The organism is Pelagibius litoralis, from assembly GCF_011683915.1.
In the GTDB taxonomy this organism is placed as follows: domain Bacteria; phylum Pseudomonadota; class Alphaproteobacteria; order Kiloniellales; family Kiloniellaceae; genus Pelagibius; species Pelagibius litoralis.
On record NZ_JAAQPH010000027.1, the window covers coordinates 1 to 56,144 of the forward strand.

Genomic DNA, 56,144 nt, shown 5'->3' on the forward strand with positions numbered 1-56,144 from the left:
GGTTCTTGCCTAGGGTCGCGCGGTCCCGCCCATCCGATCCCCGGGGGGTGGCCACCCCCCGGGGATCAACCCCAATGCTTACGCAATTCGGGCCGATCACCAACATGCAAGGGTCGGGGTGAGGGGGCTTTCCCGCGCAGCGGGAGGGTGAGGGGGAGCGGCTTCCCGCGCCAGCGGGAGACTGAGAGGGTTTTGCATTGGGCGTCGGCCCGCGCTAGCCTTTCCCGATGACGCCGAGCCTCACCCATCTGGCGCTGCATGTGCGCGATCTGGATGCCTGCATCGCCTTTTACAGTGATTTTTGCGGCATGAAGACGGTTCATGAACGCGACGATGGTAGTGATGACGGCGGTTTCCGGGTGGTCTGGCTGGCCGAGCCCGGGCGCGAGAAGGACTTCATCATCGTACTGCTGCCCGGCGGGCCGGGCCGTGATCAGGCCGAGGGCGACTTCAGCCACTTCGGCTTCGCGCTGGAGAGCAAGGCGGCGGTGGATGCCGTTGCGGCGCGGGCTGAAAGCGAAGGCTGTCTTGCCTGGGCGCCGCGCCAGGAGCCCTATCCCGTCGGCTACTACTGCGGCCTGCGCGATCCCGACGGCAACTTCGTCGAGTTCAGCTACGGCCAGCCCCTTGGTCCGGGGGCGGAGGGCGGTGCCGGGGCGTGATCTTGGGCTTGCCTTCCGGGGGCGGAACAGCCCATAAGCGAGACATGACAAAGGCTGCGCCGGAAAAGGAAAAGGCAAAGACCGCCGCGCTCGCGGATCAGATCCGTGCGGGCGACCGCCGCGCCCTGGCGCGCGCCATTACCCTGATCGAGTCGACCAAGCCCGGGCATGCGGAAGAGTCCGAGGCCCTGCTGGAGGCGCTGCTGCCGGACAGCGGGAACTCTGTGCGCATCGGCATCACCGGCGTGCCCGGTGTCGGCAAGTCGACCTTTATCGAGTGTTTCGGCCTGCAACTGGTCGAGGCCGGCCACAAGGTGGCGGTGCTGGCGGTCGATCCCTCCTCAAAGGTGAGCGGCGGATCGATCCTCGGCGACAAGACCCGCATGGAGGAACTGTCGCGCCATCCCGGGGCCTTCATCCGCCCCTCGCCGACCGGGGGCACTCTGGGCGGCGTCGCCCGGCGCACCCGCGAAGCCATGCTGGTCTGCGAGGCCGCGGGCTTCGACGTGATCCTGGTGGAGACCGTCGGCGTCGGCCAGTCGGAGACGGCGGTGTCGGAGATGGTCGACATCTTCCTGCTGATGCTGCTGCCCGGCGGCGGCGACGAGCTGCAGGGCATCAAAAAGGGTATCGTCGAGCTGGCCGATGCGGTGATCGTGAACAAGGCCGACGGCGACCTGGCTGCGGCGGCAGAGCGGGCTGCGGCGGAGTACCATGCCGCCCTCGGCCTGTTGCGGGCAGCAAACCCGGACTGGCGACCGCCGGTGCTGCGCTGCTCGGCCCTCACCGGGGCCGGGGTCGCCGAGGTCTGGGAGACGGTGCAGGCCCATCGCCGGGTCATGGAGGCCAGCGGCGCGCGGGCCGCCCGCCGCGCCGCCCAGGCCGGCGCCTGGATGTGGAGCGAGATCCGCGACGGCCTGCTGCGCCGTTTCAAGGCCCACCCCCGCGTTGCCGGCGAACTGGACAGCCTGGAAGCGGAGGTGCGGGCCGGCAGGACCACCCCGACAGCGGCGGCCCGCCGCCTGATCGGCCTGTTTCAGGGCGAATAAGGCGGATTTCAGGGGGTTTTGCTAGAGAGGTCCCTTCACCCTCCCGCTGTGCGGGGCCCTCCCTCTCCCACAAGGAGAGAGGGTAGAAGGACAGCGCTCTTGTTGTTTCCCCCTCTCCCCTTGTGGGAGAGGGTCGGGGTGAGGGGGCTTTCCCGCGCAGCGGGAGGGTGAGGCTTCCCGCCGCCGGAAGACGAAGGGACATTCGCTCCGAAATCAGCCGTTTTTGCCGCTTTCCCTCGGATTTGGGCTTTCGGCTTGACCTCTCCGCTCCACTGCCTTAGAAACCAGCCCGCACCGGGTGGCTTGCCGCCCGGTATCCCTTTTCAATAGCAGCATGGACTCCCTTTGCATTCCCGGGGGTTCGGGCCACAAATTCAGGATTTGCAATCATGGCACGACGTTGCGACTTCACCGGCAAGGGCGTTCAGACCGGCAACAACGTGAGCCACGCCAACAACCGGACACGCCGGCGCTTTCTGCCGAACCTGCAGGAAACCAGCCTGTTGAGCGATGTGCTGGGCCGCACGGTGCAGGTGCGCCTCTCCACCCGGGCGATCCGCACGGTCGAGAAGCGCGGCGGCATCGACGCCTATCTGCTCTCGACCCCCGCCGCCAAGCTCGGCACCAAGGCACGCGAACTGAGGCGGCAGATCAAAAAGGCGCAGGAGAAGAAGGCCGCCTGAACAGGCCGCTCTTCGTCCGACCAGGAAAAAGGCTCGCTACGGCGGGCCTTTTTTGCGCCTGGATTCCGCACCGCCGTAAATACCCGCACCGCCGTAAATACCCAATGATCGAGCGTGAGGCTCACCCCACTCCCGGCCTCCTCCATCAAGGGGGGAGGGGTTTTTTGTAACCCACCTCAATAAGTTGTTCCCTCCCCCTTGATGGGGGAGGGTCAGGGTGGGGGTGGCAGCCTATCCACCGAAAACCGCCGGTCAAGCAAGGCAACTTTGTTGTCCCGATCGCCAGATCCGTCGTTAAGTCGTTGCTCCGGAATCCAAATTACCAACAGCCTCGAAGCTTAACCGGACACCAGTGGGTCAAGCCCGAGTATGACGGTGGTGTTGGGTGGCGGGTGTTGGGCGGCGGGCTCTGGACCGCCTTGTCGAAATCGGCCAAATTCGATTCGACCCCAGGTTCAATTTGTCGGATGGACGACACGATGAACAAGTCCGCATACCAGAGAAATCTAGAGAAAGTGCCCCCGTGTTACCGGAAGGTCGTTGACGATCTCGATGTCCAGTTCGGTGCCGTTACGCATGATCTTTGGGTTGCAGACCGTTTGAATGTGGCTCCATCAAGCGTTGATTTTGCGCAGTCGATTCGAAATAGCGACCCTGACGAACTGACAAACCGTGAGCTTGACTACCTTGCGTTCACGGCAATCACGACAATGGGCGGTGTGCCGACGCTGAAGTTCGTTCTGCCACGTTTCTTTGCCGCCTATTTCGCCAGCCGGTTGGAGGGCTGGACTGTTGCTCCGGACGCCATGTTGGAACGTCTGCAGTTGGCCAATGTCGAGGAGTGGACGCCGCTGGAGCAGTTGGCTGCTTCACGGGCCCTTTTGGCCTTCGCTGAATCCGAGTTGGCGCTTTTGCGTGAGGACGTTGCGAGTTGGAAGGGCGATCCGGAGAAAGCCGTCGACGTGGAAATCTCGGCCGCAGCGGACTGGGCAACGCAGCGAATAGCGTCACTTTCGGAGTCACCGGCCTAGTTCTCGTCCAACAACTCGAACTGCACGATCAGCGTTCTTTGCAGGGCGTTGAAGTTGTCGTCGGAAATCAGGGTGAGGCGGGTTGTGCCGTCGGGCGCCTGGTGGACGGCGATGCCTTCGAAATTGTCGAGGGTGAGGGGCGGGCGCATTTCGGCGATCTCCTCGCCGACCAGGACCGCGCCGGGCCGGATTTCCGCGAGGGCGATCCGCCGCAGGCGCGCGGCCAGGCCGCCCAGCAGGGTGAAGCGCCGTTCCAGCAGGATGACATCGCCGGAGGGCAGCAGGGCCGCGCCGGTGGGATGGAACGACCCGGCGGGCCGCAGCGACAGGCTGTGCCAGGTGCCGGGCGTTTTTGCCCCGGCGGGCGTCGCTCCGAGGGGCTTCGCGCCGGGGGGCGGCGCGTCGCGGAGGTAGACGGCATAGCCGTCGCCGTTCTGTTGTTTTTCGGTGAAGGCGAGCAGGCGCCCGTCGGCCAGGGCGACCAGGGCTTCGATGCCGCCGTTGGTGCCGGCGCCGTTCAGCGCCGGTGGGGCCGCAAGGGCCTGCGGCGGCCCGGCGATTCCCTTGCCGCTGGCCGGCCAGCGCCGCAGGCGGTGCGCCCGCTCAAAGGCGGCGACCAGGGTGCCGTCGCCAAAGCGGGTCAGGGCCTCCGCGTCCTGCTGGCGCTTGCCGGACAGGGCCTTGCCCGCCGCATCGACCAGCGGTCCCATGCGCGCGGTCGTGATGCCGGTCAGATGACCGGCGGGATTGTAGGTAAGGCTGGCGCTCAGCCATTGGCCCTGGTCGGTAACGGCGGTCAAGGTCATGCCGTCTGGGTCGAGTTCCAGATCGGAAAGGCCGCCGAAGGCTCCCTGTATCGCGGTGACGGCGATGCCGCCGCGCCAGACCAGCCCGCCCACCCGCTGCTGTGTCTTGTCTTCCGGGTTGAGCGTCAGTGCACGGCTCTGCAGATTGAGCATCGACTGCCCGAAGGCCGATGCCAGGGGCAGCAGACAAAGCAACAAGGTTGCGGCGCAGAGGGCGACGGCGCGGATGTTGAAGGGGGTGCGGGGTGTCGCTCCGGATCTCACGCTGCGTGGTTTTCCTTTCAGAACAGCCTCGTCTCACAAAGCCGCGAGACCCTCTCGTCCGCCTGCGGCCTTCGCTCTACATTGCCCCCAGGCTATATTGCCTTCACGACGCCCGCGGCAATCAGCCGGCGCATGGTTCCACATCCATGCTATGGAACCTGGGCGGTTTCATGACCAATCGAGGGGAGATTAAGAATGCCAAACGTTGCGCGCCGTCAAGTACTGACCTCTTTGGCGGGAATCCCGCTGGCAACCATTCTGGCGAACCCTCAACTGGCGCGCGCCGCGGCCGCCGGCCTGGAGGAGGTTTCGATCACCACCGAGGGCGGGCGCAAGGTGACGGCGGCCCTGGCGGTTCCTGAAAAGACGCCGGCGGGTACCATCGTGGTGATTCACGAATGGTGGGGCCTGAACGACCAGATCAAGACCGTGGCGGCGGAATACGCCAAGGAAGGCTTCGTTGCCCTGGCGGTCGATCTCTACGGTGGCAAGGTGGCGGACCAGCCGGACGGCGCGCGCGCCCTGATGCAGGCGACCGATTCGGACGAGGCGACCGACAGCCTGAAATCCTGGATCGCCTGGCTGAAGAAGCATCCCAGCAGCACCGGCAAGGTGGGGACCGTCGGTTTCTGCTTCGGCGGCGGCTGGTCGCTGAACGCCTCGATCGCCGCGCCGGTGGATGCCACGGTGGTCTACTACGGCCGCGTCAACCGCCCGGCCGCCGATCTGAAAAACCTGGCGGGACCGGTACTCGGCCACTTCGGCACCGAGGACGGTTTCATCGACGAGGCCATGGTCGGCGGTTTCGAGGCGGAGATGGCCAAGGCCGGCAAGCCCTTCGAGAATCACTGGTACGTCGCCAACCACGCCTTCGCCAACCCCAGCTCGGCCCGCTACGACGAAGAAGACGCGGCCCTGGCCTGGAGCCGCACCCTGGCCTTCTTCAAGAAGAATTTGGGGTAGCTACTGGCCCGCTGACGCGGGAATCGGCTCTCCCCCTCACTCTCCCGCTGCGCGGGCCCCTCCCTCTCCCACAGAGGGGAGAGGGATTTAACAAGCGCATCCTTTTTGGTTCCCCCTCTCCCCTCTGTGGGAGAGGGTCTGGGTGAGGGGGACGCCTTCTGCGTAGCGGGAGGGTGAAGGGGGGCTCCGCCGAGCCCTTACTGCGCCCGGGCGCGGCGGCGCGGGGCGGGGTGGCTCATGCCCGGGCCTTCCTCGTCGAACAGTTCGGCGAGTTTTTCCATCACCGTGCCGCCCAGTTGCTCGGCGTCGACGATGGTGACCGCGCGGCGGTAGTAGCGGGTGACGTCGTGGCCGATGCCGATGGCCAGCAGTTCGACCGGCGAGCGGTTCTCGACATAGGTGATGACGTCGCGCAGGTGGCGTTCCAGGTAGTTGCCCGGGTTCACCGAGAGGGTCGAATCGTCGACCGGCGCGCCGTCTGAAATGACCATCAGGATGCGGCGCTGTTCGGGCCGCCCGATGAGCCGGTTGTGCGCCCAGAGCAGCGCCTCGCCGTCGATGTTTTCCTTCAGGATGCCTTCGCGCAGCATCAGGCCCAGGTTCTTGCGGGCCCGGCGCCAGGGGGCGTCGGCGGACTTGTAGACGATGTGGCGCAGGTCGTTGAGGCGCCCGGGGCTGGGCGGCTTGCCGGCGCCGATCCAACGCTCGCGCGACTGTCCGCCCTTCCACATGCGCGTCGTGAAACCGAGGATTTCGACCTTCACGCCGCAGCGCTCCAGCGTGCGCGCCAGGATGTCGGCGCTCATCGCGGCAACGGTGATCGGGCGTCCGCGCATCGAACCGGAGTTGTCGATCAGCAGGCTGACCACGGTGTCGCGGAAGTCCATGTCGCGCTCCTGCTTGTAGCTGAGCGAGTGCATGGGATTGACCACCACGCGGGTGAGGCGCGCGGTATCGAGGATGCCTTCCTCCAGATTGAAGTCCCAGGCCCGGGTCTGCTTGGCCATCAGGCGCCGCTGCAGGCGGTTGGCCAGGCGCGCGATCACCCCCTGCAGATGGGCGAGCTGCTGGTCGAGCAACTGGCGCAGGCGGGTCAGTTCTTCGGGATCGCAAAGTTCTTCGGCTTCGACGGTTTCGTCGAATTCCTGGGTGAAGGCGCGGTAGGCCTCCTGGTCCTGGGCGTTGCGGCCGAAGAGTTCCGGCAGCTGTCCCGGGCGGCCGGGATCTTCTTCGCCGTCGCCTTCCATCACCTCGGCGTCGGCTTCTGCGGCCTGCGGGTCGCTGCTCTCCGACTCGTCGCCGTCGCTGTCTTCGCCGTCCAGGCTGGTCGGCGACTCCGCGGTATCCTCACCGTCGGTCTGGGTGCCGCTGTTGTCCTGCTCGCTTTCTTCGCTCTGCTGCGAGTCGTCGCTGTCGTCCTGCTCCAGCTCGTCTTCCAGGCCGATGTCGATATCCAGATGCGTCAGCATATCGCGCACCTTCTCGGCAAAGACCGCCTGGTCTTCGGCGCGGTTGCCGAGCTCGGCGATGTCGTGAAAAATTTCCGGGCCGAGCACCGGGCGCCAGAGATCGACCAGCGCCTTGGCGGCCGGCGGCGGCGGGGTGCCGGTGATGGCCTCACGCGCCAGCAGCCGCAGGGCCTCGCAGAGCGGCGCGTCCTCGCGGCTGGCTGCGCGGTTCAGGCCGCGGTTGCGGTACTGTTCGCTGAGGGCCGCGTCCAGGTTCTGGGCGACGCCGGCCATGCGGCGCATGCCCAGGGCCTCGCAGCGGGCCTGCTCCACCGCATCGAAAATCTCGCGCGCTTCCTGGGAGCGCGGGCGGCTGTTGGCGTGCAGGCTGCCGTCGTGATGGCGCAGGCGCAGGGCCGCCGCATCGGCTTCGCCGCGCACCAGGGCCGCATCCTCCTGCGGCAGGTTGCGCGCCGGCAGGGTCACCTTCACTTCCTTGCCGACGAGGCCCTGGCCGCGCGGGGCGAAGTTCACGTTGATGTCGTCGCGCTCGGCAATCGCCCGCACCGTCGCCGCGGTGGTGCGCCTGAAGAGGTCTAGCGGATTTTCCGGCTGGCTCATTGCTTATGTCTCTGGGCCGCTACCTCAGGCGAGGTTCGCCTTGACCCCGGATTCCGGAAGCTCGCTGCCGAAACAGCGCTGATAGTATTCGGCAACGATCGGCCGTTCGATCTCGTCGCACTTGTTGAGGAAGGTCACGCGGAAGGCAAAGCCGACATCGCTGAAGATCTTCGCATTCTCCGCCCAGGTGATGACGGTGCGCGGGCTCATGACGGTGGAGATATCGCCGTTCACGAAGCCGCTGCGGGTCAGGTCGGCCAGCGAGACCATGGCGGCGAGGGTTTCGCGGCCTTCGGCGGAGTCGTAGTCCGGGCATTTGGACAGCACGATTTCCGTCTCTTCGTCATGGGGCAGGTAGTTCAGGGTGGCGACGATGTTCCAGCGGTCCATCTGGCCCTGGTTGATCTGCTGGGTCCCGTGGTAGAGGCCGGTGGTGTCGCCCAGGCCGATGGTGTTGGTGGTGGAGAACAGCCGGAAGGCCGGGTGCGGGCGGATGACCCGGTTCTGGTCCAGCAGGGTCAGCTTGCCCTCGACCTCCAGCACCCGCTGGATCACGAACATCACGTCCGGCCGGCCGGCGTCGTATTCGTCGAACACCAGGGCGGTGGGCCGCTGCAGCGCCCAGGGCAGCAGGCCTTCGCGGAACTCTGTGATCTGCTTGCCGTCCTTCAGGACGATGGCGTCCTTGCCGACCAGGTCGATACGGCTGATGTGGCTGTCCAGATTGATCCGGATGCAGGGCCAGTTGAGGCGCGCCGAGACCTGTTCGATGTGGGTCGATTTACCGGTGCCGTGATAGCCCTGGACCATGACCCGCCGGTTATGGGCAAAGCCGGCCAGGATCGCCAGGGTGGTGTCGCGGTCGAAGCGGTAGGATTCGTCGACTTCGGGCACGTAATCGCTGGTCTGGCTAAAAGCCGGTACCTGGATATCGCTGTCGATGCTGAAGGTCTGCCGCACCGAAACTTCGATATCGGGGCCTTGTTCCGGCATCACGCCGCCTTGGGCCGTAGGGTCTGCAGTCGCCATGAGATAGGAATTCCGTCGTTCAGAGTTTAAGAGCAGAGGACAGGGAGCGGATCTGCTCCTGTTCTGTTGAACATGACTAAAAGGCTGCCTTCAAGTCCGAATACGCCAAGTTGATGATTTTCAGCCGTTCTTCGGCCAGGCTGTCACCGCCGTTGCGGTCGGGGTGCAGTTCCTTGGCGAGGGTTTTGTAACGCGCTTTGACCTCTTCCAGGGTTGCATTGGGGTTCAGGTTCAGGGCCGCCAGGGCCTTGGCCTGCTTGCTGTTGGGGGGAAAGCGTCCCTTGCGCCCCGCGGTTTCGGCGGCTTCTTCCTCGAAAAAGCCGAAATCGTCGCGGAACTGGCCGTTGGGCGCGCCGCCCTGGGTTCGGTGGCGCCCGGCGAAGGGCCAGGTCGGGCGTTGCCAGACGGCGTCGCCGCGGCGGATTTCCTCGATCGAGTCCTCGCCCATATCTTTGAAGTAGTCCCAGGCCAGGTTGTATTCGCGCACGTGTTCCAGGCAGAACCAGTAGTAGCTGTTCAGCGCCTCGCGGGATCGCGGGGCGCGATACTGGCCGTGCTCCAGGCAGCCTGGACGGTCGCAGAGCTTGATGCCGCCGTCCTCGTCCCGGTCCGTTGGAGGGGGTATGTGTTCACTGGTTCGCATTGTCTGCGGAGTATGAAGACGGGGCCTTTGCCGTGCAAGGCAGGGCAGGGTTACCGGAAACGCGGGGCCCCCTGGCCGCTCTGCCGTCAATCGGCCGATTCGGCATGGGTGCGGGGCTTGCCGATTTTTTCCGCCGGCCTGGCTTCCCGCAGGTTCACCAGGGCCATACCGCCGATGATCAGGGCCAGGCCGCTGACCAGGGTGGCGGTCAGCGTCTCGCCCAGCAGGAGGGCTGAAAACAGCACCCCGGCGACCGGCACCGCCAGGAAAGAGAGAGAGCTGGTGATCGCCGGCAGCGCCCGGGTCACCGCGACGGAGGCCCAGAAACAGAAAGCCGTGGCGATGGGGCCGTTGTAGATCAGCACGCCGATGGCCTCCGGCGACCACACGATGGCGCTCCAATCCTCGCGGAACCACGACAGCGCGACCAGGGTGGGAACGGCGACCAGCATCTGCCAGGGGGCCAGCTCCAGCGGCGAAGAATCCCACTTGTGGGCGCGGACGTGGAGGATGCCGATCGACCAGGCCAAGGCGGCGCCCAGCAGATAGCCGTTGCCCAACAGGGCGTCGGTATCGTTCCAATCGAATCCCAGGGGATTGAAGAGGGCGGCGACGCCGCTGAGGCCGAGGGCGAGACCGAAGATCTTGCGCCCGGTCAAAGCTTCGCCCAACAGCCAGACCGCAACCGGGGTGACCCAGAGCGGGGTGGTATAGGCCAGGATCGCCGAGCGCCCGGCATCGACATACAGCAGGCCGAAGTTGATCAGGGCGACGAAGCCGGTCATCTGCGCCACACCGATGGAAAAAACCACCGGCAGGTCCTTGCGGGTCGGCAGTTTGAGGCGGCCCAGGACGGTGAGCAGGACGACGAAACTGGCCACGCCCAGCACCATGCGCGCGGCGGCGAACCATAGCGGCGGCATGAATTCCAGCCCGACTTTCACGATCGGCCAGTTGGCGCCCCACAACACGACAACGGCCAGCAAAAGCAGGCGCGCGACCGTTGGGCTGATAACCTTGGACGTCATGCAAATCCCGTTGGCAGAAGGGGGCCCATTGACAGGGGCGGGCCGTGGTCACACCTTCAGGGCCGAACATTCCCTGGAAGGAGCGGGCTTTTGGCGGTTGCTGAGACTATCGAGCGGAAATTGACGGAGGCCCTGGCGCCGCAACGCCTTAAGGTCGTGGATGATTCGGAAAAGCACAAGGGCCATGCCGGCTACCGCGAGGGCGGCGAAACCCATTTCCGGGTGGAGGTGGTCTCCGCTGCCTTTGCCGGGCAGAACCGCGTTGCCCGGCAGCGCCGGGTCTATGAGATCCTGTCCGACGAACTGGCCGATCGCGTCCATGCGCTGCAGCTGAAGACCCTGACCCCCGAAGAGGAAAGCGCCGGCTAGAGCGTTTTCGATCTGTCGTCGAAGAAGAACCGGAAAAGCTTCAGCTTCTGCGGATCGCCAGGATCGGTGTGAAGCGCAGCACGAAGATCAGGAATCCGATCGTCCAGCTTGCCGCGCCGAGGTGCAGAATGGCTGTCGGCTCGGTGGTCCAATCGGCCGCGACCCTGGCCGCTGCGCCGAGGAAGACCAACACATAGGCTGCCGAGGTGGCGGCGCCGGCCTGCAGTGCCTGTCCGGAATGGCCGAGGGCTGCCCGGGTCATCACCGCCAGGGTCATCATACCGATGCCGCCGGCGCCGAGGGCATGCAAGGCCTGCTGGCCGGAAACATGGTCGGGCGCCAGGATCGAGAGGGCGAAAAGCGCGAAGGCCAGCGGCAACCAGGCAAAGGCGATGTGAAGCACCAGCAGCAGGGGTTCGCGCAGGGTCGCCGGTCCGCGCCAGCGTGCCAGCCGCCAGAGGTTGGCGGCGGCGGCGATGGTGAAACCGGCGCCGGTGACCGCTGCCTCCGGCAAGGCGACCCAACAGACCAGCGCCACCAGACTGATGCCCAGGGCGATCTTGTCGTAGGATCCAAAAGGCGCGGGCAGGCTGGTTGCCTGTTGTTTCTTCAGCCAGTTGGTCGTGAAGCTTGGGATGATGCGCCCGCCGACCAGCAGGATCATCATCGCCGCCGTGGCGAAACCGATCCTCATGCCGAGCGCAACCTCGCCGATCAGGAAGACAGCCTGCGCCGCCGCCAGCGTGGTCACCAGCAGACAGATCGGCAGGTTGCGGTGATTGCCGGCGGCGATCACTTCGCGCCAGACCACCGCCGACAAGGCGACGAGAAAGGCGAGCGCAACGGCAATGCCCGCCGCGCCTCCGGCATCGAGCAGCATGGCGGTCCGGCCTGCGAGCCAGAGGCCGAAGAGCGCCATCAAAGCCCTGCCGGCGATCGGCAGGCGGCCGGTCCAGTTGGGTATGGCGGTCAGCAGGAATCCGGCCAGGGCGGCGCTCAGGTAGCCGAACAGCATTTCGTGGATGTGCCAGGCCAGCGGATCGGGCACGCCGGGCAATGTGACCGCGCCCAGGAACTGCAGCATCCACAGCGGCAGGGCAACGACGGCCAGGACCCCGGCGGCCAGAAAGAAGGGTCGAAAGCCCTGTGAGAAGATCGCCGGGCCGTTATAGGCAAGTCGCCGCCCGCCGGGCGTCGTTGCCGTGGCGGCTTTGCCCGCTTCGCCATTCTCGGTTGTTTCTGACAGAACCGTCGTCATAGATAGCAATGGTCTGGAAGAGCCTGACCGGAGTCAATCGCCACGGTCGTTGCCCGGGATATGCTGGGGGTTGCGCGACCGCTTGTTTCGAAGGTCTGCACGATGATCGAGTTTGCCGCCGCTATCCTGGTTTTCCTGGCCGCCCACGTCCTGCCCGCGGCGACGGGCCTGCGTGGTTTTCTGATCGCCAAGATCGGACGGCGACTTTATGTCACAGGCTATTCGCTGGTTTCGCTGGCAACGATTGCCTGGGTGATCGCCGCGGCATTGACCGCACCCTATATCGAAATCTGGCCGCCTGGCCGCGCGGCCGCAGTGGTGGCGATCCTCGCCATGCTGCCGGCCTGTATCCTCTTTGCCGGCGCGGCGCTGCGCCCCAACCCGCTTTCGGTTTCCTTCGCCGGCGGGATGACCGATGCGCAACGACCCGGCCTGCTGGCCGTGACGCGCCACCCCATCCTCTGGGCTTTCTTCTTCTGGGCATCGGGCCATGCGGTGGCCAACGGGGATCTCGTGGCGCTGATTCTGTTCGGGGCTTTTGCCGTTTTCAGCCTGTTCGGCATGAGGCGCCTGGAGCGCCGGGCGGGTGGGCGCTTGTCCGCCGCGGACCTTGCCGCCGCCAGGGCAATCGCGGAAGGCCCCTTGAGCCGGCGCCTTGCCGCCGCCATGACGTTGCGGACTGCCGTCGAACTGCTGCTGGGGCTGTTGCTTTATGCCGTGTTTCTGCACCTGCATGGCCCGGTGATCGGGGTCGATCCCCTGGCCTATTTCATCTGAGGGACCCTGTCGCCCGTGTATAGGGCGCCAGGGTCTCAGTCGCCGGTGTAGAAATCCGGCCAGGACTTTTTCACGATGGGTCCGTCGCTGCGAAAGGCGTGGCAGGTATCGAGCAGAGTGGGGCGTTGCCCGGGCTTGCGCGCGCCGGCTTTTTTTGCCCGCACAGGATAGAGCGTCTGGAAGGCGACGGTCGCCATGGCGCCCAGCATTTCGACCAGATGGGTGCAGCCGTCGGCGGCACTGATCTGTTTGCGCACCTGTTGGCGCCAGCCGGGCTTGATCTGGCAGCCGATGATGGTTTTGAAGTTCGGCGTCACCGCCGGGCAGATGGCAAAGGGGCTGTCGTCGGTTACCGCTTCGATATCGTGCACCACGAAGTCATCGTCTATGGTCAGGCGGATCGACATATCGTGCAGCGCTTCGCCGGGTTTGATCTCGCCGCGGTGGTCGTTCTCGAATGCATAGGTCTTGGTGTCGACGATGCGCCCCTCAATATCCCAAAGGCCGTCGCTGCGTTGGTAACCCTGAAAGTCATAGGTTCGGTTATGCAGCTTGGTCCGTTCCACGGGGGGTGGGGGCAGGGGCATAATAGGGTTACCGCACGACTGTTGCAGACAGAAGCGCGACTATAGGCGCAGAGCCCTACAGGTCAACCGAAGGGCTGACCGGCGGCTGTCCTCGGCGTAAGCCTGGTCTCAGCCGGTGCCGTAGCCGGTGTCGAACATGAAGGCCTCACGTTGCTGCAGGTCTTCCTCCAGCTCGCGCTTGACCGCGGCATAGAGGTCGCGGATCGAGACAATGCCGGTCACCTTGCCGTTGTTGACAACGGGCAGGTGGCGATAGCCCGAGGCGCGCATGCGCTCGAGAACGTTCAGGGCGATGTCGTCCGGGCCGACGGTATCCGGGTCGGCGGTCATCACGGTTTCCAGCCGGGTGCTGTCCGGATCGAGGCCACGGGCGACGACGCGGGTCAGCACATCGCGCTCGGTGAAGATTCCCTCGAGGCGCTCCGGGGTTCCGATCAGGACCGCACCAATATGACGCTCGGCCATATTGCGCGCCGCGTCGCGAACGGTGGTACTGGCCGGAAGCAGCTCGATGCGCTGCTCGTTGACGATGTCAGGAACAACTTTTCGGTGCATATATTCCTCCCGCTTGCACGCTGGTTTCTGCGAGGTATTTGGTCTTATATTACGACCAATTGTGCAGCCGCCCGGTGAAGGCGTCAAGCAACGGGCTGTATCCCGCCTGTGGCAAGGCGATGGCCGCTGTTTGCCGGGCGCCGCGGGATGCGCGTTATACTGGTGGTGGCCTCATTGCCCCCGCCGGTTCGGCTGCCAAAACCTGCGCCCGCCGAGGTCCCCTGGCTGTTTCGCTTATGGGCGCGTGTTTAGGTCCCCGGCGGGACCCGTTGCGGCGATCCAGTGAATTCCCAGCGAATCCCTATGTGTCGACAGGATCGTCTTCCGGTTTCCGGGCATCGGCGGCCGGCATCGCACTGATGCGGATCGAGGTGACCTGATTGCGCTTGCGGCCCAGGATCTCGAAGTTGAAGCCATGGAAGGTGAAGAGCTGCCCGGCCTCCGGGATGCTGCGCGCCTCGTGCAGGATGAGGCCGGCAATCGTGGAGGCCTCTTCATCCGGCAGGCGCCATTCGAAGCGGCGGTTCAGGTCGCGCAGGGTGACCCGGCCGTCGGCGATGACGGAGCCGTCGCGCTCGATCTGTACGCCCTCCATCTCCACGTCGTGCTCGTCGGCGATATCGCCGACGATCTCTTCAAGGATGTCCTCCAGGGTGACGATGCCCAGGACCTCGCCGTACTCGTCGACAACGATGGCGAAGTGTTCGTGGCGGCTTCGGAAGGCCTGTAGCTGGGACAGCAGGTCGGTCGTTTCTGGGATGAACCAGGGGGCATTGGCGATTCCCAGGATGTCGAGATCGTCCAGCTTTGCGCCGGCCGCCTGAACCGCCCGCAATAGGGCTTTGGCGTGCAGGACGGCGACGATGTTGTCGGGATCGTCGCGCCACAGCGGCAGGCGGGTGTAGGGGCTGGCCAGCACTTCTTCGACGATCTGCGCCGGCGACTGGTCGATGTTGATGGCCACCATTTCCTTGCGGTGAACCATGATCTCCTCGACCCAGACATCGCCCAGGTCCAGGATCGAACGCAGCATTTCGCGCTCGTGCTTCTCCTCCTCGCCCAGGCCTTCGCCCTGATGCAGGTCGATGGCGCCGCGCAGTTGTTCCTCCGAGGCTTCGGCGGACAGCGTGTGGCGCACCTCGATGCCGAACAGCGACAGCGCCATGCGCACGATCAACTGGATGGCCATGGAGATCGGCTTCAGCACGGCAACGATCAGGCGGAGGATCGGCGCGACGGAGAGGGCGGCGCGCTCGGCGTTCTGCAGGGCGTAGGTCTTCGGCAGGACCTCTGCGAAAATCAGGACCATGACGGTCATGCCCAGGGTTGCGTAGATCACCCCGGCTTCGCCGAACAGGGTAATCAAAAGGCTGGTGGCCAGGGCCGAAGCCAGGATGTTGACCAGGTTATTGCCCAGCAGAATGGCGCCGATCAGATGCTCTTTCTCCAGCCAAAGCTCGTTCACCACATTGGCGCGGCGATTGCCGGATTGCGCCAGATTGTGCAGGCGTGGCCGCGAAGCGGCTGTCAGCGCGGTTTCCGAGCCGGAAAAGAATGCTGAAAAGACCAGCAGCGCCACTATGGCGCCGAGGGTGGTGGCAATGTCCATGTCCATTGTCTGTCTATAATGTTGCGGGGTTGATGGGCTTCAGGTGCTAGCTGCCCAGGGTGGCGCGGGACGTCATGTCCGCAGCGCTGTTTTCGTTGGCAAGCTGGTCCGACTGGCTGATGGCAGAGGTCAGCAGCGCCATGACTTCTTCGGTTTTCACATCGCTTTCGATGTAGGCCTCGCCGATGCCGCGGGCAAGAACGAAGTTGATGCGGCCCTGGTTCACCTTTTTGTCGCGGCCCATGTGATCGAGCAGGCGCTCGGCATCCCAATGACGCTGCGGCAGATCGGCAAATCCGGTGGGCAGGCCGACGGCGGCGAGATGCCGGCGCAGCCGGTCGGCGTCTTCCGGCGGGCAGTGGCCGCGCTGCACCGAGAGATCGAAAGCCATGACCATGCCGACGGCCACCGCCTCGCCATGCAGCAACTCGCCGCCGTAGCCGGTCTCGGCCTCCAGGGCATGGCCGAAGGTATGGCCGAGGTTCAGCAGGGCGCGGCGGCCGCCTTCGCGTTCGTCGGCGGCAACAACCTCCGCCTTGCAGCGGCAGCTCGTCAGCACCGCCCGTTCGAGAGCCGGGCGATCGCCTTCGATCAGGTCGGCGCCGTGGGATTCCAGCCAGGTGAAAAAGGCGGCATCCTGGATCAGCCCGTACTTCACCACCTCGGCGTAGCCGGCCAGCATTTCGCGGCGCGGCAGGGTGGTGAGGATGGAGGTATCGGCCAGTACCAGCCGGGGTTGGTAGAAGGCGCCGATCAGGTTCTTGCCGTGGCGGCTGTTGATCCCCGTCTTGCCGCCGACCGAGCTGTCGACCTGGGCGAGCAGGCTGGTGGGGATCTGGATGAAGTCGAGGCCGCGCAGGGTGACCGCCGCGGCGAAGCCGGCCAAGTCGCCGATGACGCCGCCGCCCAGCGCCAGGATGGTGGTGCTGCGTTCCACCTTCGCGGCCAGCAGTTGGTCGATCAGGCGCCCCAGTTGGTCCAGGGACTTGCTGGTATCGCCCGGCGCCACGGCAATGCTTTGGTAATGCAGGCCGGCATCGTCGAGGGCGCGCTCCAGGCGGGCGAGGTGCAGCGCCGCCACGTTCTCGTCGGTGACGATGATGACCCGGTCGCTCTTCAGCAGTGGCTGCATCAGCTTGCCGGCTGCGGCCAGGACCGTGGTGCCGATCAGGATATCGTAGCTGCGGTCGCCGAGGTCGACGCTCAGGCTCTTGTGTCCGGTCACTCTGCGGCGCTCCCGGCCTTGGCGCGCCGCCGCCCGGCTGCCTCCGGATTCTCGAGGTAGCTGCGCAGGCTCTGCGTTACCCGGGCCAGGGTCATCTCCGGCGGTCCGTCGACGGAATCGACGACAATATCGGCCTCGGCATAGACGGGGTAACGTTCCTCGATCAGATCGCGGAGGATCTTGCGCGGATCGCCGCGTTTCAGCAGCGGCCGGTTGTTGCGCCGGGAAGTGCGGCGCAACAGAAGTTCGACATCGGCGCGCAGCCAGACGGAGATGGCGCGCTCGTGGATCAGCGCGCGGGTGTCGGGGTCCATGAAAGCGCCGCCGCCGGTCGCCAGGATCACGCTCGGCTGGTCCAGCAGGCGGGCGATGACCCGCCGCTCGCCGGCGCGAAAGGCTTCTTCGCCATGGGCGGTGAAAATGTCTTCGATCGAACAGCCGGCGGCCGACTCAATTTCCTTGTCGGCGTCGACGAAGGGCAGCGCCAGGGCCGCCGCAAGAAGGCGGCCGATGCATGACTTGCCCGCACCCATAAGGCCGACGAAGGCGACCGTACGGGGGAGTTTAAGCATCTCTGCCGCCGGCACTGAGCCTTCTGAAGCGGTTCGGACCACGCGCCTGCCGATCATTGCAACGGTGAAAGACCCTAGGTAAACTGCCGCCTTCGCGCCAGATTCGGACTTTATCATAGAATCTTCCGGGCGGCGCAAGTACTACGGTGGCGTCGTCCGGCGCCGGCCGGGACACTGCAATAGCTCCGAAAACCGTTATTTTTTGGGTCTTAGACAAGAGTTTTGATGAAAAAGACAAGCCTCATCGCCCTCGTCGTGATTGCCGGGCTTATTGTGTCCGGCGGTTTCTTCCTCCTCACCTGGGATATTCCGCCGCCCTCGGCGCCGGTCGAAAAGGTGCTGCCCGATGAACGTTTTCCGCGCTGAGCGTCTGGTCTACAACACCGCCTCTCCGATTTTTCTGAACCCGGCCCGGCTGCGGGCTGCGGCGTTGACTGTGGTCTTGCTGGGCGCCTCTGCAGGCATTTCGGCGGCGCAGGAGCAGCCGAATGCGCCGATCAGCCTGTTTCCCCCGACGGTCGCCGGGCCCGAAGCGCCGAGCGACGATCCGGCGGCGGGTCAGGGTCTGCCCGCCCGCGACGGACCGGCTGTGCCTGAGACGACCCTGGGCGAGACGCCTCAGTACGAGGGCATCCAGGTCGACAAGCTGCAGGAGCTGGACAGTGAATCGCTCGGCATTCTGGAACCCGGGTTTGGCGGTCTCGGAATCGATGCCTGGGCCGGAAGCGACCGGGGCCTTGTCGAGCGCCTGATTGCCGCCTTGCCCGATGATCCGGCCTCGCCGGCGCTGCGCGGCCTGACGACCCGCCTGCTGCTCAGCAATGCCCAGGCGCCTGAGCGGCGCGGTGCGGCGGCGGGTGCCGGGAATACCCTGGCGGATGCGGTGGCCACGTCACAGAACAGCGCCTTCCTGCGCCTGCGCGCCCAGCGCCTCTACGCCATGGGGGAACTGGCCGGCCTCAACCGCTTGCTCGGCATCGTGCCGCAGCGGCTCGACGACTCCTGGCTTGCCCAGGCGCGGGTCGACGGCCTGCTGCTGCAGGCGCGCGACGAAGAGGCCTGCGGTCTGGTTCGCAGCGCCGTGGCGCGTTTCCCTGCGGAAACCTATTGGGCCAGAGGCCTGGTCTTCTGCCAGTTTGTCGCCGAGCAGCGCGATCAGGCCTTCCTGGCCCTGGATCTCCTGCGCGAGCAGGACCCGAACGGCGATCCCGCTTTTTATGCCGCCAGCAATCTTTTCATCGGGGGTAAGGCCGAAGGTCTGGCCGCCGAGGGCCTCACGCCCCTGACCCTCGCCATGCTGCGGGTCGGTGCCGGGGAGCCGCCGGCGGATCTGGCCGAGACGGCGCCGCCGCTTTTGTTGCATGGCCTCGCCGCGCTGCCCAAGGCATCGGCAACCGACAAGGCCGGCGCCTTGGAGCGTCTGGTTCAGGCGGCGATCCTGCCGGGCGACGAACTGGCGACGGCCTACAACGCGATCTCTTTCGAAGAATCGGAGCTGACCGATCCCCTGGTGCAGGCCGAACAGTCCGGCGGAATTCGCGGGCGTGCCCTGCTGTTTCATGCCGCCGGCGGGGAGAGCATCGTTTCGGCCAAGGCCGAGTTTCTGCTGGCCGCCGTGGCGGCAGCGGACAAGGCCGGGCGCGGCTATGCCATGGCCCGGGCGATCCTGCCGCAGCTGGAGACGCTGTCACCGGGATTGGAGCTGGCCTGGTTCGCCCCGGCTGCGGTGCGCAGCCTCTATCGTGTCGGCCAGTTCGAGCGGGCCGCCGCCTGGGCGGCCGTTCTGCGGCTCGATGGCGTGAAGAACCCGGAGTCCCAGGCCGCTTTCGAAGCGGTGAAGCCCTACGCCCGCCTTGCCGGCGGCAGCGAGCCGCTGGCGCCCAGCGATGGCGACCTGGCCGGACCGGTCCTGCAGGCGATGGTGCTGTCGCGGGCGCTGGGCCAGCCGGAACCGAACGCCTGGCCGGGCATTCTGGATAACGGGGACGCGGGATCGGCCCTTGGGGGCCTGCCGCGCCTGCTGGCCCTCGGCGATGCAGCCGCTGCCGGGCGGCGCGGCGAAACGGTCCTGCTGGCCGCCCTTTCCCTCGGCGACGGCCCGGCCGGCGACAACCATCCTCTGGCGCTCGGCTATGCGGTTTCCGCACTGAGTACCCTGGGCCTGGGCAGTGACGCGCGGGCTCTGGCTCTGGAAGCGGCCCTCGACAGCGGCGCGGACAGCGGCCTATAGGCGCGCGACGGTGCCGGCCCGGCCAGCCCGCGCGATGACGCCGCAACTGGACCCTTTTCTGGAGATGCTGGCCGCCGAGCGCGGCGCGGCGGGCAATACGCTGGAGGCCTATCGCCGCGACCTGGAGAGTTTTGCGGGCTTCCTGCGGCCGCGCCGGGGCAGCCTGGAATCGGCAGGTACCGAGGACCTGCGGGCTTTTCTCAGCCAGCTTGCGCGCGCCGGGATGGCGCCGCGAACCGCGGCCCGGCGGCTTTCGGCGCTGCGCCAGTTCTACCGTTTTCTGGTCAGCGAAGGGTTGCGCGGCGACGACCCCAGCGCCGGTATCGATTCGCCGCGCCAGGGCCGTGCGCTGCCGAAGATCCTGAGCGAAGAGGAGGTCGATAGGCTTCTGACCACGGCCCGGGCGCAGAAAGATCCAGAGGGGTTGCGCCTCGCGGCCCTGGTGGAACTGCTCTACGCCACCGGCCTGCGCGTCTCAGAGCTGGTCTCCCTGCGTCTGGCGGCGGCCCAGCGCGATCAACGTCTGCTCATTGTTCGCGGCAAGGGCAACAAGGAACGCATGGTGCCGCTGAGCGAGGCGGCCAAAGAGAGTCTCGCCGAGTATCTGGCGGTGCGGGCCGCCTATCTGCCGAGGGCCGGCAAGGCGAAGAAGGGGGGCGAAGCTGCGAAGGCAGCCAGACAGGAATCGCCCTGGCTGTTCCCGTCGCGCGGGGCAAGCGGTCACCTCACGCGCCACCGCGTCGGCCAGTTGCTGAAGGATCTCGCCCGGCGGGCGCAACTCGACGCCGCCAAGGTTTCGCCGCACGTCATGCGCCATGCCTTCGCCAGTCACCTGCTGGACCACGGCGCCGACCTGCGCTCGCTGCAGAAAATGCTGGGTCATGCGGATATCTCGACCACCCAGATCTATACCCATGTTCTGGGTGAGCGGCTTAAGTCGCTGGTCCAGACCCACCATCCCCTCGCCAAGGGTCCGTTCCTCACCAAAGGCCGGGCGCGCTGAAAAATCAACGGATTCGGGCGAGGTTCCGGTTGACAAGAGCAAGTGGTATGACCAATTTCCCAGCGAACCCGGCAGGCTGCCGCAGCGGGGATTCGCCAAGGGTCCTTGGCGGCGCGCCTGATAGTGATTACCGCCCAGACCGAGTAAGGGGATTTCCATGAGCTTTACCATTGTCGAACCGGCGCCCGCGCGCCTGAACCGTAGCGAACTGGCGGTGCCGGGCAGCAACCCGAAACTCTTCAAGAAGGCGGCCGAATCCGACGCCGACGTTGTCTTTCTGGACCTGGAGGATGCGGTTGCGCCCGACGACAAGGTCCAGGCGCGCAAAAACATCATCAAGGCGCTGAACGACGTCGACTGGGGCAACAAGACCATGTCGGTGCGCATCAACGGCCTCGACACCCATTACATGTACCGCGACGTCATCGACATCATCGAACAGGGCGGTGAGCGCCTCGACCTGATCATGATCCCCAAGGCGGGAACCGCGGCGGACATCTACGCGGTGGATATGCTGGTCACCCAGGCCGAGGAGGCTGTCGGCCGCAAAAAGCGGATCGGTTTCGAGATGATCATCGAAACCGCGCTCGGCATGGCCAACGTCGATGCCATCGCGACGGCTTCGCCGCGCAACGAAAGCCTGCACTTCGGGGTTGCCGACTATGCCGCCTCGACCAAGGCGCGCACCACCGTCATCGGCGGGCCCAACGAGCTTTACGGCGTGCTGAGCGACCCGGACGATGCGGGCGAGCGGCTCTATCACTGGGGCGATATGTGGCACTACGCCATCGCCCGCATGGTGGTTGCGGCGCGGGCCGCGGGCCTCAGGCCCATCGACGGGCCGTTCGGCGACTTCTCTGACCCCGCGGGTTTCCGCGCCCAGGCGAACCGCGCTGCGGTTCTGGGTTGCGAAGGCAAATGGGCGATCCACCCGAGCCAGATCGATCTGGCCAACGAGGTGAACAGCCCCTCCAAGGCCGAAATCGACAAGGCCAAGCGCATCATCAAGGCGATGCGCCAGGCAACCAAGGAAGGCAAGGGCGCGGTTTCGCTGGACGGCCGGCTGATCGACATCGCCTCCATCAAGCAGGCCGAGGTGATGGTGAAGAAGGCGCGTTTGATCGCCAAGGGCTGAGGCCGGCGACTTGTTATTGGGCGGAAGCCGGCAGCGTGGTATGCCGGTTTCCGCCCATAACCTAAGGCGTGCCACGGCAACCTAAGGCGTGCCACGGCTCTGCGCCTGTGCTAGACAGAAATCCATGCACAACTTTCTTGATTTCGAAAAACCGATCGCCGAGCTCGAAGGCAAGATCGAGGAATTGAGGCATCTCTCCGATGACGGGGAGATCAACATTGCCGAGGAGGTCGAGAAGCTCCAGGGCAAGGTCGACCGGCTGCTGCGGCAGACTTACGGCAAGCTGTCCGCCTGGCAGAAGACCCAGGTCGCCCGTCATCCCGACCGCCCCCATTTTCGCGATTACATCGCCGCCCTGGTGGAGGACTTCACCCCGCTTTCCGGCGATCGGCTGTTTGCCGAGGATCACGCCATCGTCGGCGGCCTGGGGCGGTTTCGCGGCTATTCCGTGATGGTGATCGGACACGAAAAGGGCGCCGATATCACGTCACGCGTGAAGCACAACTTCGGTATGGCCCGGCCGGAAGGCTATCGTAAAGCCCAGCGCCTGATGCGCATGGCCGAGCGGTTCGGCCTGCCGGTCATCACCCTGGTGGATACGGCAGGCGCCTATCCCGGTGTCGGCGCCGAGGAGCGCGGCCAGGCCGAAGCCATCGCCCGCTCCATAGAGGTCTGCCTGGGGGTCGAAGTGCCCTTGCTGTCGGTTATCATCGGCGAGGGCGGCTCCGGTGGCGCCATCGCCCTGGCCGCAGCCAACCGGATCTTCATGCTGGAACACTCGATCTATTCGGTGATTTCACCGGAAGGCTGTGCCTCTATCCTCTGGCGTTCCGGGGAACAGGCGCAGGACGCGGCGGAGGCCTTGCGCCTGACGGCGCAGGACCTGCTGAACCTGGGCGTTATCGACGACATCGTTCCCGAACCGTTGGGCGGTGCCCATCGTGGCGGCGACAGCTCCATTGCCGCGGTCGGCGACCGCCTGGAAGCGGGCATTCGTGAGTTGCTGCGCGAGACCGGGCCCCAGCTGAAGCAGCAGCGCCGTGAAAAATTCCTCGAAATGGGCAAAAAAGGGCTCGGCTGAGCCCTTCTTTTTTGTCCTCCGGCATTCTCTTCCGGCCTGACCGTCAGGCGCGAACCCTTGGTTGTGAGCAGCGCTTCCTTTTGTGCCTTTTGACGAAACGGCTAGGAAAAATATCTGTACGTATACATAGCAACCCTTCCCTGCAATTTGCTACAGAAGGAGGCTTGTAACGATTGCTTGTTGGGGCTCTATTATGCGTTGAGGACCGGCGTGCAGGCGTCGGCTCACCGTTGAAGCGGCTGATTTCGGGGGGGATCCGCTGTCCAGGTGGGAAAGGCTTCGAACAACAAGAATGGGAGAGCGGATTTATGCTTCTGAAAAACTTCAAACGCGTAGCGCTGGGCGTCGGCCTTGCGGTTGCGCTGACCGGAACGGCTCAGGCCGAAAAGGTCCTCAGGGTCGGGAACGACGGCGAGCCGCAGTCCATGGACCCCCACTACATCTCCACCGTGCAGACCAGCCGCATTTCGGACGACATGACCCTGGGTCTGCTGACCTACGGGCAGGATGGTGAGCCCATCGCGGGCGCGGCCGAAAGCTGGACGATCAGCGAAGACGGCAAGACCTATACCTTCAAGATCCGCGATCATATGTGGTCAGACGGGACGCCGGTAACGGCACATGATTTCGTCTATGCCTGGCAGCGCATCCTGAAGCCGGACACCGGCGCCGAGTATGCATCGCTGCTCTACATCATCGAGGGTGCCGAAGACGTCAACACCGGCAAGGGCGGACCCGAAGTCCTTGCCGCCGAGGCCGTCGACGACAAGACCCTGCGGGTTCAGCTGACTGCCGCCGCGCCATATTTCCTGGCGCAGCTCACCCATCAGACCGCCTTTCCGGTGCCGCGCCATATGGTCGAGAAACACGGTCGGGACTGGACCAAGCCCGAGAACATCGTCGTCAACGGCCCTTACAAGCTGGTCAACTGGACCCCGAATGTGAGCACCGAGCTGGTGAAGAACGACAAGTTCTATGATGCCGAGAATGTGGCCATCGACCGGGTGATCTACTACAGCATGGAAGACCGCACGGCGATCCAGAAGCGCTTCCGCGCCGGCGAGATTGACGTCGGGCGCGACATCGCCTCTGAACAGATCGATTGGCTGCGTGAAAACATGGCCGACAGCCTGCGCATCGCGCCCTATGCCGGCATCTACTACTATGTCTTCCGTTCCGACACAGAACCCTTCAACGACGTTCGTGTCCGCAAGGCGCTTTCCATGGCGATCAACCGCGAAGTGATCACCGACAAGGTGCTGCGCACCGGCGAGCTGCCGGCCTACAGCTTCGTGCCCCCGGGCACCGGCAACTACGGTGAACCCCAGTACGCGGACTGGAAGGGTGAGCCTTACGGCGAGGTCTTCGAGAAAGCCAAGGGTCTGCTGGCCGAGGCCGGTTACGGCCCCGACAAGCCGCTTAAGGTAACGCTGCGCTACAACACGTCGGAGAACCACAAGCGGATCGCCGTGGCCGTTCAGTCGATGTGGAAGAAGCTCGGTGTGAATGCCGAACTGTTCAACACGGATGGCAAGATCCATTACTCCGATCTGAAGCAGGGTGATTTTCAGGTGGCCCGCGCCGGCTGGATCGCCGACTACAACGACGCCCAGAATTTCCTTTTCCTGCTGGAAACCAAAACCGGCCCGATCAACTACTCGAAGTTCGGCAGCGAGAAGTTCGATGGCCTGATGGCGGAAGCGGGGGCGGTTGTCGATCTCGGGCAGCGGGCGAAGATCCTTGGCGAGGCGGAAGCCGTCGCCATGGAAGGACAGCCGATTGCACCGATCTACTACTACGTCTCAAAGCAGCTGGTTTCGCCGAACGTGGTGGGCTGGGTCGACAATGCACCCGACCGTCACGTCACACGTTTCCTGGATTTGAAGCAGTAAGCATCGCTTCCTGAGTACGCTACGGCAGGTTCGCACATCGCGGGCCTGCCGTAGCGTCGACTTTTCATTACCAGGGGGCTGCTGCTGTGCTTTCCTATGCGCTTAGGCGCCTTATCACGACGATACCCACCCTCTTCGTTATCATAACGGTTGCGTTTTTCATGATGCGGCTCGCCCCGGGCGGCCCTTTCGATTCCGACCGCGCCCTGCCGCCGGAAATCGAAAAGAACATCATGGCGGCCTATGACCTGGATAAGCCGCTGGTCGAGCAGTACTTCCTCTATCTCGGGCGCATCCTCACGGCCGATTTCGGTCCCTCGTTGAAGATCCGCGACTTTTCTGTAGGCGAGTTGATCCTTTCCGGTGCCCCGGCCTCCATGCAGCTCGGCCTCTCGGCCATCGTGCTGGCGCTGGTTATCGGGGTCAGCTTAGGCACCCTGGCGGCATTGCGCCAGAACACCGGGGCCGATTTCTCGATCATGACGGTATCGATGATCGGCATTGCCGTGCCGAACTTCGTCATGGCGCCGTTTCTATCGCTGGTCTTCGGGATCTATCTGAATCTTCTGCCGACCTCCGGCTGGGGCGGAGGGGCCTTGCAGTACAAGATCATGCCGATCATCGCGCTGGCCCTGCCGCAGATCGCCTATGTGGCCCGCCTGACCCGCGGTTCGATGGTTGAGGTGCTGCATTCGAACTATGTGCGCACGGCCCGCGCCAAGGGCCTGCGCGAACAGCTTGTGGTCGTCCGCCACGCCCTCAAGGGCGCGATCATGCCGGTGGTTTCCTATCTCGGCCCGGCGACAGCCGCGGTCATGACCGGCTCGGTCGTGATCGAGAGCATCTTCGGCGTTCCGGGTATCGGCACCTATTTCGTCAACGCGGCACTCAACCGCGACTATCCCCTGGTGATGGGCGTGGTCATCATTTATGCCGTTTTGATCATGCTGCTTAATCTGCTGGTCGACCTGCTCTACGCCGTACTCGATCCCAAAGTGAGGTACGTGTGATGATCCATACCACCGCCGCCTCGGACGCCCTCGCCCCCATGGAGGAGCTGGAAGGGCGTTCACTCTGGCAGGACGCGCGCATCCGCCTGTTCCGCAACAAGGCCGCTGTCGCTTCGATGGTGGTGCTGGGCGTCATCGCGGTGATGGCGTTGTTTGCGCCGCTGCTCAGCCCGCATCCCTTCGATGAGATCTATTGGGACCGTATCCAGCAGCCGCCCGACTACGCCAACGCGCATTGGTTCGGCACCGACGGCAACGGCCGCGATATGTTCATCCGCATTCTCTACGGCGCCAGGGTCTCGCTTGCCGTGGGCCTCCTGGCGACGACTGTGTCGCTGGTCATCGGGGTTACCTACGGGGCGGTCGCCGGCTTCGTCGGCGGGCGGACCGACAACGTCATGATGCGCATCGTCGATGTCATGTACTCGCTGCCCTTCATGTTCTTCGTCATCATGCTGATGGTTGTCTTCGGGCGGAACATCTTCTTGATATTCGTCGCCCTGGGGGCGGTGGAGTGGCTGACCATGGCGCGTATCGTCCGGGGCCAGACGATCTCAATAAAACGCAAGGAGTTCATCGAGGCGGCCCGGGCCGGCGGCGTCTCCAATTTCAAGATCATCTTCCGCCACGTCATCCCCAATGTGCTGGGGCCGGTGATCGTCTATATGACGCTCACCGTTCCGCAGGTCATCCTGACCGAATCCTTCCTGTCCTTCCTGGGGCTCGGCGTGCAGGAGCCTTTGACCTCCTGGGGTGTGCTGATTGCCGAGGGCGCCAAGGTGATGGAGCCGGCACCCTGGATGCTGATCTATCCCGCCATCTTCCTGGCGCTGACGCTCTTCGCCTTCAACTTCATCGGCGACGGCCTGCGCGACGCCCTCGATCCGAAGGATCGGTGACCATGGCAATTGCAGCGAACGATGCAGATACAAAGGTGCTGTCTGTCGAGAACCTTGACACGCGCTTTGCGACGCCTGATGGCGAGGTGCATGCGGTGAGCTCGGTGAGCTTCGACATTGCCAAGGGTGAGAGTGTCGGGGTGGTCGGGGAGTCCGGTTCCGGCAAGACCCAGATCTTCATGTCGATCATGGGGTTGCTGGCCAAGAATGGGCACAGCACCGGTTCGGCGCGCTATCGCGGCAAGGAGATTCTTGGGCTGCCGGCGCGGGAGCTGAATAAGATTCGCGGCGTGACCATGTCGATGATCTTTCAGGATTCCATGACCTCTCTGAATCCCTATCTGCGCATCTCCAAGCAGATGACCGAGGTGCTTGTCGAGCACAAGGGCATGAACGAGACGCAGGCCAGGGCCCGCGGCATCGACATGCTGGACCGGGTCGGGATTCCCGGCGCCAAGGCGCGCTTCGATCTCCATCCGCACGAGTTTTCCGGTGGCATGCGCCAGCGCGTGATGATCGCCATGGCGCTGCTCTGTGAGCCCGATCTGCTGATTGCCGACGAACCAACGACGGCACTGGACGTTACCATCCAGGCGCAGATCCTGGATCTGATGGGCGATCTGAAACGCGATTTCGGTACCGCCATCATCATGATCACCCACGATCTGGGGGTGGTCGCCGGGCTCTGCGACCGGGTCATGGTGATGTACGCCGGCCGGGTGGTCGAAAAGGGCGATGTGCGCGATATCTTCTATCGCCCGCAGCATCCCTATTCCCAGGGCCTTTTGGGTTCCATGCCGCGCCTGGACAAGGCCGGCGAAAGCGAGCTCAGCACCATCCCCGGCCAGCCGCCGAACCTGCAGGCGCTGCCGCCGGGCTGCGCTTATCAGGAACGCTGTCCCTATGTCTTCGATACCTGCCGCAGCGCGGAACCGGCGCTGCGCTTCGTCGATGAGCGGCGCGAGAAGGCCTGTCATCTGGATACCCTGCCGGCGCCGGGCACCGCCCGGCAGAGCGAAACCCTGGGGGTGTCTTGATGAGCGGCCCTGTTCTCTCAATTCATGATCTGAAAGTCCATTTCGACATCCGTGTCGGCGGCATTTTCGCCGGGCGCTATCAGCCGCTGAAGGCTGTGGACGGTGTCTCCTTCGACCTGAAGCCGGGTGAGACCCTGGGCATCGTGGGCGAATCCGGTTGCGGCAAGTCGACCCTGGGTCGTGCCGTTCTGCAACTGATCCCGCCGACCGACGGCAAGGTGATCTGGCTGGGCGAGGATCTGGCGGGCCTGGATAGCGAGGCCCTGCGCGCCAAGCGCCAGGAGATGCAGATCATCTTTCAGGACCCGCTGGCCAGCCTCAATCCGCGCATGACCGTGGGCGAGATCATCGGCGAACCGCTACGCACTTTCGAGCCCAACATCGGCAAAGCGGCGATGAAGACGCGGGTGAAGGACATGATGGCCAAGGTCGGCCTGCTGCCGCAGATGATCAACCGCTATCCGCACGAATTCTCCGGCGGCCAGTGCCAGCGCATCGGCATTGCCCGCGCCATGGTGCTGGGACCCAAGCTGATCATCTGTGACGAACCCGTCTCTGCCCTGGATGTCTCGATCCAGGCGCAGATCATCAACCTGCTGATGAAGCTGCAGCAGGAGTTCGGTCTCTCGATGCTGTTCATCAGCCACGACCTTTCCGTGGTGCGCCATATCAGCCACCGCATCATGGTGCTCTATCTCGGCCGGGTGATGGAGATCGCCGACCGCGCCTCGATCTATGCCGCGCCGCGCCACCCCTATACCCAGGCGCTGATCTCCGCCGTGCCGATCCCCGATCCGGACAAGGAGCGCGACAAGCATCGCCTGGTGTTGCAGGGCGATCTGCCGTCGCCCATGGCGCCGCCCTCGGGCTGCGTGTTCCGAACCCGTTGCCCCAAGGCAACGGAGCTTTGCGCCGAGGAACGCCCGCCGCTGGAGGAAGACGGCACCGGCGACAGCCACATGGTCGCCTGTCACCATTGGCGGGAGTGAATACAAAAAAGGGGTAAGCGCTCGCCAAAGCGGTCCGGCAAGCGGCCGGGACCGTTCAGGAGGGGCGAGTCACGCCAGCGTGTCGGCGATCATGATGATACCGAGCAGGAAAACCCCGATCGACGCGGCGATGACCGCAGCCGCCGACATATCCTTGATCGCCTTGATCCGGGGGTGAAGGCGTCCGTCGACATGATCGATCACCCGCTCGATGGCGGAGTTCACCAGCTCCAGCGCCAGCAGCAGGGCCGAGCAGAGCAGGGCGAGGGCCCACCAGATAGCGGCTGGTTTCAGCAGGATGAGCGTCGCCAACATTGCGGCGGCGCCGATCACATGGTTGCGAAAGCCGGGTTCTTCACGCCAGGCTGCACGGAATCCGTGCAGTGCATAACCAATACGACCTAATTTGACCGGGGGAATGGTTGTCTCAGCCAGATCGATGGCCTCGACCCGTTCCTGCGGTTTTTGCTCTCTTTTCAAATCCATGCCTGGCTTTCGCTTTTATTTCCAAAGGCCGATGCCGCTACCTGTGCTATCAGCCGTTTCTGTGAGCCCTCTAGGTAAGCAATGATTGTCGCATTCAAAGATCACGCTTGCGTGCGAAGGTACCGTCAGTTGATTTGTTGCACAAATACTACAGGTCGTTCGTTTATTCATCGTCAATTCGGCGGCCGGCCGTGAGGCTTGGATGATGATGCGCAGGCTGGCGTTACCCGCTTTCTTCCTGGGCCTTTCCCTGGCTATCGGTGTCGTTGCCTGGCAGGGGCTGGACGATGTCGCCGGGGCTTTGGGCCGGGCTGGCTTCCAGCTGCTATGGCTGGCGCCCCTGTTTCTCATTCCCCTGTTCCTCTCGGCTCTTGCCTGGGCGGCCATTTTTCCGCCGGGTACCCGTCCCCCCCTGCAACGGCTCTGCGTTGCATCCTGGATCGCGGTCTCAATCAATTGGTTGTTACCGGTCGCGCAGATCGGTGGCGAGATTGCCAAGGCGGCCTGGCTGGCGCGCCGGGCCGCGCCTGCTGCGGTGATGGCGGCGACAACCATTGTCGACAAGGTGTTGCAGACGGCAGGCCAGGCCCTCGTCGCGCTGATCGGCATCGCGCTGCTGCTGCTTTTCGCCGGCGACAGCGGCCTGGTGCCGGGGACCCTGGCCTTTGCGGTCCTGCTGCTGGCTTTCATCCCTTTGTTCGTCTATGTCCAACGTCGCGGGGTCCTGCTGCGCCTGGCGACCTCGGCAGAGCGCCTGTTTCTGCGCCGCGCCGCCACGGCCGGCGGTACGTTCGCCGAACGCGTCGCCGGCCTGGACAGCGCCCTTGCGCAGACCTGCGCCGCCCCCGGACGGCTGGTTCTTCATCTGACGATCCGCCTGGTTTCGCGTCTGGTGATCGCCGTCGAGGTCTGGCTTACCCTCCATTTGATGGGCTATCCCATCGGCATACTGGAGGCGGTGATGATCGAGAGCCTCGCCCAGACCCTGCGCTCGGCCGCCTTCGCGGTCCCCGGGGCCTACGGGGTCCAGGAGGGCGGCTTCATCCTGCTGGGCGCCCTGGTCGGGGTGCCGGCGGAGATCGCGCTCTCGGTTTCCCTGGCCAAGCGCCTGCGGGAGCTGCTGATCGGCCTGCCGGGCCTGATCTACTATCAGGTCAGCGAAGGTCGCCGGGCGCTTGGTACAGGATCGTAGGCTGACGGCCCGCGCCCTGATGTCCTTGACCGCCCAGCAAGGCTCTACCCATACTCGCGGCGGGGCAATGCAAGGCGGACGGAAATGACCAGACTGACGGCAGAACAGGAATCGATCCAGGCGAGAGCGCGCGAGCTTGCGCAGGCGGTTGTCGAGCCCCGTGCGGCGGAGGTCGACCGGCAGGAGGCCTATCCCTGGGACAACTGCCGGGCACTGCGCGAGGCCGGATTCTTCGGCATGACGATCCCCCGGGAATACGGTGGTCCCGGCCTCGGCTATCTGGAGGTCACACTGATGATCGAGGAGATGTCCAAGGTCTGCGGCGTCACCGGGCGCATCGCGGTAGAGGCCAACATGGGCGCCATCGGTGCCATCATGGCCTATGGCAGCGAAGCGCAGTGCAAGCTGGCGGCGGCACAGGTTCTGTCGGGCGACAAGCCCGCGATCTGCATTACCGAGCCCGGTGCCGGCAGTGCGGCGACGGAGATGACGACCCGTGCCGACAGGCGCGGCGACCGCTACGTGTTGAACGGCGGCAAGCACTGGATCACCGGCGGCGGCGTTTCCAGCCTGCACCTGATCTTCGCCCGGGTTTTCGAAGACGGCGTCGAACAGGGGATCGGCGGTTTCATCGTGGTCCGCGATGCGGCGAGCGGCGAGCCCCGGGGTCTTACCATCGGGCGGCGGGAGCCGACCATGGGTCTGCGCGGCATTCCGGAAACGGAGATCCTCTTCGACGATCTGGAGGTGCCGGAGGACATGCTGCTGCGTCCGGAACAGGGGCTGCGGCGCGGATTCGGGGCCTTGATGACGGCCTACAATGCGCAGCGGGTCGGGGCGGCCACGGTCGCCCTCGGGATCGCCCAGGGCGCCTATGAGCAGGCGCTGGGCTACACCCAGGCACGCGAGCAGTTCGGCCGGCCGATCTGCGAATTCCAGGGGCTGCAGTGGATGCTGGCGGACATGGCGACCCAGCTTGCCGCCGCCCGGGCGCTGATCCGTCAGGCGGTGGACTGCGCCGGCTTCCCCGATGCCCTGGAGGCGGCGCAGGCGAAGGTCTTCGCCTCGGAAATGGCGATCAAGGTTTCGAACGACGCCCTGCAGCTTTTCGGTGCGGCGGGCTATTCGCGCAACAACCCGCTGGAGCGCATGGTCCGCGACGCGCGCATGTTCACCATCGGCGGCGGTACGGTGCAGATCCTCAGAACCATGATCGCCGGGCGTATCCTGGAGCGCAAACTGCCCCAGACCCGCGACGGCTATCTGAACCTGGCAAGAGCGGGCGAGTAGGAAGAACGCTTCGGCCCGGTTGGTCGGGGCGGTTGGTCCTCGCTGGTCGCTATTTCAGCCGTGACCTGATTGCTTCAAACAAGGGCGTGTTCTTGCGGGGGATTTCCGGGGTCTCACCGCGCTCGACCGCCTGCCAGTAGGCCCAGGGCAGATTGACGCTGCCGACCTCGTAGTCATAGCCGTCCCATTCATCCTCGCGGAACGAGTAGAACGCCCAGTGGATCTGCCTTTCATCGAAAAGGTCGATCACGTCGCCCAGCCATTCCCGGCAACCCTCGTTGCGCCGCATGCAGCCGAATTCGCTGGCGACGATCCTTTCCGGGGGGATGCCATGTTTGTCCGCCCAATCGAAAACGGGTGAGAGGTAGCGGGCCAGCTGTGCCTTGTCCCAGTGATAGGTGCCGTCGCCGTAAGGAACTTTGCCGGGGTAGGTGAAACCCTTCTTCTTGCGGTAATTGCTGCCGGCGGTGAATTCATAGGGCTCGTACACATGAAAGGCATAGAGCACCTTGTCGTCCTCCAAAGGACCCGGCCAATAGGCAAAGGCGCCGGGCTGCGCATACAAGCCGGAGTCGACCATGACCGGGGTGCTCGGATCGACCGCGCGAATGGCGGCGATGACTTCCTGATAGAAGGCGTAGAGATCGGCAGGGGTTCCGCGATGCGCGGCGTACCAGTCGTCGAAGCGTGCGATGTCCCCCGGGGCGCCGTGCTCAGCGAGGCCGGTGCCGAGTTCGGGCCTCGGTTCGTTCAGGATGTTGTAGGCGGCGACGGCGGGGTGGTCCGCCAGGGCCTTGGCGAGGTCGCGCCAATAGGCTTTCGCCTGCTCCCAGTAGGCCCGGTCACGCCATAGCCTGTCGTCGATACGCCCGTCGTTGTTCTGGCGCCAGCGCGCGCCGGGCAGGCTCAAGGGGGCAATGACGACTTTCTGCCCCTGTGCCTCGGCCCAGTCCAGCGCTTGAAGCAGCCGCGCCAGATCCGCTTTGACAAGGCCTTCGTAGCGGTCTGCGTCGCCCATCAGAAAGTCGCGCTCCCGGCTTTCCCACTTGGCGAAAGCCAGACGGACCCAGGAGAGACCCGTTTCATCCGCCGCCGCGAACCATTCCTCGGTCTGGACCTGGTTGAAGGCGTTGGCGCCGGTTCGTGTGTTGTCCCAGAAGCTGATATCCGCGGCCGCTGCGGCGCCTGCAAAGCAAAAGGCCAGGCAAAATCCGGCGAAGAGATTCCTGAAACCTGAGCGCAATACACGCATTCCAGCTTTTGCCCCCTTCGGGCCGCTTCATCGCGGCCTATGTGACGCTGTGAATTATTGTGCGGCGACGAAAGTCACCGCTGCCTCTCAATGGCTTTGCGGCGATCAGCCCAGCTTGCCGTGGCAGTGCTTGTACTTGTTGCCCGAGCCGCAGGGGCAGGCGGCGTTGCGCGGGGTTTTGCCCCAGGTGGCGGGGTTGTTTGGATCGATTTCGGCGGCGGCTGCGCGGCTGGCGGCCGGCTGGCGGGCGGGTGCTTCGGCTTCGGCGCCGGCGGGTGCGGCACCGGCGCCGACGCTGGCCATTGCAACGTCCTGACGGCCTTCGTGCATCTCCTGCGGCGGACGCGGCACCACCACCTCCTCCGCGGAGGGGCGCAGCTCGACACGGCTGAGCAGGCTGATGGTTTCCTCGCGGACCTCGGCCAGCATGTTCTCGAACAGGTCGAAAGCCTCGCGTTTGTATTCGATCAGCGGATCGCGCTGGCCGTAGGCGCGCAGCTGTACGCCCTGGCGCAGGTGGTCGAGCGACAGAAGATGGTCTTTCCATTGCCGGTCGAGCACCAGGAGAAGGATCTGCTTTTCCAGACCGCGCATCATTTCCGGCCCGAAGTTGGCCGTCTTGGCGGCCATCTTCTGGTTCGCGGCGGCGGCGATCCTCTCACGGATTTCCTGATCGGCAATGCCCTCTTCCTTGGCCCAGTCATGGACCGGCAGGTCGAGGCCGAAGAGCCGCAGGGATTCCTCGTGCAGGCTGTCGACCTGCCATTGCTCGGAATAGGCGTTGGCGGGGATGAAGCGCTCGACCATCGATTCGACGACCTCGCTGCGCATGTCGGCTACCGTCTCGTGCACGTCTTCAGCGCGCATCATGTCCTTGCGCTGCTCGAAGACCACTTTGCGCTGGTCGTTCATCACGTCGTCATACTTCAGCAGATACTTGCGGCCCTCGAAGTGGCGGGCCTCGACCTTCTGCTGGGCTTTTTCCAGGGCCTTGTTGACCCAGGGATGGACAATGGCTTCGCCGTCCTGCAGGCCGAGCTTCTGCAGCATGGAGTCCATGCGCTCGGAGCCGAAGATGCGCATCAGGTCGTCTTCCAGCGAGAGGAAGAACTTGGAGGCGCCCGGGTCGCCCTGGCGTCCCGAGCGGCCGCGCAGCTGATTGTCGATGCGCCGGCTTTCGTGCCGCTCGCTGGAAATGACATAGAGCCCGCCGGCGGCGAGGGCCACCTGTTTGGCTTCGGCGACCTCGGCTTCGATCTCGGCGATCTTCTTGGCGCGGGCGGCCTCGTCCTTGATCGACTCGGCCTCGCGGCTGATGCGCATTTCGAGGTTGCCGCCGAGCTGGATATCGGTGCCGCGGCCGGCCATGTTGGTGGCGATGGTCACGGCGCCGGGCACGCCGGCCTGGGCGATGATGAAGGCTTCCTGCTCGTGGAAGCGGGCGTTCAGAACCTGGTGGGTGATTTTTTCCTTGGTCAGAAGGCTGGCGAGCAGCTCCGACTTCTCGATCGATACGGTACCGACCAGGATCGGCTGCTTGCGCTCCTGGCAGTCGCGGATCTGCTCCAGGATCGCCTGATGCTTTTCGGCGGCGGTGCGATAGACCTCGTCGTCGAAGTCCTCGCGGATGACCTTCACGTTGGTCGGAATCTCGATGACTTCCAGTTCGTAGGTTTCCTGGAATTCGGTCGCTTCGGTCATGGCGGTACCGGTCATGCCCGCCAGTTTCGGATAGAGCCGGAAGTAGTTCTGGAAGGTGATCGAGGCGAGGGTCTGGTTTTCCTGTTGGATCGAGACGCCTTCCTTGGCCTCCAGGGCCTGATGCAACCCTTCGGAGTAACGCCGGCCCTCCATCATGCGCCCGGTGAACTCGTCGATGATGACGACCTTGTCGTCTTTCACAATGTAGTCGGTGTCGCGCTGGAACAGCTTGTGGGCGCGCAGCGCCTGATTGGAATGGTGCAGCAGGCTGACGTTCTGGATGTCGAAGAGGCTGCCCTCTTCCATCAGGCCGGCGGCGCGCAGCAGTTCTTCCATGTGTTCCGCACCGGGCTCGGTGAAGGTGACAGAGCGGGCCTTCTCATCCTTCTCGAAGTCCTCGTCGACCAGATCCGGGATCAGCTTGTTCACGTTCTTGTAGGATTCGGAGGAGTCTTCCGCCGGGCCCGAAATAATCAGCGGCGTCCGCGCTTCGTCGATCAGGATCGAATCGACTTCATCGACGATGGCGAAATTAAATTCCCGCTGGGCCATGTCCTCCAGGCGGAACTTCATGTTGTCGCGCAGGTAATCGAAGCCAAACTCGTTATTGGTGCCGTAGGTCACGTCGGCGGCATAGGCGGCGCGGCGTTCGTCCTCGGTCAGGCCATGGACGATGCAGCCGACTTCCAGCCCCAGAAAACGATAGACCTGGCCCATCCACTCGGCATCGCGGCTGGCCAGGTAGTCGTTGACGGTAACGACGTGTACGCCCTTGCCGCTGAGCGCATTCAGGTAGACTGCCAGGGTGGCGACCAGGGTCTTGCCCTCACCGGTCTTCATTTCGGCGATCATGCCCTGGTGCAACACCATGCCGCCGACAAGCTGCATATCGTAGTGGCGCTGTCCCAGGGTGCGCTTTGCGGCTTCGCGTACGGTGGCAAAGGCTTCGGGCAGAATGTCGTCCAGGCTTTCGCCGGCGGCGAGCCGTTTTTTCAGGGCCTCTGTCTGGCCTTTCAGCGCCTCGTCGCTCAACTCCTGAAGTTTGGGCTCCAGGGCGTTGATCGCCGTAATCGTCGGGTCGAGGCTTTTCAGGAACCGCTCATTGGCTGTTCCAAACAGCCGCTTGGCAAGCGCGCCGAACATGTAGAATCCTTAAGGCAAAGAAGGGGCCGTGGCCGAAATATCCGTGATGTGACACATAGGGCCCTGGCTTCAGGCTGTCAACGATGGCGGCTGAGCCCTTCTCACCCCTTGTGATATGGCTTCGGGCATGCATGATGCGTAGGCATGACGATTGGGGACGAAGACTTCACGAGGGGTCAGGCAGCAGCAACGGCTCCGGCTAGGTTATTGGCGGGTTTTCTGCCGATTCTTGGTGCTCTTTGTGCACTTCTTCTCCTCGCTGCGGGGCCTGTCCGGGCCCAGCAGAACGACGATGGCCTGCCCCTGCCGCTGCCCGGTGTTGCCGACAATCAGGGCGGGCCCGCTGCGACCGCTTCGCAAGCAGACATTGCGCGTCTCGGTGACGCCCTGGAGCAGATGAAGGTGCAGAATCCGGTCGTTGCGCGGGTTAACGGCCATGAAATCCGCTGGGCGGCGGTGATGGCCTCCGCCGACGGCCTGCCGGAGCGCTACCGCGATCAGTTGGAATCGGTCTTTCCGGCCCTCCTGGACCGGCTGGTCGATGTACGGCTGCTGGCGGAGGCGGCCCGCGCCCAGGGCTTGGCGGAGGATGCCGAGGTCCGCGAACGCCTTGTCGGTCTGGAGGACAGGGTGCTCTCCACGGTGTTTCTGGAGCGTTATCTGGCCGAGCAGGTGACCACGGCGGCGGTGCGCGAGCGCTATGACGCCCTGGTTGCCCTGCGCCGTGCCAACCGCGAGGTGCGGGCCCGTCACATAATCGTCGAGACCGAGGAAGAGGCCGAGGCCATCATCGCCGAGCTGGACGGCGGTGCGGTGTTTCCCACGCTGGCGCGGGAGCGCTCTATCGGCCCTTCCGCCGAGCGGGGCGGCGACCTCGGTTACTTCTTCGCCCGGCGCATGGCGCCGGCCTTCGCCGAGGCGTTGCATAAGCTGGAACCCGGCAGCTACTCCGCCGAGCCGGTGGAGACCGAGTTCGGTTGGCATGTCATTCTTCTGGTCGAGCGCCGTGCCGACGATGTCCCCTCCTTCCTTGATATGCAGACGCAGCTGCGCGAAGAGCTGACCAGGGAATCCATGAGCAGGATGGTCGGCAATCTGCGCCAGCGCGCGTCGCTGGAGATGTTTCCCGAAGACACTGCTGGGTCTGAAGGGGCCGCGCCGGGTACGGATGCCGGGGCCGATGGCCAATGAGGCTGCAGTTCTGCGCCCGCCGGGCGGCGTCAAGACGACTCGATTCATCAACCCTGTCCGCCGTGCCACAGCGCCGACTGCGCGCTAGCGGTCTGTAAGGAGACTTCCCCCATGTTCAACAAGCCTTTGGCTGCCGCTCTGTTGTTGGGCGGGACGATGATGGCCGCACAGCCGTCTTTCGCCCAGGACACCGCGCCTGAACCGGCGCCGCAAGCGGCTGAGGAAAACGCGGTTATCGCGCGGGTCAACGGCGATGACATCCGGCAGTCCGACCTGATCGCCTTTATCCAGACGCTGCCGCCGCAGCTGCAGGGGCAGGTTCAGTTTCTGATGCCGCAACTGGTTCAGCAGTTGGTCAACAACGCGCTGGTCACCGATGCCGGCCGCAAGGCCGATCTTGCCGAAGATCCCGAGGTTCAAACCCGCATCGCGGAGCTTGAGGGCATCATCATCCGCCAGGTTTTCGTTCAGCGCACCATCGACGCGCGGGTGACCGATGCGAAGCTGGCGGAAGCCTACGAAGCCTTTCTGGCGGAGAACCCGCCGGAACGCCAGCTGGTGACCCGGCACATCCTGGTGGAGACCGAAGACGCGGCCACGGCGCTGATCGTTGAACTGGATGGCGGCGCCGATTTCGCCGCCCTGGCTGAGCAGCACTCGACCGGACCCAGCAAGGACAGCGGCGGACAGCTGCCGCCTTTTGTCGCCGGTGATATGGTGCCGGAGTTTTCCGACGCCGCCTTTGCGATGGAGGTCGGTACGCATTCTGCGACGCCCGTGCAAACCCAGTTCGGGTTTCATGTCATCAAGCTTGAAGAGAGCCGGATGACCGACCCGCCAAGCATTGAGGCTTTGGACGGACAGCTCCGCGACCAGCTCGCGCAGGAAGCGGTCGAGGAACTCTACGCCGAGCTGCGCGAGCGGGCGGATGTGGAGGTGCTGTTGGGCCAGCCGGAACCGGAGAGCGAGCCGGCGGGCGAAGCCGACGCCCCGGCGGCGCCTGATGCCGCGCCGGAATCCGAACCGGCCCCTGCCAACTAGTCGCCGGCCAATAAACGATAATAAACGATAGAGTGCGACGGATGCTTTGGGAGTCGACGGTTTGGCGTTGAAGCGATCGCCCCTGGCGCCGCGCCGCTTTCCGGCCATGCCGGAAGTGGCCGGTGTCCGCGTGGCAACGGCGGCCTGCGGAATCAAGTACAAGGGCCGCACCGATCTGTGCCTGATAGCCTTTGATGCCGGCAGCACCATTGCCGGTGTCCTGACGCGCTCAAAGACCGCTTCCGCCCCGGTGGAGTGGTGCCGGGCACAGCTGCCGCGCGGACGGGTGCGCGCCATCGTCGTGAACTCGGGCAATGCCAATGCCTTTACCGGCAAGGCGGGCAGCGCCTCGGTGGATCGCATTGTTGCGGCAACCGCCAGGCGGCTCGGCTGTCGCCTCGGCGATGTCTTCGTGGCGTCTACCGGTGTTATCGGTGAAGCCCTGCCCGACGGGTTGGTGGTCGATGGTCTTGCCGGCCTGGCGGATGGACTGCAGCCCGCGCAGTGGAAGGCCGCCGCCGATGCGATCATGACGACCGACACTTTCCCAAAGGGGGCGTCGCGCCTTACCGAGATCGGCGGAAAGCCGGTGACGCTCTGCGGGATTGCCAAGGGATCGGGCATGATCGCGCCCGACATGGCGACCATGCTGGCCTTCGTGGCGACGGATGCGCGGCTGCCCGCCGGGGTTCTGCAAAGCCTTCTGAAGAAAAGCGCCGACCGGAGCTTCAACAGCATCACTGTCGATGGCGACACCTCGACCAGCGATACCCTGATGCTCGCCGCCAGCGGCAAGGCCAAACACCCCAAGATCGAGACGGCCTCGGATTCCCGGCTGGCATCCTTTAAGGCGGCGCTGGACGGGTTGCTCTGCGATCTCGCACAGCAGGTCGTGCGCGACGGCGAGGGCGCCAGCAAATTCGTCACTATCACGGTGACCGGGGCGGCTTCGCCCAACGCGGCGCGGCGCATCGGCCTCGCCATCGGCAACTCGCCCCTGGTGAAAACGGCGATTGCCGGGGAAGACCCCAATTGGGGACGAGTCGTCATGGCGGTCGGCAAGTCCGGAGAGCGGGCGGACCGCGACCGGCTTGCCATCAGGATCGGCGGGGTCGCCGTGGCCGAAGCCGGCGAGGTGGTGCCGGGCTATGACGAAGCGCCGGTTGGCGCACACATGAAGGGCAGCGAGATCGATATTCATGTCGATGTCGGCATCGGCCGGGGCAAAGCCCGGGTCTGGACCTGCGATCTGACCCATGGCTACATTTCCATCAATGCCGACTATCGGAGTTGATGCGGTGTCTGTATCCCAAGGCGGTTCTTCACCGACCGAACAGGCCGGCTGTTGGGGGGCTGAAGTGCGGCAGGGCGCAGCGCAACCCCTGCTGCTGGTCGCAGCCGCAGCTTTGATCGATATCGATGGCCGGGTGCTTCTGGCGCAACGCCCTGAAGGTCGTTCCATGGCGGGCTTGTGGGAGTTTCCCGGCGGTAAAGTCGATACCGGGGAGACCCCGGAGGGCGCCTTGGTGAGAGAACTGCAGGAAGAGCTTGGCATCGACACCCGGCAAAGCTGCCTTGCGCCGATTGCATTTGCTTCGCATGCTTATGAATCGTTTCACCTGCTGATGCCGCTCTATGCCTGCCGAACCTGGCGGGGCGCTGTGCAGCCGCGCGAAGGACAAAGTCTTACCTGGGTCAGGCCGGCCCGCTTGGGCGACTATGAGATGCCGCCGGCGGACGCTCCCCTGGTCGCTGTTTTGCGCGATCTCCTGTAGTCTGTGCATCACAGGCCCGTTGCGGTCGGGACCTTTTCCGCCTTGTGACCCGCACAGTTCTGCGGATTGGTCACAATGGCTACGACATTTCCGGGTAGGTCTCTTGAAAGCTTGCTACTGTTAGTTGTCGGACGTTAAGATTGTCGGGTGAGTTTATTTAGGACTGTTCCATAGAGCGATATTTTTTTGGAGGCTTGTGTCTACTCTTATCAGTCGTAACGTCACGCTCTCGGATAGGCGCACGAGCATCAGGTTGGAGCCGGAGATGTGGGAAGCGCTCAACGAAATCTGCGACCGCGAGACACGTAGCGTTCATGAGATCTGTGCCCAGATCGATCGGGAGAGAACGCAATCTGGACTGACCGCCGGTGTGCGCGTCTTTATCCTCAACTATTTTCGATCTGCCGCTACCGAGGATGGACACGCCATGGTTTCCCACGGCGGTAATTCCAAGGCACCGACTTCCCAATAGATCTCCGTTTTAGGTCTTGGTGTTTTTTTGCTGGTGGCTGCCGGCTGTGCCGGGGTTTTTCATTCCCGAACCGGCCTTTCTCGGATCGGCGGCATCACCTGCCGTCAGCTCCTGACTGTCCAGGGCTTCGGCCAGGCGCGCCGCGGCGCTGCCAGGACGCAGGGCTTTGGGTTGGGACGTATGGGGCCGCCAACCCGTCAGATAGATGATCTCAAAGCTTGCCGGAATACGACCTTCGGCATCGCCATGTCGCTCCCCATAAAGTGCCGCGGCGCGCAGCAGCGTATCGCGGCGTGTCACCGCGCGGCGGCGGTTGCGATCGGCGTTGGTCTCGCCCATGCCTCTGAGGTCCTGCATCAGCGCCAGGGCCGAGGGATAGGTAACGGTGATGCTGTCGACGTCGGCAACGGGTAAGGCGAAACCGGCGCGCTGCAGCAGGGCGCCCATGTCGCGAAGATCGGCGAAGGGCGAGACCCTGGGGCTCGCGCCCCCTTCCATCTCGATTTCGGCCTGCATGAGGGCAGCGCGCAGTTCAGGCAGGCTGTTGCCGCCGATCATGGCGGCCAGCAACAAACCGTCGTGTTTCAATGCCTGTCCGATCTGCAGCAGACAACCCGGCAGATCGTTCACCCAATGCAGGCTGAGCACCGAGAGCACGAGATCGAGGGAGCCTGCCGCAAAGGGCAGGGCCTCTTCATCCGCCGCCAGAGCTGCATGGCCCTTGGCGGCCGCCAGGCGGGCCATCGCCGGAGAAAGATCTGCCTGGATCAGATCGCCGACGGCGCCGCCTTGGACGCGCCGCTGCGACAGGATCTCGGCCACGATGCCGTTGTGGCAGCCCAGATCCAGCGCGCGGGGAAAGACCCGTCTGATATCGTCGAGCCGCTCCAGCAGGCGTTCGCCAACCTCGCGGAACAGGAAGTCGTGTTGGGCGATTCCCTCGGCGGCGCGGTCGCGGTGCAGCCGCAGGCTTTGACGGTCGAAGACTTCCGGCGATTCGGTCATGGCCGCTACTATGGCGTCCCGCGGGTCGTCGCGAAAGGCTGCAGGGAATTGGCGAAGGCGGATTGACCACTGCGGATTGACCATTCCCGGCGGCTCGATCAAGTTCATGAACCATGAATGACGGCGATGAGATCGGCGGCGCCCAGCGACCGGCCGCGTTCGGGAGGCTGGGGCGTTCCTGGCGCGCAGCAGTTGATTTGATTCTGCCGCCGCGCTGCCTCTCCTGTGGCCGTCTGGTGGCCGAGCAGGGCGCGCTTTGCGTTGCCTGCTGGGCGGGTATGACCTTCGTTACCGATCCGCAGTGCAGCCGTTGCGGCCTGCCTTTCGACCACGACCCGGGGGGCGTGATGGCTTGCGGTGCCTGCCTGCGCGCCGAACCGCCTTTTGAACGGGCGCGGGCAGTGCTGCGCTATGACGAGGCAAGCCGGCGGCTGATATTGGGTTTCAAGCATGCCGACCGCACCGAAGCCGTCGGCACCTTCGCGCTTTGGGCGGAGCGCACTGCCGCCGAGCTGATTGCCGACTGCGATATCATCGCCCCGGTGCCGTTGCATTGGCGCCGGCTGTTCAAGCGGCGTTACAACCAGGCGGCCATTCTCTCGGAGGCCCTGGCCCGGCGCAGCGGCCTTCCGGGTGTGCCCGACCTCATGGTCCGGCGCCGGGCGACGCCGAGCCAGGGCCGCCTGACCGCCGAACAGCGCCGCCGCAACGTCGCGGGGGCCTTTGCCGTCAGGCCTGCGCACCTGGATGCCCTGCGTGGCCGGCGGCTGCTTCTTGTGGATGACGTCATGACCACCGGGGCCACGCTGGCCGCCTGTTCGCGCGCCGCCCTTTCCGCCGGCGCGCGGGCGGTCGACGTCGTCGTTCTGGCCCGCGCCCTCAGGGACTGATTCCGCAAAGTCCCCAGGTGCGGATCTGCCTCACGACATCGCGAGGCTCTGGACAACCGCTTCCGGCAACCCCATTTTCGCGAGGGGACGTTTTTTGTGTTTTCTGGGCGGGTCGTTAACCATGACGAAGATTGAAGTCTATTCGAGCATGCTTTGTCCCTTCTGCTATCGGGCCAAGAAGCTGCTTGAGCAGAAGGGTGCACAGTTCACCGAGATCGATGTGATGCTCCATCCGCGGCGTAAGGCGGAGATGGTGGCGCGCAGTGGCGGGCGCACCAGTGTGCCGCAGATCTTCATCGACGACCGGCACGTCGGCGGCTGCGACGATCTCTACGCCCTGGAAGCCGGCAACAAGCTGGAGCCGCTGCTGCAGCCGGCAACCTGACTTTCCGGCTGAATTTCCGATTTAGGGCGCCTCAGACGCGTTTGGCGCAGACCCGTTGAACCGCCGCCGGTTTCGGCAGCGCCACCTCCAGGTCTTCATAGGCCAGGATCCGAAGGTCATTGCGCAGCCAATCCAGCAGTTCGCCCGGCCGCAGCAGGAAATCCGGGTTGCTCGGGCGGCCGAAACGCTCGTTGCCCAGGGCGAAGGTTTCATAGATCAGCAGGCCGCCCGGCGCCAGAGCGCCGAGAAGCGCCGGGAACAGCGGCCGGTACAGGTAGTTGGTGACAACGATTGCATCGAAGGACCGGCGCAGGAAGGTTGGCGTTTCGCCGGTTTCCAGGTCGCATTGCAGAGCTTCCATACGGTCTTGACCGGCCAGCTCGCCAAGACCCGAGATGTCGCGGTCGACCGCCAGAACCTGATGACCGAGGCCGAGCAGCAGGCGGCTGTGGCGGCCGCTGCCGCAGGCCAGATCCAGCACCCGGGCGTTCAACGCCGGGGCCTCCGGTGCGATCATCGGGGCGAAGCGCGCGATCCAGGGCGATGGGTCGGCCCGTCGATGCGATGACCGATCCGCCGATTCCGGGGCCGTTCCGCCGCTGTCGCCGTTGGGCTGTCCCTTTTGACTATCTCCTTGTTTCAAACGATCTCTTTCGCTAAGGCTAGAGTTTAGGTGTTGCTTTTCCATTCCCTGGCGCTGCCGCCTTCGCAGAAGGACCGGCCGCCGGGCGGTCAGCGAGAATTCTGAGAGAATGATTGTCTTCGACCTGAAATGCCGCAAGGCCCATGTTTTTGAAGCCTGGTTCCCCGACAGTGCCAGCTATGGCGAGCAGGTGGCTGCCGGCAAGGTCCTCTGCCCGGTTTGCGGCAGCAAGAAGGTCGAAAAAGCACTGATGGCGCCCAACGTTGCCAAGGGCGAGGCGCGCCAGGTGGCGGTCTCGGACAACAAAAAGGCGGCGGAGGTCCGAAACATGCTGAAGGAAATCCGCCAGCATGTGGAGCAGAACTGCGATTATGTCGGCGAGCAATTCGCCGAGGAGGCCCGCAAGATCCACTACGGTGAGGCGGAGACGCGGGGTATCTACGGCGAAACTTCGGACGAGGAGGCGCAGTCCCTGGAAGACGAGGGCGTCTCGGTTCAGAAAGTGCCCTGGCTGCCGCGCGAGAACTCTTAGGTGTTCGACGTCGATCGGATCATGTTTCAGGCCGGTTTTTCCGCCAACAGCATGTAATTGATATCCAGGTCGCGGGGCGCGAGCCGCCACTGGTCGGTCAAGGGATTGAAGGCGACACCGGTCATCTCGGCAATCTCCATGCCCGCCTGCCTGAGGGCCTTGCCCAGTTCGGAAGGGCGCTGGAAGCGCTGCCACTGATGGGTTCCCCGCGGCAGCCAGCGCAGGACGTATTCGGCACCGACGATGGCCATCAGGAAAGACTTCGGGGTGCGGTTCAAGGTGGCAACGATCATAACCCCGCCGGCGCGCACCAGGGCGGCGCTGGCGCCCAGGAAGCTGTCGACATCGGCAACATGCTCGACGACTTCCATGTTCAGGACCGCATCGAAGGTTTCGCCGGAAGCGGCCAACTCCTCGACGCTGCCGTGGCGGTAGTCGATCTGGAGTTCGGAGGCCTCGGCATGCAGGCTGGCGATGCGGATGTTCTTCTCTGCCGCGTCCAGACCGGTGACCTGGGCGCCAAGCCGGGCCAGGGGCTCGCTCAGCAGGCCGCCGCCGCAGCCGACGTCCAGCAGGCGCAGGCCCTTCAGAGGTAAGCCCTGCTTGGGATCGCGCGAAAAGTGCCGGCAGAGGCGGTCGCGGATGAAACCCAGGCGGACCGGATTAAAGCGGTGAAGCGGCCGGAACTTGCCCTCCGGGTCCCACCAGGCCTCAGCCATGGCGGTGAACTTGGCGATCTCGGCGGGATCGATGCTGGCTGCTTCCACGGTTCTGCCCGGACCGGTGCTTCGGCCATCGGTGCTTCGGGCGTCGGGGCTTGGGTTCATGGCGTTTCCTTGCTGCCGGGCAGGACGGCTGACAATGGCCCGCCCGACCCCCTCGCGCACTTGCGTCAATGAGATGCTAAGAGTATGGATAGCCGCCGTCTTTTGGGCAACCGCCCTGCCTGAAAGATTGCCGGGATACTGTACCGCTTGGAAACCAACACCGTCTGAAGTCAGGGACGTCGATGGCCCGTATCGTGATGAAATTCGGGGGCACTTCGGTTGCCGATCTGGACCGCATCCGCAATGCCGCAATGCGCGTCAAGGCGGAGGTCGATGAGGGTCATGAGGTGGCGGTTGTGGTTTCCGCCATGGCCGGGGTGACCAACAACATGGTCGACCTGGTTCACGACGCGGCGGTCCTGGCGGACCTGCGGGAATACGACGTTATCGTTTCTTCCGGTGAGCAGGTGACGGCCGGCCTCCTGGCGATCGTGCTTCAGGATCTCGGTGTTTCCGCCCGCTCCTGGTTGGGCTGGCAGATCCCGATCCGCTGCGACGATGCCCATGGCAGCGCAAGGATCGAGGAGATAGCGGTCGACGAGATGGAACGCCGCTTTGCCGAGGGACAGGTGGCCGTTGTCGCCGGTTTTCAGGGGGTCGACGCGCAGGGGCGGATCGCCACCCTGGGGCGTGGCGGCTCGGACACCTCGGCTGTCGCACTGGCTGCGTCGCTCGATGCCCAGCGTTGTGATATCTATACAGATGTGGACGGGGTCTATACCACCGATCCGCGCATCGTTGCGAAGGCCCGCAAGCTCGATAAGATTACCTACGAGGAAATGCTGGAAATGGCCTCCCAGGGGGCCAAGGTGCTGCAGACCCGCTCGGTTGAAATGGCGATGAAGCACCATGTGCGCATCCAGGTCCGCTCCAGCTTTGCGGACAGCCCTGGGACCCTAGTTGTCGACGAGGAAGAGATCGTGGAACAAGCCGTTGTCAGCGGTATCGCCTATAGCCGCGATGAAGCAAAAATCACGCTGTTGCGGGTTTTGGATCATCCGGGTATTGCCGCCAATATTTTTGGCCCCCTGGCCGATGCCTCCATCAATGTGGACATGATCGTTCAGAACATCTCGGCGGAGACCGACCGTACCGATCTCACCTTTACGGTCAGCAAGTCGGATCTGGAACGGGCCGAGGAAGTGTTGCGCCGCAGCCAGGGCGAACTGGGCTTCGACCAGTTGCTGGCGGATCCCAATGTCGTGAAGGTCTCGGTGATCGGCGTGGGCATGCGCAGCCATGCGGGCGTTGCCCAGCAGATGTTCAAGGCGCTGGCCGATCGCGGCATCAACATTCAGGTGATTTCGACCTCCGAGATCAAGGTCTCGGTGCTGATTGCCGAGGAGTACACCGAACTGGCGTTGCGCGGCCTGCACACCGCCTATGGTCTGGATACGGCCTAAGTGGTGCGGCGCGGCGGCGCAGAGACATCTCTACAGCGGCAGCTAAAGCGGCGCGGCCTCCGGACATGACCGCGCCATCCGAGACGAATCACGCCTGGGCCGGGTCGCGGCGCCTGCTGCGCCTGCTGCGCGACCTGATGAAGGCCGGCGGCTCCAGCCAGGAACGGCTGGACAAGGTCGTTGAGCTGATCGCCCAGCATATCGTCGCCGAGGTCTGCTCGATCTATGCCATGCGCGGCGGCGAAGTGCTGGAGCTGTTTGCCAGCAAGGGCCTGAAACCGGCGGCGGTGCACAAGACCCGGCTGCAGGTAAACGAAGGCCTGGTGGGACTGATCGCCGCCCAGGCCCGGCCCGTCGCCCTGGCCGATGCCCAAAGCCATCCGAATTTCGCCTACCGGCCGGAAACCGGTGAAGAGGTCTATCACTCCCTGATGGGTGTGCCGATCATGCGCAGCGGGCGGGTGCTGGGCGTTTTGGTCGTGCAGAACCGCACCCAGCGCAGCTACGGCGAAGAGGAGGTCGAGGCGCTGGAGACGGTGGCCATGGTGATGGCCGAATTGCTGAGCGGCGACAGCATGCTCGACCGCGCCGCCGGCGGCCAGGGCGGCGGCAGCGATCTGATGCCGGCGCGGCTTGGCGGCATAACGTTGAATCAGGGCCTTGCCATCGGAGTCGCGGTGCCGCACCACCGGGGCATCGTTATCTCCCAGGTGGTCAGCGAAAACCCGGAGGCCGACCGTGAGCGCCTTGATACGGCCATGGGGGCAATGCGCAGCGCCCTGGACGCGATGCTGGCACGCCAGGAGGTGGCGCGGGCCGGCGAACACCGCGAGGTCCTGGAAACCTATCGCATGTTCGCCGACGACCGCGGCTGGCTGAAGCGCATGCACGACGCCGTGCGCGGCGGCCTGACGGCTGAGGCCTCTGTGCAGAAAGTACAGAATGAAACCCGTGCCAGAATGTCGGCCATCAAAGATCCCTATCTCAGGGCACGGCTGGCCGATCTGGACGATCTGGGCAATCGCCTGCTGCATCACCTGCTGGGGCTCGATGAGAAGAAGCGCGAGGATCTGCCGGAGGACATGGTGCTGGTGGCCCACGACCTGGGCCCGGCAGAACTGCTCGACTATGACCAGAAACGCCTGAGGGCGGTGGTTCTGGAGCAGGGGGCGCCGACCGCGCATGTGGCGATTGTCGCCCGCGCCCTGCAAATTCCCATGATCGGGCGCTGCGACGGCATTACCACCCAGGTGGGCGATGGCGAGAACATTATCGTCGACGGCGAGACCGGACAGGTCCTGCTGCGGCCCAGCACCTCGGTTCGGGCCGGGTTCCAGGAAAGTATCGCCCATAAGGAGCGTCAGCAGGCAGCCTTTCGTGCGGTGCGCGATCTGCCCGCGGTCACCCTGGACGGTCAAGATGTGACGCTGCTGATCAATGCAGGGTTGATGATCGATCTGACGCACCTGAAAGACGCCGGGGCGGAGGGCATCGGCCTTTATCGCACCGAGGTTCCCTTCATGATTCGCGATTCTTTTCCGGGTGTCCAAACCCAGGCGGATATCTACAGCAGGATCCTGGATCATGCGGGGTCGAAGCCGGTCGTCTTCCGGACCTTGGACGTCGGCGGCGACAAGCTGCTGCCTTACTGGCGCGGCGGCCATGAGGATAACCCGGCAATGGGATGGCGGGCGATCCGCATCGGCCTGGACCGGCCGGCGCTGCTGCGCCAGCAGCTGCGCGCACTGCTGCGGGCGGCGGCCGGGCGCAGTCTTTCCGTCATGTTCCCGATGATCAGCGAAGTGGCGGAGTTCGAAGCGGCCAAGACCTTGTTGCAGCGCGAGGTCGAGCGGGAAAAATCCCTGGGCGGCAGCCTGCCGACGGAAATCAAGGTCGGTGCCATGCTGGAGGTGCCGGCCCTTGCCCTGCAACTGCCGCAGCTTCTGCCGCGCTGCGATTTCCTGTCGCTTGGCAGCAACGACCTTGTCCAGTTCCTTTTCGCCGCGGATCGCGGGAATCCGCGCCTGGCAAGGCGCTACGACACCTTGTCGCCGGCCGTACTGACACTTGTGCGCGACGTCGCACGCCGCTGTGACGAGCATGGGGTTCCCCTGACGGTCTGCGGAGAGATGGCCGGCCAACCCCTGGAGGCCTTGGCGCTTCTGGCCTGCGGCGTGCGGCGGCTTTCCATGGCCCCGGGTTTTGTCGGTCCGGTCAAAACCATGATCCGCAGCCTGGAACTCGCCAGCCTGACCGCCACAATCAATCAATTATTAACTTTACCCGATCACAGTATCCGCGAACAGTTAAGGTCCTATGCGCTTGAGCGGAACATCTCCATCTAACGCGTTGCTGTGTCGAAGATAATATTGTTAACCTGTCGGGATTGTGGTGCCGGTCAGTCAGGCTTTTACGGGCGGTCCAACAGAGGACGGTTCCCGGAAGTTTGAACCAGCAGGGAAGACCACCATCCCGTTTGCAGAATCTGGTGAGAACCTGTGGCCCAAACAGCCAAGAAAAGCGCCCCTAAGCGCGTCGACCGCGACCCGGTCCCCGAGATCGCCATTGCCCAGGAGTTGGAAGGCGAGAAGGTTGCTGACACCCTGATCCGGGCGCGCCAGCAGTATGGCCAGGACCTACGTTCGATCGCGCAGGTCCTCTGCATCCGCTATTCCTATCTCGATGCGATTGAGCGGGCCAACTACGAGAGTCTTCCCGGTCCCACCTATGCCGTGGGTTTTGTGCGGACCTACGCCGAATTCCTGGGCCTTGACGGCGATGCCATCGTCGAGCGGTTCAAGAACGAGGTTCAAGGCCTGGACGGCCAGCCCAAGCTGCATTTTCCGACCCCGGCGCCCGAAGGCAAGATGCCGGGCGGGGCGGTTTTCCTGGTTGCGGCGCTGCTTTTTGCCGCCGCCTATGGCGTCTGGTTCTACCTCTCCAACAAGGGCGAGACGATCGCCGATCTGGTTTCGCCGGTCCCCGAGCGGCTGCAGGAACTGGTGGAGGATGCGCCGCCGGAAACGCTGAGCGAAACGCCGCCCGCCGCAGCCGAAAGCCCCGTCGTTGCGGCCGCAACCCCAGAGAGCACGGTGCCTGAGAGTGCCGTGCCCGAGAACGCCCAGCCAGAGAATGCCACGCCAGAGAGTGCTGCCGAGGCGATACAGCCGCCGGCTTCCGGGCTCGCGCCGGAGACGCCCTCTGAGGCATCGGATCAGACGGTAACGGCGGAATCCTCTGCAGCCTCGTCCTCGACGCCGTCTGCTGCCGAGCCGACCGGGCAGGTGGTTGACGCTGATGGCGAGCCCCGCTTCGGCGCGCCGCTTGTTGAAATAGTGCCGGACGCCGAAACCCCGTCCGCTGCGGCGCCTGAACGCCCGGGGACCGACGGGACAGCGGCGACACCGTCGCAACCGGCCCCGGTACAGCCGGAGCCGGTTGTCACGTTGCCGCAGCCTGAGACGCCGGCAAATGCCGATCAGTCCGCCTATGCGATCCCCGCTGCCCCTGCCAACGATCAGGCCAGCAGCTTTCTGGTAAACCAGGAGCCGCAGGTTTACGGCGGCGACAATACCGATGCCCGGGTTGTGCTGAAGGCCAATCAGGATGCCTGGGTACAGGTCCGCGACCGCGAGGGGACGTTGCTGCTGACCCGGGTGTTGAGGGTTGGCGACAGCTACCGTGTGCCGAATCAGGAAGATCTCACCCTTCTGACCGGTAATGCCGGCGGTCTGGAGATCCTGGTGGACGGCAACACCCTGGCGCCCTTGGGCCCGGTGGGGGCGGTGCGCCGCAATATACCGCTTGATCCCGAGCAATTGCTGAGCGGCGGCGCTCAGTAGCCCCGACGGCGGAGGCCCTGCGCCTCGCAGCCGCCGGTCCCTGTTCCCGATACCCAGCCAGCCTTGAAGTTTCTGCGGTTTCGGCGCATCTTGCGCCCGATAGCGCGCCCTTGCCAGGCAAGGGCGCGCTGCGACACCCAGCGGCGCGCGCTTTTCCTGCGCCCCGCGACCAGGATGGCGGCAGGAAGGATCGTATGAGCGTAAGGCCCTATCGGGACATCTACCGACGCAAATCCCGCCAGATCCATGTCGGGTCGGTGCCGGTCGGCGGCGATGCGCCGATCACCGTGCAGTCGATGACCAATACATTGACCACCGATGTCGAGGCGACGATTGCCCAGGTCCGCGCCCTGGAGGTTGCGGGTGCCGACATCGTGCGGATCTCCTGCCCCGACAAGGAATCGACCGAGGCGCTGAAGAAGATCGTGCCCGAGGTTACGGTGCCGATCGTTGCCGATATCCATTTCCACTATCGCCGGGGCATCGAAGCGGCCGAGGCCGGCGCGGCCTGCCTGCGGATCAATCCCGGCAATATCGGTTCGCGCGACCGGGTGCGCGAAGTCGTCAAGGCGGCGCGCGACAACAACTGCTCGATGCGCATCGGCGTCAATGCCGGCTCGCTGGAACGCGAACTGCTGGAGAAGTACGGCGAGCCCTGTCCGGAAGCGATGGTGGAGTCGGCGCTGAACCATGCGCGCATGCTCGAGGACGAGGATTTCTTCGAGTTCAAGATTTCCTGCAAGGCCTCCGATGTGTTTCTGGCCGTGGCGGCCTATAGCGCGCTTGCGGAGGCTTGCGACTACCCGCTGCATCTGGGGGTGACCGAAGCCGGCGGGCTGCAGAGCGGAACGATCAAGTCGTCGATCGGTATCGGCAATCTGCTCTGGGCCGGAATCGGCGACACGATCCGCGTTTCCCTGTCGGCCGATCCGGTGGAGGAGATAAAGGTCGGTTTCGATATTCTGAAGTCGCTGGGCCTGCGTCACCGTGGCGTCAATGTCATTTCCTGCCCGTCCTGCGCCCGGCAGCAGTTCGAGGTGATCAAGACCGTCGAGGTTCTGGAAAAGCGCCTGGCCCATATCACCACGCCGCTCACCGTCTCGGTCATCGGCTGCGTGGTCAACGGCCCGGGTGAGGCCTTGATGACCGACGTGGGCTTCACCGGCGGCGGGCGCGGCACCCATCAGGTCTATATCAACGGCTTGCCCGATCATCGCCTGAAGGATGAAGACATCGTCGATCACCTGGTGGAGATGGTTGAGCGCAAGGCGGCTGAGATAGAGGCTGCCGAAGCGGCGGAAGAAGACGCTGAGAGTGCCAACGAGAACCGCGCTGCAGCCGCAGCGGCTTCTTAGCCCCTCCCGGAGACAATTTTGAGCAGCCTGCAGCCCGTAAGGGGCACCCACGATCTTTTGCCTGAGGCCATGCGCCGCCACCGCGCGGTGGTGGAGACGGCGCGCCTGATTGCGCAGCGCTACGGCTTTCAGGAGATGGCGACGCCGATCTTCGAATTCACCGAAGTCTTCAAACGTACCCTAGGCGATGCCTCCGACATCGTCACCAAGGAGATGTACACCTTCGTTGCCGGCGGGCGCGCCGACGAGAAAGACAGCCTCACGCTGCGGCCCGAGAATACCGCGGGGGTGGCCCGCGCCTTCATCTCCGGCGGCCTGGCCCAGCAGGTTCCGGTGAAGGCCTTTTACGCGGGGCCGATGTTCCGCCACGAACGCCCGCAGAAAGGCCGCCAGCGCCAGTTCCACCAGATCGGTGTGGAGCTGATCGGCGTGCCCCAGCCGCAGGCGGACATCGAAGTAATTGCCTGCGGTGCGCACATCCTGGAAGAGCTGGGCCTGAGCGATGCCGTGGTGCTGGAGCTGAACACCCTCGGCGACCCGGCCAGCCGCAGCGCCTATCGGGCGGCGTTGGTTGATTACTTCTCAGGCCACATCGACAGCCTTTCCGAGGATAGCCGCAACCGGCTGGAAAGGAACCCTCTGCGGATTCTCGATTCCAAGGACGAGGGGGATCAGCGTCTGGTCGTCGAGGCACCGCTGTTCGGCGACTATCTCAATCCCGAGAGTGTGGATTTCTTCGCTGCGGTGCGCGAGGGGCTGGATAGTCTGGGTATCGCCTATCGCCTCAATCCGCGGCTGGTGCGCGGCCTGGATTATTACAGCCACACGGCGTTTGAGTTCACCACCGATCGTCTGGGCGCTCAGTCCGCGGTGATGGCCGGCGGGCGCTACGATGGCCTGATCAAGACCATGGGCGGTCCGCCGACCCCCGGTGTCGGCTGGGCCGCGGGCATCGAGCGGCTGGCCATGCTGAGCGAGCGTGAAGAGCCGGCCCCCCGCCCCATCGTGGTGGTGCCGGTCAGCGAGGCCGTGGCGACGACGGCCCTGAAGCTGACTCAGCAGTTGCGCCATGACGGGTTTTCGGTGGAACTTGGCTACTCTGGAAACCTGAAAAGGCGGCTGCAGCGGGCCAACAAGCTGAACGCACGCGCCGCCTTGCTGTTGGGCGAGGATGAGCTGGCATCGCAAAGCACCACACTGCGCGATCTCGATTCCGGGGAGCAGGAGCTGGTCTCGCTCAGTTCTTTGACCGAGCGCCTCTCCCGCCTCGCTTAGCGAGGCCCGGTGATGTCGGACGATGAAACGACCACAGGCCAGGCGGAGTCTGAAATCCTTGAACGGTTGACCCTGGTCGGGGTCAACCACCGCAGTTTGAATACGGATCTGCGCGAGCGATTGTTCGATCAGGAACCCGACCTGACGCTTCTCCTGGCGGCTTTGCGCCATGCGGACTGGGAAGAGGGGCTGGTCGTTGCGACCTGTGAGCGCCTGGAGTTTGCGGTGATTGCCAAGCCGGGCCAGGCCGTTGCCGCGGAGCTCTTGCAACGTCTTGCCGGGGCGGCCCGCCTGGCACCGACCGAGCTGGTCGGCCAGAGCTACTGCCACAGCGGTCCCCAGGCGCTGCGTCATCTCTTCGCGGTGGCGGCCTCGCTTGACAGCCTCGTGGTCGGCGAACCGCAGATCCTTGGCCAGATGAAACAGTGCTACCGCGCGGCGGCCGGCGCCGGCCTGGCGGGCCCGCGGTTGGATGCGACGATGCAGGCAGCTTTTGCCGCGGCCAAGAGGGTGCGCAGCGAAACGCCGATCGGGCAGCAGGCCAGTTCGATGAACCTGGTGGCGACCCAGGTCGCAGAAGACCTGCATGGCCGCTTCGACGGCCTGCGGCTGCTCTGGCTGGGCCTGGGCGAGATGGGGGAGATGCTTTGCGCCGATTTCATTGCTGCCGGGGTCGGCCAACTGCTGGTGACCCATGGTTCGAGCCTGCGGGCGGAAGCCGCTGCGCGGCGCCTGAAGTGCAACTTTGCACCCTGGGATGACCTCGACCACCACCTGGCGGAGGCCGACATCGTTGTCTCCGATTCCAGCTCCGGACGCTTCACGCTGGAGACTGCCCAGATGGAGGCGGCCTTGAGGCATCGGCGGCGCCGCCCGGTTCTGCTGATCGATGCCGGCGTGCCCTCGGATATCGACCCGGCGATCGCGACGCTGGAAGGCGCCTTTGTTTACGACCTGGACGATCTGGAGCGGTTGGCCAAAGCGAAGTCCGGGGGACGGGCGGCTGCCAACGTCATGGCCTGGTCGGTCTTGGAGGAGGAGTTGGACCGCTTCCAGCGGGCCCAGGCGGGGCGCAACGCCGCGCCTTCGGTGGTGGCTCTGCGCCAGCACTTCGAGGCGACGCGCCGGGCGGTGCTTGAGGGCGGCAGGCTGGATGCCGAGGAGGCCACGCGGCTGTTGGTCAACAAGCTGCTCCACGACCCCTCCGAGGCCCTGCGCCGGACTGCTGCGGCAGATCGGCGGGCCGGCGAAACCTTGGAAGCCAGCCTGCGCCGGCTATTCGGTCTGACGCCGGATGCGGAAGAGAGTGAGGAAGAAAAGTGAATCTCGACGAGAGCCTGAACCGCGTCGTCAGCCGCTACGATGAACTGCAGAACCTGGTGGCGACCCATCCCAACCCGGGCTCGCCCGAGCATACGGCGATGTTGAAGGAGTTCTCCGACCTGACGCCGGTGGTCGAGGGAATCGCAGCCCTGCGCTCCGCACAGAATGAGATGGCCGACCTGGCGGAACTGATTGCCGACCCCGAGTCCGACAGTGAGATGCGGGCGATGGCGGAGCAGGAGTTCCACGACCTGAAAGCCTGCCTGCCGGAACTGGAGCAGGATCTGAAGATCCTGCTTCTGCCCAAGGACGAGGCCGATGCGCGCAACGTGATTCTGGAAGTGCGCGCGGGAACGGGCGGCGACGAAGCGGCGCTCTTTGCGGCCGACCTGATGCGCATGTATCAGCGCTATGCCGAACAGCAGGGTTGGCGTTTTGAGTTGATCGACACCTCAGAGAACGAGTTGGGCGGTTACAAGGAAGCCAGCGCCTCGATTACCGGCAGCGGCGTCTTCGCCCAGTTGAAGTTCGAATCCGGCGCTCATCGGGTGCAGCGCGTGCCGGTGACGGAATCCGGCGGGCGCATCCATACCTCGGCGGCGACGGTGGCCGTCCTGCCGGAAGCTGAGGACGTCGATGTTCACGTCGAGGAAAAGGACCTGCGGGTCGACACCTACCGGTCCCAGGGGGCCGGCGGCCAGCATGTGAACACCACCGATTCCGCCGTGCGCATCACCCATCTGCCGAGCGGCGTGGTGGTGCAGTGCCAGGATGAGAAATCGCAGCACAAGAACCGCGCCAAGGCGATGAAGGTTCTGCGCGCGCGGCTCTATGAGGTGCAACGTCAGCAGCAGGATGCCGAGCGCGCGGCCGACCGGCGCAGCCAGGTCGGCAGCGGCGATCGCTCGGAGCGCATCCGGACTTACAATTTTCCGCAGGGGCGGGTGACCGACCATCGGATCAACCTGACGCTCTACAAATTGGAGCGGGTTTTGACGGGTGAGGGCCTGGACGAATTGATCGGCCCGCTTACCGCCGCCGACCAAGCCGCCAAGCTGGCCGAGCTTCAGTGAGCGCGTCGGCGGCAGTCACCCTTGAACAGGCGGTGGCCACCGCAACTTCGCGCCTCGCAGAAGCCGGTATCGAAGCGCCGCGCCGCGACGCACGGCTGCTGGTATGCAGCCTTCTGGGGGGTGGGCCGGAGCTGCTGCTCGCCAGACCCGAGCGCCCCCTCGACGCTGCCGAGACGGCGGGGATCGCTGCGGCGGTGGAACGCCGTGCGCGGCGCGAACCGATATCGCGCATTCTCGGTCGGCGGGAGTTCTGGAGCCTGGAGTTCCAGCTGGGCCCAGAGACCCTGGATCCCCGGCCGGACAGCGAAACCCTGGTCGAGGCGGTGCTGGACTTCATTCCCAGGCGCGATGCAGAGCTTCGGATTCTCGATCTCGGCTGCGGTTCGGGCTGTCTGCTGCTGGCGTTGCTGAGCGAACTGCCTGTGGCGCAGGGGCTCGGTATCGATCTGGCCCCCGGCGCCGTTGCGGCCTCGGCGGAGAATGCCCGGCGCTTGGGTCTGGGGTCGCGCGCCGAATTCGTGCAGGGGTCGTGGCAGGACGGCCTACAGGGTGTCTGGAACATCGTCGTCAGCAACCCGCCTTACATTCCAACGGCTGAGATTGCCGGGCTGGCGCCGGAGGTGGCGGCCTACGACCCGCCGCTTGCCTTGGACGGGGGAACGGACGGTCTTGCCGCCTATCGCAGTCTGATTCCGGCCGCCGCGGCGGTTTTACACGGCGAGGGTCTGCTCGCCCTGGAGGTTGGGGCCGGACAGTCGGCAGCGGTCCGTGGGCTCCTGGAAGAGGCCGGATTCCCGACAATCCGGGTTGCGCGTGACCTTTCCGGGATCGAACGTTGCGTTCTTGCCACGCAAGCGCGCAAAAGTCGCGCTTCTGCGCAGGAATTGGCGGATGTACGGTAAAAAAACAGTTGGAAAGCCGCGCAAAGGCCTCTACCTTGTTGGAGCCGAGCCAAGGGGCTCCAAGCGTCTCGGGAGACGCATCACCACCCCAAATTACTTGTGTGTGGTTTACCGCTTGCGGAACCTTTCCGTGGTGGTATCGAGGAGCGCGAGCGGCTAATTATCCATTCTGAAGCAAGCGAATGATGAGACAAGGTTCCAACAATAATGGTGGACGTCGGCCTCGTGGCCGAACAAATCGCAAGCCGCATAGTGGCGGGCCGTCCAGACCCAACAACTATGACAGCAACGGGCCTGACGGCAGGGTCCGGGGTAACGCCAGACAGGTTTACGAAAAATACCTGAACCTGGCGCGCGATGCCCAATCGGCCGGAGACCGGGTCGCGGCCGAGGCCTATTTCCAGTACGCCGAGCACTACTTCCGAATTCTGAGCGATTCGACGGATCCGCAACGTCCGGAGCGGCGTCCGGAGAATCGCCCCGCTGAAGGCTCCGGCGAAGCCGCTGAAGGTGAAGCGGCCGTTCAGGTGAATGGCGGCGGGGCGCAGTCTGCCCAACAGCCGGCCCCTGTAGCCGAAGAACCGGCCGAGGCCGTCGGCCATGGCGCAGAGCCTGAAGCGTTGCTGCAGCCGGCACCGGTTGCCGAATCCGTCGACAGCAAGCCCGCAGCGCCGAAGCGCCGGGGACGGCC

The 56,144-nt window shown here is 64.7% G+C and carries 52 protein-coding genes and 1 pseudogene (1 of these 53 running past the window's edge); 36 read left to right on the top strand and 17 right to left on the bottom strand.

Annotation, left to right across the window (positions count from 1 at the left end; all coding sequences use genetic code 11):
• The first annotated feature begins 227 nt into the window (after positions 1-227).
• The 4 genes from HBA54_RS24825 (at position 228) to HBA54_RS24840 (ending at position 3,425) form a co-directional block, all read left to right on the top strand.
• Complete coding sequence (locus HBA54_RS24825; RefSeq protein ID WP_167230072.1) at positions 228-662, top strand: VOC family protein; 435 nt, start codon at positions 228-230, stop codon at positions 660-662.
• Between the two features lie 44 nt (positions 663-706).
• On the top strand, positions 707-1,711 hold the full coding sequence (meaB, locus tag HBA54_RS24830; RefSeq protein ID WP_167230075.1) for a methylmalonyl Co-A mutase-associated GTPase MeaB: 1,005 nt from the start codon (positions 707-709) through the stop codon (positions 1,709-1,711).
• A gap of 389 nt (positions 1,712-2,100) precedes the next feature.
• Positions 2,101-2,394, top strand: coding sequence for a 50S ribosomal protein L28 (gene rpmB, locus HBA54_RS24835; RefSeq protein WP_167230078.1), 294 nt, complete (start codon positions 2,101-2,103; stop codon positions 2,392-2,394).
• Between the two features lie 467 nt (positions 2,395-2,861).
• Positions 2,862-3,425 carry a hypothetical protein gene (locus tag HBA54_RS24840; RefSeq protein WP_167230081.1) on the top strand — a complete coding sequence of 188 codons (564 nt, stop codon included), beginning with the start codon at positions 2,862-2,864 and terminating at the stop codon, positions 3,423-3,425.
• Here the strand turns inward: HBA54_RS24840 and HBA54_RS24845 are convergent.
• Complete coding sequence (locus HBA54_RS24845; protein WP_167230084.1) at positions 3,422-4,495, bottom strand: esterase-like activity of phytase family protein; 1,074 nt, start codon at positions 4,493-4,495, stop codon at positions 3,422-3,424. The genes HBA54_RS24840 and HBA54_RS24845 overlap by 4 nt on opposite strands.
• A 195-nt stretch (positions 4,496-4,690) precedes the next feature.
• On the opposite strand from HBA54_RS24845, the gene HBA54_RS24850 reads away from it, so the two are divergent.
• Positions 4,691-5,458, top strand: coding sequence for a dienelactone hydrolase family protein (locus tag HBA54_RS24850; protein ID WP_167230087.1), 768 nt, complete (start codon positions 4,691-4,693; stop codon positions 5,456-5,458).
• Between the two features lie 197 nt (positions 5,459-5,655).
• Here HBA54_RS24850 and cobT read toward each other — a convergent pair whose 3' ends face one another.
• The 4 genes from cobT to HBA54_RS24870 form a co-directional block, all read right to left on the bottom strand.
• Complete coding sequence (gene cobT / locus HBA54_RS24855; protein ID WP_167230090.1) at positions 5,656-7,527, bottom strand: cobaltochelatase subunit CobT; 1,872 nt, start codon at positions 7,525-7,527, stop codon at positions 5,656-5,658.
• Between the two features lie 24 nt (positions 7,528-7,551).
• Positions 7,552-8,556 carry a cobaltochelatase subunit CobS gene (gene cobS, locus HBA54_RS24860; RefSeq protein ID WP_167230093.1) on the bottom strand — a complete coding sequence of 335 codons (1,005 nt, stop codon included), beginning with the start codon at positions 8,554-8,556 and terminating at the stop codon, positions 7,552-7,554.
• A gap of 76 nt (positions 8,557-8,632) precedes the next feature.
• Positions 8,633-9,199 carry a J domain-containing protein gene (locus tag HBA54_RS24865; RefSeq protein WP_167230096.1) on the bottom strand — a complete coding sequence of 189 codons (567 nt, stop codon included), beginning with the start codon at positions 9,197-9,199 and terminating at the stop codon, positions 8,633-8,635.
• 86 nt (positions 9,200-9,285) lie between these two features.
• Positions 9,286-10,227 carry a DMT family transporter gene (locus tag HBA54_RS24870; protein ID WP_167230099.1) on the bottom strand — a complete coding sequence of 314 codons (942 nt, stop codon included), beginning with the start codon at positions 10,225-10,227 and terminating at the stop codon, positions 9,286-9,288.
• A 90-nt stretch (positions 10,228-10,317) separates the two neighbouring features.
• Between HBA54_RS24870 and HBA54_RS24875 the strand changes: the two genes are divergently transcribed.
• Positions 10,318-10,596: a BolA family protein gene (locus HBA54_RS24875; RefSeq protein ID WP_167230102.1), complete on the top strand. Its 279-nt coding sequence runs from the start codon at positions 10,318-10,320 to the stop codon at positions 10,594-10,596.
• A 40-nt stretch (positions 10,597-10,636) separates the two neighbouring features.
• Here the strand turns inward: HBA54_RS24875 and HBA54_RS24880 are convergent, their stop codons facing one another.
• The gene (locus HBA54_RS24880; protein WP_167230105.1) at positions 10,637-11,854 is read right to left on the bottom strand and encodes an NnrS family protein; all 1,218 of its coding nucleotides are present in this window, start codon (positions 11,852-11,854) and stop codon (positions 10,637-10,639) included.
• Between the two features lie 102 nt (positions 11,855-11,956).
• Between HBA54_RS24880 and HBA54_RS24885 the strand changes: the two genes are divergently transcribed.
• Positions 11,957-12,631: an NnrU family protein gene (locus tag HBA54_RS24885; protein ID WP_167230108.1), complete on the top strand. Its 675-nt coding sequence runs from the start codon at positions 11,957-11,959 to the stop codon at positions 12,629-12,631.
• 35 nt (positions 12,632-12,666) lie between these two features.
• Here the strand turns inward: HBA54_RS24885 and HBA54_RS24890 are convergent, their stop codons facing one another.
• The 5 genes and pseudogenes from HBA54_RS24890 to HBA54_RS24910 form a co-directional block, all read right to left on the bottom strand.
• Entirely contained in the window at positions 12,667-13,218 is a 552-nt protein-coding gene (locus HBA54_RS24890; protein WP_167230111.1) for a DUF2889 domain-containing protein, read from the bottom strand.
• 108 nt (positions 13,219-13,326) lie between these two features.
• Positions 13,327-13,773: a CBS domain-containing protein gene (locus HBA54_RS24895; protein ID WP_167230114.1), complete on the bottom strand. Its 447-nt coding sequence runs from the start codon at positions 13,771-13,773 to the stop codon at positions 13,327-13,329.
• Between the two features lie 301 nt (positions 13,774-14,074).
• Entirely contained in the window at positions 14,075-15,382 is a 1,308-nt protein-coding gene (locus tag HBA54_RS24900; RefSeq protein ID WP_322096115.1) for an HlyC/CorC family transporter, read from the bottom strand.
• 115 nt (positions 15,383-15,497) lie between these two features.
• Positions 15,498-16,607, bottom strand: a pseudogene (gene aroB / locus HBA54_RS24905) (3-dehydroquinate synthase); the annotation flags it as partial.
• Positions 16,604-17,179: a shikimate kinase gene (locus HBA54_RS24910; protein ID WP_240932894.1), complete on the bottom strand. Its 576-nt coding sequence runs from the start codon at positions 17,177-17,179 to the stop codon at positions 16,604-16,606. The pseudogene aroB and the gene HBA54_RS24910, both read right to left, overlap by 4 nt.
• A gap of 225 nt (positions 17,180-17,404) precedes the next feature.
• Between HBA54_RS24910 and HBA54_RS24915 the strand changes: the two genes are divergently transcribed.
• The 10 genes from HBA54_RS24915 (at position 17,405) to HBA54_RS24960 (ending at position 28,455) form a co-directional block, all read left to right on the top strand.
• Positions 17,405-17,545, top strand: coding sequence for a hypothetical protein (locus HBA54_RS24915; RefSeq protein WP_167230124.1), 141 nt, complete (start codon positions 17,405-17,407; stop codon positions 17,543-17,545).
• Complete coding sequence (locus tag HBA54_RS24920) at positions 17,526-19,409, top strand: hypothetical protein (protein ID WP_167230126.1); 1,884 nt, start codon at positions 17,526-17,528, stop codon at positions 19,407-19,409. The genes HBA54_RS24915 and HBA54_RS24920 overlap by 20 nt, the downstream gene beginning before the upstream one ends.
• A 34-nt stretch (positions 19,410-19,443) precedes the next feature.
• Positions 19,444-20,412 carry a site-specific tyrosine recombinase XerD gene (xerD, locus tag HBA54_RS24925; RefSeq protein WP_167230221.1) on the top strand — a complete coding sequence of 323 codons (969 nt, stop codon included), beginning with the start codon at positions 19,444-19,446 and terminating at the stop codon, positions 20,410-20,412.
• A gap of 157 nt (positions 20,413-20,569) precedes the next feature.
• Positions 20,570-21,547 carry an HpcH/HpaI aldolase/citrate lyase family protein gene (locus HBA54_RS24930; protein ID WP_167230129.1) on the top strand — a complete coding sequence of 326 codons (978 nt, stop codon included), beginning with the start codon at positions 20,570-20,572 and terminating at the stop codon, positions 21,545-21,547.
• A 124-nt stretch (positions 21,548-21,671) separates the two neighbouring features.
• Positions 21,672-22,628 (top strand): acetyl-CoA carboxylase carboxyltransferase subunit alpha, encoded by a 957-nt coding sequence (locus HBA54_RS24935; protein ID WP_167230132.1) that lies wholly within the window; start codon positions 21,672-21,674, stop codon positions 22,626-22,628.
• 308 nt (positions 22,629-22,936) lie between these two features.
• Positions 22,937-24,520, top strand: a complete 1,584-nt coding sequence (locus HBA54_RS24940) for a peptide ABC transporter substrate-binding protein (RefSeq protein WP_167230135.1) — start codon at positions 22,937-22,939, stop codon at positions 24,518-24,520.
• Positions 24,521-24,606: 86 nt separating this feature from the next.
• Entirely contained in the window at positions 24,607-25,530 is a 924-nt protein-coding gene (oppB, locus tag HBA54_RS24945) for an oligopeptide ABC transporter permease OppB (protein WP_167230138.1), read from the top strand.
• Entirely contained in the window at positions 25,530-26,429 is a 900-nt protein-coding gene (locus tag HBA54_RS24950; RefSeq protein WP_167230141.1) for an ABC transporter permease subunit, read from the top strand. The genes oppB and HBA54_RS24950 overlap by 1 nt, the downstream gene beginning before the upstream one ends.
• A gap of 2 nt (positions 26,430-26,431) precedes the next feature.
• On the top strand, positions 26,432-27,466 hold the full coding sequence (locus HBA54_RS24955) for an ABC transporter ATP-binding protein (protein ID WP_167230144.1): 1,035 nt from the start codon (positions 26,432-26,434) through the stop codon (positions 27,464-27,466).
• On the top strand, positions 27,466-28,455 hold the full coding sequence (locus HBA54_RS24960; protein ID WP_167230148.1) for an ABC transporter ATP-binding protein: 990 nt from the start codon (positions 27,466-27,468) through the stop codon (positions 28,453-28,455). The genes HBA54_RS24955 and HBA54_RS24960 overlap by 1 nt, the downstream gene beginning before the upstream one ends.
• A gap of 69 nt (positions 28,456-28,524) precedes the next feature.
• Here HBA54_RS24960 and HBA54_RS24965 read toward each other — a convergent pair whose 3' ends face one another.
• Entirely contained in the window at positions 28,525-28,941 is a 417-nt protein-coding gene (locus HBA54_RS24965) for a diacylglycerol kinase (protein ID WP_167230150.1), read from the bottom strand.
• A 202-nt stretch (positions 28,942-29,143) separates the two neighbouring features.
• Between HBA54_RS24965 and HBA54_RS24970 the strand changes: the two genes are divergently transcribed.
• Positions 29,144-30,133 (top strand): flippase-like domain-containing protein, encoded by a 990-nt coding sequence (locus tag HBA54_RS24970; RefSeq protein ID WP_167230152.1) that lies wholly within the window; start codon positions 29,144-29,146, stop codon positions 30,131-30,133.
• 84 nt (positions 30,134-30,217) lie between these two features.
• Positions 30,218-31,423, top strand: coding sequence for a 3-sulfinopropanoyl-CoA desulfinase (acdA, locus tag HBA54_RS24975; protein WP_167230154.1), 1,206 nt, complete (start codon positions 30,218-30,220; stop codon positions 31,421-31,423).
• Between the two features lie 49 nt (positions 31,424-31,472).
• Here acdA and HBA54_RS24980 read toward each other — a convergent pair whose 3' ends face one another.
• Both HBA54_RS24980 and secA read right to left on the bottom strand, forming a co-directional pair.
• Positions 31,473-32,675 carry a glycoside hydrolase family 5 protein gene (locus tag HBA54_RS24980; RefSeq protein WP_167230156.1) on the bottom strand — a complete coding sequence of 401 codons (1,203 nt, stop codon included), beginning with the start codon at positions 32,673-32,675 and terminating at the stop codon, positions 31,473-31,475.
• Positions 32,676-32,780: 105 nt separating this feature from the next.
• Positions 32,781-35,519 carry a preprotein translocase subunit SecA gene (secA, locus tag HBA54_RS24985; protein ID WP_167230158.1) on the bottom strand — a complete coding sequence of 913 codons (2,739 nt, stop codon included), beginning with the start codon at positions 35,517-35,519 and terminating at the stop codon, positions 32,781-32,783.
• Positions 35,520-35,726: 207 nt separating this feature from the next.
• Here secA and HBA54_RS24990 point away from each other — a divergent pair, with 207 nt between their 5' ends.
• From HBA54_RS24990 to HBA54_RS29785, 5 genes are all read left to right on the top strand, one after another.
• Entirely contained in the window at positions 35,727-36,710 is a 984-nt protein-coding gene (locus HBA54_RS24990) for a foldase protein PrsA (protein ID WP_167230160.1), read from the top strand.
• Between the two features lie 111 nt (positions 36,711-36,821).
• The gene (locus HBA54_RS24995; RefSeq protein WP_167230162.1) at positions 36,822-37,751 is read left to right on the top strand and encodes a peptidylprolyl isomerase; all 930 of its coding nucleotides are present in this window, start codon (positions 36,822-36,824) and stop codon (positions 37,749-37,751) included.
• 61 nt (positions 37,752-37,812) lie between these two features.
• Positions 37,813-39,045 carry a bifunctional glutamate N-acetyltransferase/amino-acid acetyltransferase ArgJ gene (gene argJ / locus HBA54_RS25000; protein ID WP_205944903.1) on the top strand — a complete coding sequence of 411 codons (1,233 nt, stop codon included), beginning with the start codon at positions 37,813-37,815 and terminating at the stop codon, positions 39,043-39,045.
• A 64-nt stretch (positions 39,046-39,109) separates the two neighbouring features.
• Complete coding sequence (gene mutT / locus HBA54_RS25005) at positions 39,110-39,526, top strand: 8-oxo-dGTP diphosphatase MutT (protein WP_322096117.1); 417 nt, start codon at positions 39,110-39,112, stop codon at positions 39,524-39,526.
• A 196-nt stretch (positions 39,527-39,722) separates the two neighbouring features.
• Entirely contained in the window at positions 39,723-39,998 is a 276-nt protein-coding gene (locus HBA54_RS29785) for a ribbon-helix-helix domain-containing protein (protein ID WP_322096116.1), read from the top strand.
• A 9-nt stretch (positions 39,999-40,007) separates the two neighbouring features.
• On the opposite strand, the gene HBA54_RS25015 is transcribed toward HBA54_RS29785, so the two are convergent.
• Positions 40,008-41,003, bottom strand: coding sequence for a methyltransferase domain-containing protein (locus HBA54_RS25015; RefSeq protein ID WP_167230230.1), 996 nt, complete (start codon positions 41,001-41,003; stop codon positions 40,008-40,010).
• Positions 41,004-41,116: 113 nt separating this feature from the next.
• Between HBA54_RS25015 and HBA54_RS25020 the strand changes: the two genes are divergently transcribed.
• Both HBA54_RS25020 and grxC read left to right on the top strand, forming a co-directional pair.
• Positions 41,117-41,893, top strand: coding sequence for a ComF family protein (locus tag HBA54_RS25020; protein WP_167230166.1), 777 nt, complete (start codon positions 41,117-41,119; stop codon positions 41,891-41,893).
• Between the two features lie 121 nt (positions 41,894-42,014).
• Positions 42,015-42,278 (top strand): glutaredoxin 3, encoded by a 264-nt coding sequence (gene grxC / locus HBA54_RS25025; RefSeq protein WP_167230168.1) that lies wholly within the window; start codon positions 42,015-42,017, stop codon positions 42,276-42,278.
• Between the two features lie 31 nt (positions 42,279-42,309).
• On the opposite strand, the gene HBA54_RS25030 is transcribed toward grxC, so the two are convergent.
• A complete protein-coding gene (locus tag HBA54_RS25030; protein WP_240932895.1) occupies positions 42,310-42,921 on the bottom strand; it encodes a class I SAM-dependent methyltransferase in 612 nt (203 codons plus the stop codon).
• A gap of 109 nt (positions 42,922-43,030) precedes the next feature.
• On the opposite strand from HBA54_RS25030, the gene HBA54_RS25035 reads away from it, so the two are divergent.
• A complete protein-coding gene (locus HBA54_RS25035; RefSeq protein WP_167230169.1) occupies positions 43,031-43,453 on the top strand; it encodes a DUF1178 family protein in 423 nt (140 codons plus the stop codon).
• A 26-nt stretch (positions 43,454-43,479) separates the two neighbouring features.
• Here HBA54_RS25035 and ubiG read toward each other — a convergent pair whose 3' ends face one another.
• Positions 43,480-44,280, bottom strand: coding sequence for a bifunctional 2-polyprenyl-6-hydroxyphenol methylase/3-demethylubiquinol 3-O-methyltransferase UbiG (gene ubiG / locus HBA54_RS25040; protein ID WP_167230171.1), 801 nt, complete (start codon positions 44,278-44,280; stop codon positions 43,480-43,482).
• 182 nt (positions 44,281-44,462) lie between these two features.
• On the opposite strand from ubiG, the gene HBA54_RS25045 reads away from it, so the two are divergent.
• The 9 genes from HBA54_RS25045 to HBA54_RS25085 form a co-directional block, all read left to right on the top strand.
• Positions 44,463-45,683, top strand: coding sequence for an aspartate kinase (locus tag HBA54_RS25045; RefSeq protein ID WP_167230173.1), 1,221 nt, complete (start codon positions 44,463-44,465; stop codon positions 45,681-45,683).
• Positions 45,684-45,748: 65 nt separating this feature from the next.
• Positions 45,749-48,028 carry a phosphoenolpyruvate--protein phosphotransferase gene (gene ptsP / locus HBA54_RS25050; protein WP_167230175.1) on the top strand — a complete coding sequence of 760 codons (2,280 nt, stop codon included), beginning with the start codon at positions 45,749-45,751 and terminating at the stop codon, positions 48,026-48,028.
• Between the two features lie 153 nt (positions 48,029-48,181).
• A complete protein-coding gene (locus HBA54_RS25055) occupies positions 48,182-49,525 on the top strand; it encodes a helix-turn-helix domain-containing protein (protein WP_167230177.1) in 1,344 nt (447 codons plus the stop codon).
• 194 nt (positions 49,526-49,719) lie between these two features.
• Positions 49,720-50,880, top strand: coding sequence for a flavodoxin-dependent (E)-4-hydroxy-3-methylbut-2-enyl-diphosphate synthase (gene ispG / locus HBA54_RS25060; protein ID WP_167230180.1), 1,161 nt, complete (start codon positions 49,720-49,722; stop codon positions 50,878-50,880).
• A gap of 18 nt (positions 50,881-50,898) precedes the next feature.
• Entirely contained in the window at positions 50,899-52,155 is a 1,257-nt protein-coding gene (hisS, locus tag HBA54_RS25065; RefSeq protein WP_167230183.1) for a histidine--tRNA ligase, read from the top strand.
• A 12-nt stretch (positions 52,156-52,167) separates the two neighbouring features.
• Positions 52,168-53,478 (top strand): glutamyl-tRNA reductase, encoded by a 1,311-nt coding sequence (gene hemA, locus HBA54_RS25070; protein WP_167230186.1) that lies wholly within the window; start codon positions 52,168-52,170, stop codon positions 53,476-53,478.
• The gene (gene prfA, locus HBA54_RS25075) at positions 53,475-54,551 is read left to right on the top strand and encodes a peptide chain release factor 1 (protein ID WP_167230189.1); all 1,077 of its coding nucleotides are present in this window, start codon (positions 53,475-53,477) and stop codon (positions 54,549-54,551) included. Before hemA ends, prfA begins: the two co-directional genes overlap by 4 nt.
• Entirely contained in the window at positions 54,548-55,453 is a 906-nt protein-coding gene (gene prmC / locus HBA54_RS25080) for a peptide chain release factor N(5)-glutamine methyltransferase (RefSeq protein ID WP_167230192.1), read from the top strand. The genes prfA and prmC overlap by 4 nt, the downstream gene beginning before the upstream one ends.
• Positions 55,454-55,635: 182 nt before the next feature.
• Positions 55,636-56,144 carry the 5' portion of a DUF4167 domain-containing protein gene (locus HBA54_RS25085; protein WP_167230194.1) on the top strand. It continues 103 nt past the right edge of the window, so the window shows 509 of its 612 coding nt (coding positions 1-509); its start codon is at positions 55,636-55,638; its stop codon lies beyond the right edge, outside the window.

Excerpts from the sequence above, each read along its gene's own strand:
- HBA54_RS24825 (WP_167230072.1), top strand. The coding sequence starts at position 228 with ATGACGCCGAGCCTCACCCATCTGGCGCTGCATGTGCGCGATCTGGAT.
- meaB (WP_167230075.1), top strand. The coding sequence starts at position 707 with ATGACAAAGGCTGCGCCGGAAAAGGAAAAGGCAAAGACCGCCGCGCTC.
- rpmB (WP_167230078.1), top strand. The coding sequence starts at position 2,101 with ATGGCACGACGTTGCGACTTCACCGGCAAGGGCGTTCAGACCGGCAAC.
- HBA54_RS24840 (WP_167230081.1), top strand. The coding sequence starts at position 2,862 with ATGGACGACACGATGAACAAGTCCGCATACCAGAGAAATCTAGAGAAA.
- HBA54_RS24850 (WP_167230087.1), top strand. The coding sequence starts at position 4,691 with ATGCCAAACGTTGCGCGCCGTCAAGTACTGACCTCTTTGGCGGGAATC.
- cobT (WP_167230090.1), bottom strand. The coding sequence starts at position 7,527 with ATGAGCCAGCCGGAAAATCCGCTAGACCTCTTCAGGCGCACCACCGCG.
- cobS (WP_167230093.1), bottom strand. The coding sequence starts at position 8,556 with ATGGCGACTGCAGACCCTACGGCCCAAGGCGGCGTGATGCCGGAACAA.
- HBA54_RS24865 (WP_167230096.1), bottom strand. The coding sequence starts at position 9,199 with ATGCGAACCAGTGAACACATACCCCCTCCAACGGACCGGGACGAGGAC.
- HBA54_RS24870 (WP_167230099.1), bottom strand. The coding sequence starts at position 10,227 with ATGACGTCCAAGGTTATCAGCCCAACGGTCGCGCGCCTGCTTTTGCTG.
- HBA54_RS24880 (WP_167230105.1), bottom strand. The coding sequence starts at position 11,854 with ATGACGACGGTTCTGTCAGAAACAACCGAGAATGGCGAAGCGGGCAAA.
- HBA54_RS24885 (WP_167230108.1), top strand. The coding sequence starts at position 11,957 with ATGATCGAGTTTGCCGCCGCTATCCTGGTTTTCCTGGCCGCCCACGTC.
- HBA54_RS24890 (WP_167230111.1), bottom strand. The coding sequence starts at position 13,218 with ATGCCCCTGCCCCCACCCCCCGTGGAACGGACCAAGCTGCATAACCGA.
- HBA54_RS24895 (WP_167230114.1), bottom strand. The coding sequence starts at position 13,773 with ATGCACCGAAAAGTTGTTCCTGACATCGTCAACGAGCAGCGCATCGAG.
- HBA54_RS24900 (WP_322096115.1), bottom strand. The coding sequence starts at position 15,382 with ATGGACATTGCCACCACCCTCGGCGCCATAGTGGCGCTGCTGGTCTTT.
- HBA54_RS24910 (WP_240932894.1), bottom strand. The coding sequence starts at position 17,179 with ATGCTTAAACTCCCCCGTACGGTCGCCTTCGTCGGCCTTATGGGTGCG.
- HBA54_RS24915 (WP_167230124.1), top strand. The coding sequence starts at position 17,405 with ATGAAAAAGACAAGCCTCATCGCCCTCGTCGTGATTGCCGGGCTTATT.
- HBA54_RS24920 (WP_167230126.1), top strand. The coding sequence starts at position 17,526 with ATGAACGTTTTCCGCGCTGAGCGTCTGGTCTACAACACCGCCTCTCCG.
- xerD (WP_167230221.1), top strand. The coding sequence starts at position 19,444 with ATGACGCCGCAACTGGACCCTTTTCTGGAGATGCTGGCCGCCGAGCGC.
- HBA54_RS24930 (WP_167230129.1), top strand. The coding sequence starts at position 20,570 with ATGAGCTTTACCATTGTCGAACCGGCGCCCGCGCGCCTGAACCGTAGC.
- HBA54_RS24935 (WP_167230132.1), top strand. The coding sequence starts at position 21,672 with ATGCACAACTTTCTTGATTTCGAAAAACCGATCGCCGAGCTCGAAGGC.
- HBA54_RS24940 (WP_167230135.1), top strand. The coding sequence starts at position 22,937 with ATGCTTCTGAAAAACTTCAAACGCGTAGCGCTGGGCGTCGGCCTTGCG.
- HBA54_RS24950 (WP_167230141.1), top strand. The coding sequence starts at position 25,530 with ATGATCCATACCACCGCCGCCTCGGACGCCCTCGCCCCCATGGAGGAG.
- HBA54_RS24955 (WP_167230144.1), top strand. The coding sequence starts at position 26,432 with ATGGCAATTGCAGCGAACGATGCAGATACAAAGGTGCTGTCTGTCGAG.
- HBA54_RS24960 (WP_167230148.1), top strand. The coding sequence starts at position 27,466 with ATGAGCGGCCCTGTTCTCTCAATTCATGATCTGAAAGTCCATTTCGAC.
- HBA54_RS24965 (WP_167230150.1), bottom strand. The coding sequence starts at position 28,941 with ATGGATTTGAAAAGAGAGCAAAAACCGCAGGAACGGGTCGAGGCCATC.
- HBA54_RS24970 (WP_167230152.1), top strand. The coding sequence starts at position 29,144 with ATGATGATGCGCAGGCTGGCGTTACCCGCTTTCTTCCTGGGCCTTTCC.
- acdA (WP_167230154.1), top strand. The coding sequence starts at position 30,218 with ATGACCAGACTGACGGCAGAACAGGAATCGATCCAGGCGAGAGCGCGC.
- HBA54_RS24980 (WP_167230156.1), bottom strand. The coding sequence starts at position 32,675 with ATGCGTGTATTGCGCTCAGGTTTCAGGAATCTCTTCGCCGGATTTTGC.
- secA (WP_167230158.1), bottom strand. The coding sequence starts at position 35,519 with ATGTTCGGCGCGCTTGCCAAGCGGCTGTTTGGAACAGCCAATGAGCGG.
- HBA54_RS24995 (WP_167230162.1), top strand. The coding sequence starts at position 36,822 with ATGTTCAACAAGCCTTTGGCTGCCGCTCTGTTGTTGGGCGGGACGATG.
- HBA54_RS25015 (WP_167230230.1), bottom strand. The coding sequence starts at position 41,003 with ATGACCGAATCGCCGGAAGTCTTCGACCGTCAAAGCCTGCGGCTGCAC.
- HBA54_RS25020 (WP_167230166.1), top strand. The coding sequence starts at position 41,117 with ATGAATGACGGCGATGAGATCGGCGGCGCCCAGCGACCGGCCGCGTTC.
- grxC (WP_167230168.1), top strand. The coding sequence starts at position 42,015 with ATGACGAAGATTGAAGTCTATTCGAGCATGCTTTGTCCCTTCTGCTAT.
- HBA54_RS25035 (WP_167230169.1), top strand. The coding sequence starts at position 43,031 with ATGATTGTCTTCGACCTGAAATGCCGCAAGGCCCATGTTTTTGAAGCC.
- ubiG (WP_167230171.1), bottom strand. The coding sequence starts at position 44,280 with ATGAACCCAAGCCCCGACGCCCGAAGCACCGATGGCCGAAGCACCGGT.
- HBA54_RS25045 (WP_167230173.1), top strand. The coding sequence starts at position 44,463 with ATGGCCCGTATCGTGATGAAATTCGGGGGCACTTCGGTTGCCGATCTG.
- ptsP (WP_167230175.1), top strand. The coding sequence starts at position 45,749 with ATGACCGCGCCATCCGAGACGAATCACGCCTGGGCCGGGTCGCGGCGC.
- ispG (WP_167230180.1), top strand. The coding sequence starts at position 49,720 with ATGAGCGTAAGGCCCTATCGGGACATCTACCGACGCAAATCCCGCCAG.
- hemA (WP_167230186.1), top strand. The coding sequence starts at position 52,168 with ATGTCGGACGATGAAACGACCACAGGCCAGGCGGAGTCTGAAATCCTT.